47 protein-coding genes (1 of these 47 running past the window's edge) are annotated in these 57,671 nt (G+C 34.2%); 14 read left to right on the plus strand and 33 right to left on the minus strand.

Translation table 11 applies throughout. The features are described 5' to 3' along the window. The first annotated feature begins 495 nt into the window (after nt 1–495). Together EMN46_RS15505 and EMN46_RS15510 are read left to right on the plus strand one after the other, a co-directional pair. Nucleotides 496–1,242 carry an AAA family ATPase gene (locus tag EMN46_RS15505; protein ID WP_154201734.1) on the plus strand — a complete coding sequence of 249 codons (747 nt, stop codon included), beginning with the start codon at nt 496–498 and terminating at the stop codon, nt 1,240–1,242. 156 nt (nt 1,243–1,398) lie between these two features. Beyond that, nucleotides 1,399–1,611: a DUF5808 domain-containing protein gene (locus EMN46_RS15510; protein WP_229130394.1), complete on the plus strand. Its 213-nt coding sequence runs from the start codon at nt 1,399–1,401 to the stop codon at nt 1,609–1,611. Between the two features lie 106 nt (nt 1,612–1,717). On the opposite strand, the gene asnB is transcribed toward EMN46_RS15510, so the two are convergent. Both asnB and EMN46_RS15520 read right to left on the minus strand, forming a co-directional pair. Then, a complete protein-coding gene (gene asnB / locus EMN46_RS15515; protein ID WP_154201735.1) occupies nt 1,718–3,403 on the minus strand; it encodes an asparagine synthase B in 1,686 nt (561 codons plus the stop codon). Between the two features lie 405 nt (nt 3,404–3,808). Continuing rightward, complete coding sequence (locus tag EMN46_RS15520; RefSeq protein ID WP_154201736.1) at nt 3,809–4,612, minus strand: Cof-type HAD-IIB family hydrolase; 804 nt, start codon at nt 4,610–4,612, stop codon at nt 3,809–3,811. A 601-nt stretch (nt 4,613–5,213) separates the two neighbouring features. Between EMN46_RS15520 and EMN46_RS15525 the strand changes: the two genes are divergently transcribed. After that, the gene (locus tag EMN46_RS15525; protein WP_154201737.1) at nt 5,214–5,954 is read left to right on the plus strand and encodes a slipin family protein; all 741 of its coding nucleotides are present in this window, start codon (nt 5,214–5,216) and stop codon (nt 5,952–5,954) included. Nucleotides 5,955–6,045: 91 nt separating this feature from the next. Here the strand turns inward: EMN46_RS15525 and EMN46_RS15530 are convergent, their stop codons facing one another. Next, a complete protein-coding gene (locus EMN46_RS15530) occupies nt 6,046–6,942 on the minus strand; it encodes a DMT family transporter (protein ID WP_154201738.1) in 897 nt (298 codons plus the stop codon). 956 nt (nt 6,943–7,898) lie between these two features. Here EMN46_RS15530 and EMN46_RS15535 point away from each other — a divergent pair. The 3 genes from EMN46_RS15535 to EMN46_RS15545 all read left to right on the plus strand — a co-directional run bounded on the left by EMN46_RS15535 (nt 7,899) and on the right by EMN46_RS15545 (nt 14,055). Continuing rightward, complete coding sequence (locus EMN46_RS15535; RefSeq protein WP_154201739.1) at nt 7,899–10,607, plus strand: DEAD/DEAH box helicase; 2,709 nt, start codon at nt 7,899–7,901, stop codon at nt 10,605–10,607. Between the two features lie 199 nt (nt 10,608–10,806). After that, entirely contained in the window at nt 10,807–13,095 is a 2,289-nt protein-coding gene (locus EMN46_RS20490) for an ATP-dependent helicase (protein ID WP_154201740.1), read from the plus strand. 324 nt (nt 13,096–13,419) lie between these two features. Further along, on the plus strand, nt 13,420–14,055 hold the full coding sequence (locus EMN46_RS15545) for a flavodoxin family protein (RefSeq protein WP_154201741.1): 636 nt from the start codon (nt 13,420–13,422) through the stop codon (nt 14,053–14,055). A gap of 611 nt (nt 14,056–14,666) precedes the next feature. Here EMN46_RS15545 and EMN46_RS15550 read toward each other — a convergent pair. Both EMN46_RS15550 and EMN46_RS15555 read right to left on the minus strand, forming a co-directional pair. Beyond that, nucleotides 14,667–16,001, minus strand: coding sequence for a PAS domain-containing sensor histidine kinase (locus EMN46_RS15550; RefSeq protein WP_154201742.1), 1,335 nt, complete (start codon nt 15,999–16,001; stop codon nt 14,667–14,669). Next, the gene (locus tag EMN46_RS15555) at nt 15,991–17,355 is read right to left on the minus strand and encodes a sigma-54 dependent transcriptional regulator (RefSeq protein ID WP_154201743.1); all 1,365 of its coding nucleotides are present in this window, start codon (nt 17,353–17,355) and stop codon (nt 15,991–15,993) included. The genes EMN46_RS15550 and EMN46_RS15555 overlap by 11 nt, the downstream gene beginning before the upstream one ends. A gap of 286 nt (nt 17,356–17,641) precedes the next feature. On the opposite strand from EMN46_RS15555, the gene EMN46_RS15560 reads away from it, so the two are divergent. Together EMN46_RS15560 and EMN46_RS15565 are read left to right on the plus strand one after the other, a co-directional pair. Beyond that, nucleotides 17,642–18,340: an ABC transporter ATP-binding protein gene (locus EMN46_RS15560; RefSeq protein WP_154201744.1), complete on the plus strand. Its 699-nt coding sequence runs from the start codon at nt 17,642–17,644 to the stop codon at nt 18,338–18,340. Nucleotides 18,341–18,357: 17 nt separating this feature from the next. Further along, nucleotides 18,358–20,790, plus strand: coding sequence for an ABC transporter permease (locus EMN46_RS15565; RefSeq protein ID WP_154201745.1), 2,433 nt, complete (start codon nt 18,358–18,360; stop codon nt 20,788–20,790). Nucleotides 20,791–21,039: 249 nt separating this feature from the next. On the opposite strand, the gene EMN46_RS15570 is transcribed toward EMN46_RS15565, so the two are convergent. After that, nucleotides 21,040–22,896 carry a PQQ-binding-like beta-propeller repeat protein gene (locus tag EMN46_RS15570; RefSeq protein ID WP_154201746.1) on the minus strand — a complete coding sequence of 619 codons (1,857 nt, stop codon included), beginning with the start codon at nt 22,894–22,896 and terminating at the stop codon, nt 21,040–21,042. 531 nt (nt 22,897–23,427) lie between these two features. Between EMN46_RS15570 and EMN46_RS15575 the strand changes: the two genes are divergently transcribed. Beyond that, a complete protein-coding gene (locus EMN46_RS15575; protein WP_154201747.1) occupies nt 23,428–24,345 on the plus strand; it encodes a DMT family transporter in 918 nt (305 codons plus the stop codon). Nucleotides 24,346–24,535: 190 nt separating this feature from the next. On the opposite strand, the gene EMN46_RS15580 is transcribed toward EMN46_RS15575, so the two are convergent. From EMN46_RS15580 to clpB, 20 genes are all read right to left on the minus strand, one after another. Then, nucleotides 24,536–25,087 carry an STM3941 family protein gene (locus EMN46_RS15580; protein WP_154201748.1) on the minus strand — a complete coding sequence of 184 codons (552 nt, stop codon included), beginning with the start codon at nt 25,085–25,087 and terminating at the stop codon, nt 24,536–24,538. 231 nt (nt 25,088–25,318) lie between these two features. Next, nucleotides 25,319–25,450 carry a hypothetical protein gene (locus tag EMN46_RS20265; protein WP_255447792.1) on the minus strand — a complete coding sequence of 44 codons (132 nt, stop codon included), beginning with the start codon at nt 25,448–25,450 and terminating at the stop codon, nt 25,319–25,321. 169 nt (nt 25,451–25,619) lie between these two features. Continuing rightward, on the minus strand, nt 25,620–26,093 hold the full coding sequence (locus EMN46_RS15585) for a hypothetical protein (protein ID WP_154201749.1): 474 nt from the start codon (nt 26,091–26,093) through the stop codon (nt 25,620–25,622). Nucleotides 26,094–26,539: 446 nt separating this feature from the next. Further along, the gene (locus EMN46_RS15590) at nt 26,540–27,118 is read right to left on the minus strand and encodes a transposase (protein WP_154201750.1); all 579 of its coding nucleotides are present in this window, start codon (nt 27,116–27,118) and stop codon (nt 26,540–26,542) included. Between the two features lie 423 nt (nt 27,119–27,541). Beyond that, complete coding sequence (locus tag EMN46_RS15595) at nt 27,542–28,915, minus strand: right-handed parallel beta-helix repeat-containing protein (RefSeq protein WP_154201751.1); 1,374 nt, start codon at nt 28,913–28,915, stop codon at nt 27,542–27,544. A gap of 269 nt (nt 28,916–29,184) precedes the next feature. Then, nucleotides 29,185–29,634 (minus strand): GyrI-like domain-containing protein, encoded by a 450-nt coding sequence (locus tag EMN46_RS15600; protein ID WP_154201752.1) that lies wholly within the window; start codon nt 29,632–29,634, stop codon nt 29,185–29,187. Beyond that, a complete protein-coding gene (locus EMN46_RS20495) occupies nt 29,631–29,810 on the minus strand; it encodes a DUF3781 domain-containing protein (protein ID WP_368667562.1) in 180 nt (59 codons plus the stop codon). The genes EMN46_RS15600 and EMN46_RS20495 overlap by 4 nt, the downstream gene beginning before the upstream one ends. 326 nt (nt 29,811–30,136) lie before the next feature. Continuing rightward, nucleotides 30,137–31,336, minus strand: a complete 1,200-nt coding sequence (locus EMN46_RS15610) for a hypothetical protein (RefSeq protein WP_154201753.1) — start codon at nt 31,334–31,336, stop codon at nt 30,137–30,139. Between the two features lie 254 nt (nt 31,337–31,590). Next, nucleotides 31,591–32,109: a GNAT family N-acetyltransferase gene (locus EMN46_RS15615; RefSeq protein ID WP_154201754.1), complete on the minus strand. Its 519-nt coding sequence runs from the start codon at nt 32,107–32,109 to the stop codon at nt 31,591–31,593. A 294-nt stretch (nt 32,110–32,403) separates the two neighbouring features. Then, the gene (locus tag EMN46_RS15620) at nt 32,404–33,132 is read right to left on the minus strand and encodes a DUF6261 family protein (protein WP_154201755.1); all 729 of its coding nucleotides are present in this window, start codon (nt 33,130–33,132) and stop codon (nt 32,404–32,406) included. 963 nt (nt 33,133–34,095) lie between these two features. After that, nucleotides 34,096–34,542, minus strand: coding sequence for a C-GCAxxG-C-C family protein (locus tag EMN46_RS15625; protein WP_154201756.1), 447 nt, complete (start codon nt 34,540–34,542; stop codon nt 34,096–34,098). A gap of 38 nt (nt 34,543–34,580) precedes the next feature. Continuing rightward, a complete protein-coding gene (locus EMN46_RS15630) occupies nt 34,581–36,284 on the minus strand; it encodes a histidinol-phosphatase HisJ family protein (protein WP_154201757.1) in 1,704 nt (567 codons plus the stop codon). A 244-nt stretch (nt 36,285–36,528) separates the two neighbouring features. Next, the gene (locus EMN46_RS15635) at nt 36,529–36,984 is read right to left on the minus strand and encodes a DUF1801 domain-containing protein (protein WP_154201758.1); all 456 of its coding nucleotides are present in this window, start codon (nt 36,982–36,984) and stop codon (nt 36,529–36,531) included. A 182-nt stretch (nt 36,985–37,166) separates the two neighbouring features. Further along, nucleotides 37,167–38,684 carry a glutamate synthase-related protein gene (locus EMN46_RS15640; RefSeq protein ID WP_154201759.1) on the minus strand — a complete coding sequence of 506 codons (1,518 nt, stop codon included), beginning with the start codon at nt 38,682–38,684 and terminating at the stop codon, nt 37,167–37,169. Nucleotides 38,685–38,870: 186 nt separating this feature from the next. Beyond that, the gene (locus EMN46_RS15645) at nt 38,871–39,374 is read right to left on the minus strand and encodes a hypothetical protein (RefSeq protein ID WP_154201760.1); all 504 of its coding nucleotides are present in this window, start codon (nt 39,372–39,374) and stop codon (nt 38,871–38,873) included. Between the two features lie 114 nt (nt 39,375–39,488). Continuing rightward, nucleotides 39,489–39,665, minus strand: coding sequence for a hypothetical protein (locus tag EMN46_RS15650; protein ID WP_154201761.1), 177 nt, complete (start codon nt 39,663–39,665; stop codon nt 39,489–39,491). A gap of 15 nt (nt 39,666–39,680) precedes the next feature. Continuing rightward, nucleotides 39,681–40,538, minus strand: a complete 858-nt coding sequence (locus EMN46_RS15655; RefSeq protein ID WP_229130395.1) for an exonuclease domain-containing protein — start codon at nt 40,536–40,538, stop codon at nt 39,681–39,683. Between the two features lie 11 nt (nt 40,539–40,549). Continuing rightward, the gene (locus EMN46_RS15660) at nt 40,550–41,041 is read right to left on the minus strand and encodes a hypothetical protein (protein ID WP_154201763.1); all 492 of its coding nucleotides are present in this window, start codon (nt 41,039–41,041) and stop codon (nt 40,550–40,552) included. A gap of 59 nt (nt 41,042–41,100) precedes the next feature. Then, on the minus strand, nt 41,101–41,661 hold the full coding sequence (locus tag EMN46_RS15665; RefSeq protein WP_154201764.1) for a hypothetical protein: 561 nt from the start codon (nt 41,659–41,661) through the stop codon (nt 41,101–41,103). 362 nt (nt 41,662–42,023) lie between these two features. Next, nucleotides 42,024–44,627: an ATP-dependent chaperone ClpB gene (clpB, locus tag EMN46_RS15670; RefSeq protein WP_154201765.1), complete on the minus strand. Its 2,604-nt coding sequence runs from the start codon at nt 44,625–44,627 to the stop codon at nt 42,024–42,026. A gap of 249 nt (nt 44,628–44,876) precedes the next feature. Between clpB and EMN46_RS15675 the strand changes: the two genes are divergently transcribed. Continuing rightward, the gene (locus EMN46_RS15675) at nt 44,877–46,076 is read left to right on the plus strand and encodes a threonine/serine exporter ThrE family protein (RefSeq protein ID WP_154201766.1); all 1,200 of its coding nucleotides are present in this window, start codon (nt 44,877–44,879) and stop codon (nt 46,074–46,076) included. A 337-nt stretch (nt 46,077–46,413) separates the two neighbouring features. On the opposite strand, the gene EMN46_RS15680 is transcribed toward EMN46_RS15675, so the two are convergent. The 4 genes from EMN46_RS15680 to sfsA form a co-directional block, all read right to left on the minus strand. Next, complete coding sequence (locus tag EMN46_RS15680) at nt 46,414–47,697, minus strand: amidohydrolase (RefSeq protein WP_154201767.1); 1,284 nt, start codon at nt 47,695–47,697, stop codon at nt 46,414–46,416. Nucleotides 47,698–47,993: 296 nt separating this feature from the next. Beyond that, entirely contained in the window at nt 47,994–48,893 is a 900-nt protein-coding gene (locus EMN46_RS15685) for an aldo/keto reductase family oxidoreductase (RefSeq protein WP_154201768.1), read from the minus strand. A 51-nt stretch (nt 48,894–48,944) separates the two neighbouring features. Next, a complete protein-coding gene (locus EMN46_RS15690; RefSeq protein WP_154201769.1) occupies nt 48,945–49,478 on the minus strand; it encodes a YkgJ family cysteine cluster protein in 534 nt (177 codons plus the stop codon). Nucleotides 49,479–49,575: 97 nt separating this feature from the next. Beyond that, nucleotides 49,576–50,301 (minus strand): DNA/RNA nuclease SfsA, encoded by a 726-nt coding sequence (gene sfsA, locus EMN46_RS15695; RefSeq protein ID WP_154201770.1) that lies wholly within the window; start codon nt 50,299–50,301, stop codon nt 49,576–49,578. Nucleotides 50,302–50,354: 53 nt separating this feature from the next. Between sfsA and EMN46_RS15700 the strand changes: the two genes are divergently transcribed. The 3 genes from EMN46_RS15700 (at nt 50,355) to EMN46_RS15710 (ending at nt 53,557) form a co-directional block, all read left to right on the plus strand. Continuing rightward, on the plus strand, nt 50,355–51,581 hold the full coding sequence (locus tag EMN46_RS15700; protein ID WP_154201771.1) for a hypothetical protein: 1,227 nt from the start codon (nt 50,355–50,357) through the stop codon (nt 51,579–51,581). A gap of 424 nt (nt 51,582–52,005) precedes the next feature. Further along, nucleotides 52,006–52,197: a cold-shock protein gene (locus EMN46_RS15705; protein WP_129253834.1), complete on the plus strand. Its 192-nt coding sequence runs from the start codon at nt 52,006–52,008 to the stop codon at nt 52,195–52,197. Nucleotides 52,198–53,365: 1,168 nt separating this feature from the next. Then, complete coding sequence (locus tag EMN46_RS15710; RefSeq protein WP_129253834.1) at nt 53,366–53,557, plus strand: cold-shock protein; 192 nt, start codon at nt 53,366–53,368, stop codon at nt 53,555–53,557. A 317-nt stretch (nt 53,558–53,874) separates the two neighbouring features. Here EMN46_RS15710 and EMN46_RS15715 read toward each other — a convergent pair whose 3' ends face one another. After that, nucleotides 53,875–54,330: a cold-shock protein gene (locus EMN46_RS15715; protein ID WP_154201772.1), complete on the minus strand. Its 456-nt coding sequence runs from the start codon at nt 54,328–54,330 to the stop codon at nt 53,875–53,877. 263 nt (nt 54,331–54,593) lie between these two features. After that, a complete protein-coding gene (locus EMN46_RS15720) occupies nt 54,594–55,775 on the minus strand; it encodes a MalY/PatB family protein (RefSeq protein WP_154201773.1) in 1,182 nt (393 codons plus the stop codon). Between the two features lie 338 nt (nt 55,776–56,113). Here EMN46_RS15720 and EMN46_RS15725 point away from each other — a divergent pair, with 338 nt between their 5' ends. Further along, nucleotides 56,114–57,295, plus strand: a complete 1,182-nt coding sequence (locus EMN46_RS15725; RefSeq protein WP_154201774.1) for a phosphopentomutase — start codon at nt 56,114–56,116, stop codon at nt 57,293–57,295. 179 nt (nt 57,296–57,474) lie between these two features. On the opposite strand, the gene EMN46_RS15730 is transcribed toward EMN46_RS15725, so the two are convergent. Further along, nucleotides 57,475–57,671: the final stretch of a GNAT family N-acetyltransferase gene (locus EMN46_RS15730; protein ID WP_154201775.1), read on the minus strand. 595 nt of this gene lie beyond the right edge of the window; only the last 197 of its 792 coding nucleotides appear in the window; its start codon lies off the right edge, out of view; its stop codon occupies nt 57,475–57,477.

Genomic DNA, 57,671 nt, shown 5'->3' on the forward strand with positions numbered 1-57,671 from the left:
TTGATGGAATAACAAATGAAAAAGTACAATGGGTGCAAGATAAACTAAATAATAGGCCTAGAAAGCGTCTAAATTACTTGACTCCAAATGAAAAATATAATTATGTTGTAAATAATCAAAAAGTTGCATTTGCAACTTGAATTCAGGATTTAAAATATTGAACCACTAATTATCACTGATTAACACTAATTTATTACATTCATTATCTTTAAATTCCCGCTGATAATACAGATCTCCGCAGACTGATTAATGAATTAGACTCCAAAGAACAATCAAAGTTAATAGCTTTTTGACCTTTTAACTTTTAGACCTTTTGACGTTTTTACCTTTTCGACTTTTCTACCTTTCTACCTTTCAAACCTTTTGACTCTTTCGACTTTTTCGACTTTTCAAACCTTGAAAATAGCCTATATTTGAAATATGTTGTTAAACTAAAAATCAATACGGAAAAATCTGTATGTTTGCAATCTAAACAACAACACAAAATTATAAGAGATGGAAAAATTATATATTCCCAACAGGGGCTATGTCGTTTTCGAAGATATTGTTTTTGATGAAAAACTAGGCGCTGAAATCAATCAGTTTTTACGCGAGTATGAGCATTGCGATATTCTTTCGAAATACAATCTACCTTTAAGTAATAAACTCCTATTACACGGTAAAAGTGGTTGTGGTAAAACCATGACAGCTCGCGCCATTGCTCGTAAACTGGGTAAAAAAATCAAGGTTATTAATTTAGGAGGTATTGTTTCCTCAAAACTAGGAGAAACATCTGCCAATATTGCTACAGCTTTTCGTTTGGTAGAATCTCAAGAAGCCGTCCTTTTCTTCGATGAATTTGATTCCTTAGGAAAAGAGCGCGACTACGATAATACGGATAGTAATGAGATGAAACGTGTGGTAAACACCATGCTTCAACTTATCGATTCATTGCCTTCACACTCCATCATAATAGCGGCAACCAATCAAATTGAAATGATTGACTCTGCCCTACTTCGTCGTTTTGAGCTGAAACTAGAATTTAGAAATCCAGGAAAAGAATTACTTGATAGCTTTTACGATAAACTACTGACTAAATACCCTGAAGAATACCGACAAATCGATCGTAAGTATGATATTTCATACGCCGAGGCACAAGACATTGTTTTTAGAACAGTTAAAAACAACATTATTGTATCGGAACTAAGCAAAAAGGATAAGCTTGTTTCGGAAAACAAAGAAACTAATGCTTGCCTAAACTAATTGGCATTAAATAGATAATTGAAAAGCGACTCTTTTAAGGAGTCGCTTTTTTTAGGTTTTAATCATTCTCAAAAGCACTTCATTATTTATGTTTTATTATTCATGATGTTAATCAGAAATTGATTAAATTAGATGGCAGATTCAAATTTAAAAATCATGAAATCAAACAAAAAATTTAACGACCCTATGGATAGAAATCCCGCGAACTGGAGAGGCATTTTTTATTACAACCCCAAAGATCCTCGAATTCGAGTTCCTAAACTTGATCCCTCATTAGGTTGGACTTTGAATTTTGCAAGCCCTTACGCCTATGTCTTTATTATTGCCATTGCAGGTATTATTGCACTTTCAGTATATTTAGGTTTATAGACCACAAAAAAACGAGATCTATAAGGCTCCGCTTTTATAAAAACGTGGGGCAAAAGAAAGGCCATCCCTTTACAGAATGGCCTCTTTATAATGTTTAACAAATAATTTATTTGTTTTCCGTTTTTTCTAAATATGCGTCATTGTGAACAGCGTTAACTGCTCTTCCCGAAGGATCTGCATTGTTGCGGAACGATTGATCCCAAGCCAAAGCTTCGGGCGTGCTACAAGCAATAGAAGGTACTGAAGGTACACAAGCTGCAGCTGTATCAGAAGGAAAATGCTCAGCAAAAATTGTACGGTAATAATACTCCTCTTTCGACATTGGAGGATGTACCGGAAATCTAAAATTGGCATTACTCAACTGCTCATCCGTAACTTCTTTTTCAGCAATCTCTTTTAGGCTGTCAATCCAAGAATAACCCACACCATCAGAAAACTGTTCTTTTTGTCTCCAAACAACACTCTCTGGCAAGCAGTCTTCAAAGGCTTTTCGCAAAATCCATTTTTCCATCTTGCCATCCTTCGCCATCTTATCCTCAGGATTAATTCTCATGGCAATATCAAGAAACTCCTTATCCAAAAATGGAACACGACTTTCAACTCCCCAAGCTGCCATCGATTTGTTAGATCGTAAACAATCATACAAATGTAATTTGTCTAATTTACGAATAGTCTCGGCATGAAATTCTTTAGCATTTGGCGCCTTATGGAAATATAAGTAACCACCGAACATTTCGTCAGCACCTTCACCCGAAAGAACCATTTTAATACCCATCGATTTAATAACACGAGCCATTAAATACATAGGCGTTGAAGCACGAACAGTGGTTACATCGTAAGTCTCCAAATGATAGATAACATCGCGAATAGCATCGACACCTTCTTGAACTGAAAAAGTAACTTCGTGATGTACTGTTTCTATATAATCGGCAACTTTACGAGCGGCAACTAAATCGGGTGAACCTTTTAATCCTATAGCAAAGGAATGAAGTTGTGGCCACCAAGCATCTTGTTTATCGGCAGATTCAATACGCTTAGTTGCATATTTTTTTGCAATAGCCGAAATAATTGACGAATCCAGTCCTCCTGAAAGTAAAACACCATAAGGCACATCAGACATCAACTGACGGTGAACAGCATCTTCCAGACCTTTGCGAAGTTCTGCCATATCAGTCACATTATCCTTCACATTATCAAATTCTGTCCATTCTCTATGATACCACTCCTTTATCTCTCCATCCTTACTATATAAAAATTTTCCTGGAGGGAATTCTTCAATTTTGTTACAATAACCTTCCAACGCTTTTAGCTCTGAGGCCACAAAATAATTACCATATTTATCCCAACCCTGATATAGAGGAATAATTCCCATATGGTCACGCCCAATTAAAAACGAATCATTCTTTTTATCGTAAAGAGCAAAAGCAAAAATTCCATTCAAATCATCAATAAAATCAATTCCTTTTTTGTCATACAAAGCCAGAATAACTTCACAGTCAGATTTGGTTAAAAACTCATAAGAATCATTCATTTCTTTACGAATGTTCATATGATTATATATTTCGCCATTAACAGCCAATACTAAATTACCATCTTTACTGTAAAGTGGTTGTCCTCCCGACTGAGGATCTACAATAGATAATCTCTCATGAGATAATATTGCTTTTTCATCAGAAAAAATACCCGACCAATCTGGTCCTCTGTGACGTATTTTTTTAGACATTTCTAGAATTTGAGGACGTAGCTCTTGTGCATCTACCTTCAAATCAAAAACTCCTACGAATCCACACATAAAATCTTGTTTAATAGTTAGTTTTTTTCAGTATCTTTTGTGGAAGAATACTGCTTAATTTTGGTTTAGGCGTTAAAGTACACTTTCTATTTTATTTATTGGCACAATAAATTTACTATAACGTTTGCGAGGATTAAAAAAAAAATTTTACGTGAATAAACCCCTATTTTCATTGAAAATTGAACACAAAACCAAATAAGCGCCTTTCGTGTTATCAAACTTTACTTATTCTCTTTTTCAACTCAATCTATAATCTCAAATAATTATTTTTTTGTCATCACAATTGGTCTTTTAACACCACTATTTAGCAATTCATCCTTCATTAAAAAGTCATGATCCATATTGCATAAAAAAAGCGAAACATATAAGGCTTCGCTTTTGCATTTTATTTATGAATCGTTTTCTTTAGTTCATTATATATTTTTCTACAACTTCGGCAACTCCATGATCATTATTTGAAGCGACTATTACATCTGCACGATCGCGAAGTTCTGGGTTAACATTATCAACCCAAACACCTAAACCAGCATATTCCACCATCGATAAGTCGTTTCCTGCATTACCAACCGCAATAATCTCTTCCTGGCGTATATCTAATTTCTCAGCCAAACGAGCTATACTTGCCGCTTTGTCTATTCCATGTGACATAACTTCCAAGAAAAAGGGTTTCGACATAGAAACACTCTCATTAGGTTTTTCTTTCTTCAATTTGGCTTCAACCGATTTTAGATATTCGGGGTCCTGTAAAAGCAGACATTTTACAGCAGACCCTGTTACCGCAGTTTTAAAGCTATCCACCTTATTAAACTTCATCTGAGTTAACTCAACCTCTACATCAATATATTTTGAGCAAGATTCACTAATAATACTATCCGACGTGTAAGTTATTATATCGACATTATTCGCCATACTAAAATCGTGCAAACTGTGAATTTGCTCTTTAGAAAGACTTTGCTCAAAAATAGTTGTCTGATTGGTCTGATCAGTAATTACAGCACCATTGTATGAGATAATATACGAACCATACTTTTTTAAATCAAGCTGCTCGGCATATTGAAGCATTGCTGGAGTTGGTCGTCCCGATGCCAAAACAACATATACACCTTGCTCCTGTGCCTTCATCAACATGTCCTTATTTCTATCTGATATGCAATGATCATCACTCAAAAGTGTATCATCAAGATCAAGCACTAGCATTTTATATTTCATCTATAATCTAATTAATTTTAATACACACATAAACAAATATCATTAAGATGTATAAGCCTGTGTGAATAAGCTTTAAATAAAGCTTTAGAACTTCAATTTTCAGCCTGCGAAAGTATAACAATTATCGGGTTCTCCCAAAACAAAACTCAAGGATTCTAAATTATCAAGATTAAATTTTGAATGCTTGTTTTTGAAGAATAACACTACTAGAATCACCACCATCAAGACTTATAAAAAGATTTTTAAAAATTAAATGAATGCTCTAGAACTAAAAAAGTCACAACATAGGCTGTGACTTTCTTTAATTTTATATCTCGTAAGCTACTATTTCAAACCAAGTTCTTTCAAGTATCTACTCACTTGATTCACGCCGTTCTGATACTTCGAGATAGTTGAGACGATTTGTACTTGCGATAAAAATGTCGCTAATCACTTAAGCCATACTGCTCTTTTCTAATCATTAAACAAAGGTCCACCATATTCTAGAGACGATAGATAATTTAAAGAGAGATGCCAAAACTATTTTTGTCCCTACCCTTCAATTTTTGTAAATTTATAATACATGTTAATGAAACAGATAATTTATTAAAATACATGCCTTATGAATCCTTTAATCATTCTCAGTGTTGGTTTTATCATCTTCCTATTAAGTGGTATCAGAATCATTTTCGAATACAAACGTGCCTTAAAATTCCGATTCGGGAAGTACGTTTCAACTCTTAAACCTGGTTTTAGATGGATAATTCCTTTGGTAGAAACGATTCAAATTGTAGATATTCGTGTCATTACAATCAACATTGATTCACAAGAAGTAATGACATCAGATAATGTGCCTTGTAGTATTGATGGCGTTGTCTTTTTCAAAATAGATAACCCAGAAAAAGCCGTATTAGAAGTTGAAGAATATAAGTTTGCCATTATGCAACTGGCTCAAGCCGCCCTTAGAGATGTTTGCGGTAAAGTTGAGTTAGACACTATTTTATCAAAACGTGAAGAGATTGGTAAAAACATCAAGCACATTGTTGAAAAAGAGACAGAGGCTTGGGGTATTGTCATTATCGACGTTAAAATTAAAGATATTCAATTGCCCGAAAATATGAGACGAATGATGGCTAATCAGGCAGAAGCAGAACGTTCTCGTAGAGCACGAGTTATTCTCGCTCTTGCCGAGAAGGAAGCTGCCGAAAACCTATTGGCAGCTGGCGAATTGATCGACAAATCACCATCAGCCATCAAGCTAAGACTTTACCAAACTCTTGCTAATATTGCAGCTGAGAAAAATTCAACCATTCTTTTCCCATTCCCAGAAGAAGTATTGCCAAGAAATAAAAAAGGAGATTAAGTCCTTACTGAGGCTGAATGAGAATTTCCATCCTTAATTTTGAGGATGGATTTTTTTTTACTCTATTTGAGTTGAATAGAAATATCATTCTTTATTTCTTTAGAAAAGTAAATTTTTCTTTAATCTTTTGAAACTTACCTTCCATCTTAATTTCTGCAAACAAAATACCTGCAAATATCATTAATCCTCCAATAACAGTTCTCTCAGTTAATGCTTCATTTAAATAAAAATAGGCTGTAATAGCAGCGAATAGCGGTTCAAATGAAAAAATGATGGAAGTTGTTATCTCAGAAATGTATTTTTGGTAATAATTCTGAACCGTGTACATAAAAGCTGTGGCAAATATGGCTGTGAAAATTATAGCCTGCCAAACTTTATACCCACTTGGAATATGTAATTCTCCTTTAACACCCGAATATATAATACAAACTAAACCAACCAAAAAGAATTGGCTTACCGACAGTAATATGGCATCGCTCTTACCGCTATATCGTGCAACCATAATAATATAAATTGCAAAAATTATGGCTGACATAAAAACCCAAGTATCTCCAATATTAAGACTCAGACTACTTCCCAAAGTTAGAAAGCCTAAGCCCATTGTGGCCAAAACAACTGCAATTAAAATATTAAAACTTGGTAATCGTTTTTGTATAAACGAAAGAATTAGCGGCACAAATACAACCGACAAACCCGTAATAAAACCACCTTTAGATGCAGTCGTGTATTGTAAACCTATGGTTTGTGCTAAAAAACTAAACAAAAGAGGAACAGCCAATAGAGCTCCATAACGTAAACTATCCCAATCGTAACTTCTAAAACGCTTAAAAAAGAGACAGCCAAGTATTAGGGCAGCCAATAAAAATCGATAGCCCAGAAAGTTAGCAACACTAATTTGAGATACAGCATCCTTAATAAAGACAAAGGTCATTCCCCAAAATATAGTTCCTAATAAGAGTAGCAGAATGGCTTTAATTTTGATATTCATGTTTTTAAGGATAAAGGTTAAAGGAAGGATGTGAATTAATAAACCATATCATATATGGCAAACAATTAATACATATCACAAGTATGTGGAATGGATAAGAAAAGTGCCTAAGTCTTGTTTAAAAATAAAACCAAATAAAAAGACTGGGTTGGCGAACAGCAATAGCTTCATAAGTCATTATATTTTAATGATGAAGCTATGGTACATAGAGTAGTTCTACGATGAGCTGTAGTGATTCCCGAAATCTTCCATAGCATGGAAAATCACCAATTATTAAATATTTAGATGCTCAATCTGACGTAAATGTATCCTTTTTTCTTTAAAAAATAAACAATCATCATTTAACAATTAAACAATCCAATCATTCATCACAAATCAATTCCAATCATATTTTATCTTTTTAAATCAGTGTCAAAATATTCCTTTTATTTCTACCATCATCCGTATAACCTTCAGTGAATCATTCTAGTCATACCCTGACATGTACAGCTTACTTATAGTCAGAGCATGACGGATTTGTTAAGAGTTTTTAAATCTAGATCACCCACGCAATTTGCAGACACAACTTGAGCATCCAATCATTTATCACTAATTATAAATCAATTTCAATCATATTTCATCATTTGTAATCAGCGTTAAATTATTTATTTTATTTCTGCGGTCATCAGTGCAATCTGCGGAAACAATTTAGTCTTCCAATCATTCATCAATAATTTCAAATCCGTTTCAATCATATTTCATCATTTATAATCAGCGTCGAATTATTTATTTTATTTCTGCGGTCATCAGCGCAATCTGCGGAAACAATTTAATCATCCATTCATTCTTCAATAATTACAAATCAATTTCAATCATATTTCATCATTTAAAATCTGCGTCTAAAATCTTCATCCTTTACAGTTTTTTACTTTTTCCTTCCTATAAGCTTCTTATCTTTGCAAGTTCAGAAATAGCCTATGCAAACAATAGAACAAATACTAGAGAGTTTTAGTGATCGAATTTTATCTAGTCGAAAAATAGCCGCTCGAAAAGCACAATACGTACCTATTCCATCCGATATGAATCCTGAGCTTCAGGATTGTCTTCATCAGATGGGATATGATCAGCTATACTCCCATCAGGCTGAAATGTACAAACGAGCTATGCAAGGGAAAAACCTAGTTATCACAACAGGTACAGCTAGTGGTAAATCCTTATCCTTTTACCTTCCCGTCATTCAACGTATACTTGAGAATCCAAGTCGACGTGCTGTTTTTATTTATCCAACCAAAGCTCTAACCAAAGATCAATTACGAAATATTGTTGATTTTGTAGAGTTCTTTGGTAAACATCGCATACAAGCAGGTATTTACGATGGAGATACACCTTCAAATGAACGAAGTCGAATTCGTCAGGAAGCCAATATTATTCTAACCAACCCCGATATGATTAATGCAACTTTTTTGCCCAATCATAATCGCTATGGTTTTCCACACCTGTTTGCCAATCTCGATTACCTGGTTATTGATGAATTGCATGCTTACAGAGGTGCTTTTGGTTCACAAGTCTCTAATGTGATGAGGCGTTTATTACGAATTTGTAATTATCATGGCAATACACCACATTTTCTTTGTAGTTCTGCGACCATTGCCAATCCTGCAGAGCTGGCTGAAAATATTTGTCATCAGTCCTTTGAACTTATCGATGAAGATGGCTCTCCAGCTCCTGAAAAAGAGATTCATTTTTGGCAACCAGAATTCATTAAGAAAGCACAACGTAAACGTTCTGTAACTGAAGAATTGAAGGGACTCCTGCCCAACTTGATAGGTAATATGGTGAGAGTCATCACCTTTTGCATTTCACGTCGTGAAACGGAAATTGTAACCAAAGAGTGTCGAGATATACTCGCACATGATCCTCTTAAATTAGGACCCGATATGTCTGATAAAATATCAGGATACCGAGGCGGTTACACACCTTTGGAGCGTTCACGAATTGAAAAAGACTTGCTTGAGGGAAATATTTATGGCGTAGTTTCAACCTCTGCTCTTGAGTTGGGTATTGATATTGGCGCTTTGGATATGGTTGTGATGGGTGGTTTCCCAGGTACACGAGCTAGCTTTTGGCAACAATTGGGTCGAGCCGGTCGAAATGGTAATAAGGCTCATGCGATTCTTATGCTTAAGGAAAAACCGATGGATCAATATGTGGGGATGAATCCTGAATGGCTACTACAGTCGGCATCGGAAAATGCGGTGATTGATAAGAATAACCTTTACATCCAATTGGCACATATTCGCGCAGCTTCGGCCGAATTGCCTTTAACTATTGACGATATAGCAACATTTCCCGACTTGGGAGAAATCATACCTCTTCTGCAAAAGGAAGGTGAATTGAGCGAGCATAATGCCCAATATCAATGGAGTGGCAAGCTCTCTCCTGCTCATGAAATCAGTTTGAGAAATATGACCAGCGATACCATCAAAGTGGTTGATAGGGAAAAGGAACTCACCATTACCACCGTTGATCTCCTACAGGCTAAGAAAGAATTTTATCCTGGTGCTATCTATCTGCACGACAGTGTGCAATACAAAAGTATCGACCTAGATTTGGAAGGTAAAACCGCTTGGGTTAAAGAGGTTGATTCCAATTATTATACGGAACCACATAAACCTGGTAATATCGATATTTTAATGGAGCACGATCAGCAGGAAGACAAGCGTATTTATTCGTGTTTTGGAGATGTTCGGGTTAGTGTTCTCGTTTCAGGTTATAAGATGGTTCAATTTAATACGCATCAGAATTTAGGTTACGAAGGTTTGTCGCAAATTCTCGAATCGCAAATGGAAACAGAAGCCTGTTGGATTCAAATTCCAGATAATGTGGTGCAAGTTTTTGTGGCAACAGGAAAAGCACCAAGTCTCGAAGCTCAAAAGCAAGATGTAGAGGACAAACAAGTACCTCGATTTGATTATACCGAAGGTTTAATTCATTGCTTAAAAGCAGCTGCATCCATGCGTGTAATGGCTACCCATTCTGATTTAGGTGGTGATGTTTTTGGTTTTGCACACCCAAAATCTCATTTACACAAACACGCTATTATTCTCTTCGATGAATACCCTGGCGGTTTAGGTTTCTCTGAAAAAGCCTTTGAGTTTATTGGAGAAATCATACAAACTGCAGGCAAACTGGTTAAGGATTGTTCCTGCAAAGAGGGATGTCCTGCTTGTGTTGGCGATCATCGCATAAATAAACACCTTATTCTATGGGCTCTTCGTTCATTCTACAAAGAGGTTCCCTTACCTAAAGGCATTCATATAGATGGTTTACCTACTTCATTGGAAAAATCCTCAGCAAAAATAGAATGGCTGCAATTAGAAAGTCAATGGCAAGAACTATTGAATCGATTTGAAAAGGAAAAACACTTTGGGGCTCGTTTCTTAAAACAAAGTTCTAATTTCGAAATAAAAGGCAGCCAGCTTATTATTTTCTTTGCAGATAGCAGTTTAAAACTAGCACAAAAGCCAGAGGTTATCAAAGATATTGAAGCCGAATTGGCTAAAGTCATGAATCTGCCAGAACACTTTGAATTACACTTACGCTCCGATAATGGTGAGGCTAATATCAAAAACCAGTTGAAACTGCAACGTATCATGAACAATGGAAAGGGGTATATTAATAATTAGTCACAAGGATAAAGTGAAAAAGGTTAAAGGTTAAAGGTTAAAGGTTAAAGTCAATGAATAAAAAGCCGTACACTGAGCGGAGTCGATGTGTAAAAAGTTATGAGTAACGAATACATAATTAAAAATTCATCTTTAGCTCAAGTGCCTTTTTTATAAATCAAAATTATTAATTGATAATTACTAATTCATAATTGAACGGGTGAGTTTAAAAAATCTACATAGAAAACTAAGAAGTACTGAGTTTGAAGGCAATGAGTTTGATCCCATTTCTGCCTTCGAAGCTCAGGCTGTACCTCAACATGGCCTTGTAATACCTAAGGATAGGTTTACCGAACCTAAAGAGAGTTATAGTGTCGATATAAAAGTGGTTAGTGAGAAGAATTCAAAACTAGGACAAGCTCTCGAGACGCTTAATAACTATCAATTGCAGGCCGTTTTTTCTGATAATACTAAAGTCCTTTTAAGTGCTATGGTAGGTAGTGGAAAAACCACCGTTCTTACGCATAAAATTCTCTATTTACATTTTATAAAAGGTATTCCTCTTTCAAAAATGGTGGTTCTTACCTTTACGAATAAGGCAGCTCGTGAAATTAGGGAACGCATTCTCTATTTTTATGAGGATTTAGAACCAATTCAGTCAGAAGAACTTCGCTATTTCGGTACCTTTCATTCCGTGGCACGTCAGCTAATAAAAGAACATCCTCAATTAAGTAAATTAGGATTTACACCAGCCTTTTCTATTATGGATAAGGAAGCTCAGGTTGAATTTCTTCAGCGTTTAATTCTCACAAATGAGCTTGATATTAAATATCAGAATAAACTAGATCAGCGATTGAAACTCTATCGCAACGAGAAGCAGATTCTTTATGCTAATATGAAAAATGAGGACGAGCTCCCTCTCCTATTAGATATCTCCAGAAAGGAAAAACAGGCTAATAACCTGATGGATTTTGATGACTTAATCTCCATCGTCAATTGGCTTTTAAAACAGGAATGCTCTCTAAATCCTCAATGGATAATTGTAGATGAGTTTCAGGATTGTAACAGCGAACAAGTACAGCTATTGAACTACCTTTCGGTAAAGGACAGCTCTTTTTTTGCAGTTGGCGATCCCAATCAAAGTATTTATGCTTGGCGAGGAAGTACCGATCAAATTTTTGAAAGCTATATCGCAGACACAAACTGCCAAATGATGCGTTTACCTCTGAACTATAGAACTTCAGGTCAACTTTTAAGCGCCGCATCCTATTTGCTTAACGACGAACAAAACGATTTACAAGCCACACGAACAGCAGGTAATAAACTACGTTTGGTCAATCACTTCGACGATAACCAAGAGGCCTTCTATTATGCCAATCAGTTTAAAACCATACATTCTGAAGGTACACCTTGGGAACAAATTGCCGTTCTATTTCGTACCCGCCAGCAAATAGGTATTTTCGAATCTATTTTCCAGAAAGAAGGCATTCCTTTTCAGGTGATTAGTAAGAGTACTTTGAAAGATTATCCTGCCCTATATTGGCTTAAGAAGGTGCTTTTATCAGCTTTACAAATCAACGACATAGACAGTATTTTATCCGTTTTCACTTCAAGTGATTTTGGTTGTATCAAAAGTAGTAAAGCACTACTCAATGCCTTTGGCAAGTTCATAAAAGACAAAAGTTTTAACAACAAGCTAGAGGCTTTCACAGCTTTCCTTCAGTTTAAATATCCCAAAGAAAGCATTCATATCAAATTGGGAAATGCCTTATTGGCTTTCCATAATCAGCTATTAAACTCAAAAACGGACTTAGATGTATACAGCAATTTAAATTTAGAACAAGTTCTAAAGCCTATTTCTGCTCATTACAAAGAGCATGTGAATCAGGTAAAACAGGCCATAGAGGAGCTACAACTTTACGTGCAAAATCAGAGCTTTGGAAATCTTCTAGAAGCCTATCAAGCTGCTATGGGACAAGTGAGTTTGGAAGGTCATTTCCAAATTAATACAGGCCTAAAAAAAATAGAAGATGGTGTTCGTTTGCTAACAATACATGCGGCTAAAGGACTGGAGTTTGATTATGTTTTTTTGAGTGGAGCTAACTCTGGTCTTATTCCTCTAAATAGAAAAAAAGGAGGTCCTAAACATTTACGGGAAGAAAAACGCTTACTCTTTGTCGCCCTTACTCGTGCCAAAAACAATATGGAAATATCATGGCATAGCCAAAGTACAGCCTGGAATGCCGAAGAAGGACCATCCTATTTTCTTAATGCTATCCCTTCGGCGCTTATCGAACGTATTGAAGCTACAAAACCGGAAATAATTACTACGCCAGACGCTCCTCAAGAATCTAATGATAGCCCTTGGAAAAAGGATATGAAAATTAGTCATCCAAAATATGGTGAAGGAATTGTTATTAGTAGTACAGCTAAAGAAATCACTTGTGATTTTGGTAAGTTCGGAGAAAAAAGCTTTGCTCCTCAGTGGGCTAATTTGAAGAAACTGTAAGTAGTTAATGTCCTTGCCGGTCGGGTATGTACTTTTTTCTTGAAAGAAAAGTACCAAAAATTCAAGACTGCGGCATTCGCTGACCCATTACGATTTAAAGACTAAACAAAATGAACTCGCTATGCTCAAACAGCATTTCGTTTTTAACGCCTTCTTCATCTACGGGTCCCCAGCTGCCATTGCCGATGTCCTCAAGAGGCGAAATAGTTCATATCGGATAAATTTCCAAGATGCTTTAACAATTCATTACCATTCATTATCTTTAATGATCGTAAATTTACATCATCAAAAAACAATTCTAAAAAACACAATAAATCAAACAATATGAAAGTCGTCGCACTTAACGGAAGTCCTAAAAAAGAAGGTAATACGTACCATGCACTTAAATTGGTATGCGAACAATTGGAAGAAAAAGGCATTGAAACTGAAATTATTTCGGTTGGTCTTAAAAATGTAAAAGCTTGTACAGGCTGTAATATGTGTTTTAAGAATAAAGACGAAAAGTGTGTGATTAAAGGAGATGATGTTAACCTTTGGATTCAAAAGATGAAAGAAGCTGATGGTATTATACTCGGTTCTCCTGTACATTACGCAGCATTAAGTGCGAGTATGAAATCTTTTCTCGATCGTGCCTTTTACGTTTCTGGAGCAAATGGAAACTTATTCCGTCATAAGGTAGGTGCATCAATTGCAGCCGTTCGTCGATCGGGAGGTTTACCAGCTTTCAACGAATTGAACAACTACCTAACTTACTCTGAAATGATGATTCCTACATCGAACTACTGGAATGTAATTCATGGTACGATGCCTGGAGATGTGCATAAAGATGAAGAAGGTGTTCAGATTATGCGAGTTCTTGGTAAAAATATGGCCTACCTACTTCAACTCATGGAAAATGGGAAAGACAAAGTAGAAGCACCAAGTAAAGAAAGCAAAATAATGACCAACTTTGTTAGATAACAGCTAGCATAGAGACATAGATATAAAGGAGATTGCTTTTTAAGCCATCTCCTTTAATTCTAATTAGCGGTAAACCTATAACTTAATCGAGATCAAAAATTTTAAAATTTTTAGAGATCAATAGATAAATGCATATTTTAGTTGTTAAGATGATCCATGGTTTATGGATATTTTCAAAGATTAAAACCTCCTAGAGTATGCTTAACGCTTCAAAACAGATGAAACTGTAAAGAATATCTGGCAAATATCAACCTCTGGATCAGGGGTATCGCTCCTAAGGAGCTCTAAAAAAACATGAAATACACGAACTACCATACTAGCGTTCCTAACGGAACTAAAAAAGAGAGAGATCCCTAAACAATTTTAAAGAAAAGCTCAGAGAGCTGAAAGTATGGTAGCAGAATTAAAATGCAAACAAAAAAAGTCCCTTAGGGACGACAGATGAAAATATTTAAGCGAAACGACTCATAGTTTCTTCAGGTTCCCGATTAAATCGTTTACAAAGAAAACAAAGTATATTTAATAATATTGTAGAAAGAATTATGACAAAAAATATCAATTCGAATTTAGATATTCCTAACTATTGACCTTTATAACTATTTATTGGGTCACTAGAAAATAAGCTCTACTCTAGAGCCTTCACCATAAACAGATTCCATTCTAATTTTAGCCTGATGTGAGCGCATAATTTGACGCGTGATACTCAGACCAATACCTGAACCATTTTCGCGCGTTGTAAAAAATGGGACGAAAATATTCTTCATATCTTCAGCTTTAATTCCTACTCCATTATCCGAAATACTAATTTGAGTTTTATCTTCATCAACAGTACAAGCATGAATTTGAATGCGTCCCTTTTCGAGAATCGCATGTTGCGCATTTTTAATTAAGTTAACCAAAACCTGAACCAAGAGTTTTTCATCAGCCTCAATAGATAAATCAGCCTCCTCAATTGAAAAGTCATATTGAATACGTGTATCTTCATCTAAAGTGAGTAATGCCTTTACATGATTTAATAAATGCTGAATGCTAAGCGTTTTTATTTGTGGTTTAGGAATACGAGTCAATTGTCGGTATGAGTCTACAAAATTCATTAAACCCTCGCCTTGCTCCTGAATTACTTGCAAACCCAAACGAGTTTTCGAAAGGTTCTTTTCTCCAATAACCGATTCAGCATCAATTTGAGAATAGGTACGAGCCAAAGTCTCTGAAAGCGAAGTTAAAGGTGCAATGGAATTCATTATTTCATGTGTCAAGACTGAAATTAATCGCTGCCAAGATTCTAATTCAGTGGCATCCATTTCATTTTTAATATCCGAAAAGGAAAGCAATTTCCAATTGTCAGTATTAAGCTTTATTCGAGTACAAGATACAATCAAATGCAAAGATTTTTGGTTTACAGAGGTCTTCAATACTCGGCTTTCTCCTGCTTTTATATTCTGAAAGAGTTCAACCAGCTTGGAATCTGTTTTTAGTAAGGCTTTTATACTCACCAAGTGGTGCACACCTAAAAGGTCGCGTCCTTTTCGATTAATATTTTCAACTAAGCCCTGAGAATTAAAAGTAAGAATACCCACAGCCGCGTTCTCAATAATGGCATCACTCAAAATCTCCTTTTGCTGGTATTTCACACGTAGATTCTTGATAATTTGATTCACGCCCTGCATACTATCACGCAAGTCATTGAAAGATTTACCCTTATCGGCATGCCGTAAGTTAAGCGCAGTTTCATCATTTTTAACTGCCAAAAAGAATTGACTAAGCAAACGATTAGTAGCGTTCAAATACACAAGCAATTTATAGCTCGATAATAAGATAAGAAGCATACTCCCAATTGAAAACAAAGGATATGCACTTCCCCAAATAAGCCAACCTGTTAAAAGAGACAACAAGACTATAAAGCTCAATCTTAATAAGACTTGGAAGAACAGTTTCTTATAAATCATACTTTTTCAGTTTATTATAAAGTGTAGGTCGGGTAACACCCAATTCCTTTGCCATACGACTCATATTGCCTTCGTGATGTTCGTAAGCTGTCAAAATCATATCTTTCTCCATATCGGCTATGCGAGTTGGTTTATAAGCCGTTTTGCTTTTTACCGTTTGATGAAAAAGAAACTCATCAGCCATCAACTCAATATGATCGGTTAGAATCACAGCTTTCTCAACCGTATGTTGTAATTCTCGCACATTACCAGGCCATAAATATGACTTTAGCTTATCCAATGTTTTAGTGGAGAATTTCAATTTGGATTTATCATATTTCGTGGCATATTTTCGCAGATAAAATTCTGCTAGAATAGCGATATCGTCAGCCCTTTCCCTCAAAGGAGGCACATCTATTTGAATTGTATTAATCCGATAAAGTAAATCTTCACGAAATTCGCCATCTGCAACCATTTGAAGTAGGTTCTTATTGGTGGCACAAACCAAGCGAATATCAATCTCACGAATGGTATTATCTCCCAAACGAATTAACTGACGCGTTTGCAAAACCGATAGCAATTTGGCTTGCATGGACAAAGACAAATTACCTATTTCATCGAGAAATAAAGTTCCTCCTGATGCCAACTCAAAACGACCCAATTTTTCTGATTTAGCATCGGTAAAAGCACCCTTAGCATGCCCAAACAACTCACTCTCGAATAGTGATTCTGTAATGGCACCCATGTCTACACTTATTAATACAGCATCTGATCGCTTAGACTGAGCATGAATCTCTCGAGCAATGAGTTCTTTCCCTGTCCCATTTTCTCCCAAAACAAGGATATTCGCATCCGTGCGAGCCACTTTTTCGATAATAGCATAGAGATTAAGCATGGCTTTCGATCGACCAATCATTTGTGTACCATTCTTATTCAAAATCTGAGTTAATGATTTCTTCTCGCCTTGTAAACGATCAATCTCAAGCTTAGATCGACGTAATTGGATAGCTGTTTTAAGAGTTGCTATTAGTTTCTGATTATCCCAAGGTTTCAGAACAAAATCAACTGCTCCCTTCTTGATGGCTTTTACGGCCAGTTCCACATCACCATAAGCTGTCAGAAGAATAATACTAAGTTTAGAGTCTAGCTCCAATATTTTATTCAACCAAAAAAGTCCTTCGTTACCTGTATTAATACCTGCAGAGAAATTCATATCTAATACCACCACATCAATGGAGTGATTTTCGAGAGTACTAATTAAACTATTCGGATTAGAAAGTGTAAGCACCTCATCAAACTCATCCTGAAGTAAGAGTTGTAATGCAATTAATACCGATTTTTGATCATCGACAATTAAGATTTTACCAGTAGACATAATTTTATAACTTTAGCTTTTCAAAAGTAAAAATTCTTAACAAATATCAGCACATAGTGTAAAATATTCTTACAGTCAATTTTCATTATTTTACAATTGCATATCAGATTAGTAGCAACTTAACAAGACAAGTGTCTGATTTACTTTACCTAGTGAACTATGGCATACCAATTGAACATTTGGTTTAGAACATAAATATGAACTCATAAGCAATTGTGCATTCAAATTTACAGCTTGCTTTCATTTCATCTAATCCATACATCAATCGTTTCACAAAATTATTGACATGATAAAAATTGAAAATCTAAGTAAAAGATTCCAAACCGAAGAGGTTGAGACTACTGCTCTCAACCAAATCAATATCAACATAAAAAAAGGTGAATTTGTTGCTATTATGGGGCCTTCGGGTTGTGGGAAATCTACACTACTCAATATATTAGGCATGCTCGACTCTCCTACTTCTGGCAACTATTATTTTAATGGACAAGAAGTCGGTCATCAAAAAGAGAGTCAACGTAACATTATACGTAAAGGCAATATCAATTTTGTATTCCAAAGCTTTAACCTAATTGATGAACTGAATGTATTCCGCAATGTGGAATTACCCCTAACCTATCTTAACAATAGCAAAAGTGATAGAAAAGCCCGAGTTTTAGAGGTTCTGGATCGCATGAAGATTGGACATCGCAAAAACCATTACCCTCAACAACTATCGGGTGGACAACAACAGCGTGTAGCCATTGCCAGAGCCGTAGCAGCCAATCCAAAACTCCTACTTGCCGATGAACCTACAGGTAATCTCGATTCTAAAACTGGATTGGAAGTGATGAACCTGCTTACCGAGCTTAACAGCGAAGGAATGACGATTGTAATGGTGACTCACTCAGAGCGTGATGCTGAATTTGCACATCGTGTTATTCGCCTATTCGATGGCGAAGTAATGACAGAGAAAACCGCCAAAGAATTCGCAACGATTAATTACTAAGCTAACATCTCAAACCCATGATATTAAATCAAATACTAAAGAATAAAAAATGGTATGGCATCAACACCTTAGGCATAGGACTGGCCTTTGCTGTTACGCTTATCATATTTACCTTTGCACAAAAGGAACTCTCCTACGATAACTTCCATTCAAATGCGGACGATATTTACCGTATCACTATTCAAAATCCACAATCTATAGGACTACCCCCAATTTCAGGCATAGATGGTAAACTCGTTCTTTCTCTTTATGACAATTTTCCAGAAATCAAGGAAATCGTTCGAATTATTCATCCTGATAATACCATTATAACAGCTAACAAAAACAAATTTTCAAGTGACGGTCTTATTTTCACTAACAAGCAATTCTTCAAAGTTTTCGATTTTAAGTTACTTCAAGGAAATAGAAAAGTCTTATTTGATCAACCCAATCAGGTCGTCATTAGTAAAAAAACAGCTTTGGCTTACTTTGGCACAGAAGATGCCATTGGTAAAGAGATTAAGATTGAAGTTCAATATTTGTATTCCAAATCGGGGAGCTATACCGTTGTTGGTGTTATGGAAAACTTTCCAGACAATTCCCATTTTAAAGCTGATTTACTATTTTCGATAAAAGATAATGAAGATATCAGTAATTTTGAGACATACACTTACCTGTTATTACAAAAAGGAAGTAACTTGGCTTCTCTTAAAAAGTTAATTAATGCACAATGGGGGAAAAACACGAAAGAAGGAGAACCTGAGCCCATTTCTCAACTAATGCCTTTAAGGGATATCCATTTATACAGTCATAATACTGATGAACTCAGTATGAATGGTAGCATAACATCTGTAATTATTCTAATTATTGGTGGCTTTATTGTTTTTCTGATCGCTTTTATCAACTACACCAATTTGAATTACGTGCAGTTTGTAACTGATCTTAAGAATTATAAAATCCGTATGATTAATGGCGCATCTCATTCTGATCTGGCTAGAATCATTTTCACACGATCACTCATTCCCATCAGTTTTGCTATTCTATTGGGTGGGCTTTTAGCTTATAAATTTGATTCCATTAGCGGTTCAGCTTTTAATCTTAGCTTCTCAGGTTTCAATATGCTTTGGATCACATTCGTTTTTTACCTGATCTTTGCCTTATCTTCACTTCTACCTTTAGTTACAACGAAAGTTTCAAAAAACTTAGCTCGCTCACCTTATCAAGGATCAAAGAAATTTGTAGCCTCATTGCTTTTCCAGTTTACACTTTCCATTGCTGCTATTATACTAACTATTGTCTTGCACAAACAAATCGATTTAGTCAATGATTTACATCCTGGCAATGAAAAATCATCTATCATTATTATGCAAGAGGTTCCTTATCCAATGATTCAGAAATATGAAGTCTTAAAGGAATCCTGTTTAAAACATCCTGAAATTCGAAACATCAGTGCAGCCTTCTATAAACCCGGACTTAATATGCCTTTTTCATCTCCTGTAGAGATGGAAGGCGTTGATAAATCAGTCGAAAAAAAACTTAATCTGTTTTCTATTGAATCAGATTTCTTCAAAATATTTGATATCAAACCTTTGGCCGGAACACTTGAAATGGGAATCACCTCATCCATTGAATGGGAAAGACTTGCAATGGGAATAAATGATATGAATCCTAATCACGAAGCGACTCGAAAGGTTTTTGATAAATACACTAAAGAACACCCTGGGTTTCAAGAAAAATATATTTTAAATCAATCAGCGTTAAAAGTATTGGGCATTCAGAAACCTGAAGATGCAATTGGCAAATCATTCAAATATAATTTTGAAGCTCCTGAAGTGTTTAAAAAAGGAAAAGTCATTGCCGTTATAGGTGACTTACACTACGGAGACATGTTCTCTAAGGAAAAGCCAATGGTAATGGCAGCCAAGAAGATGTTCAATAGTACTTTTATTGCTAAGATTGATCCCAATAGGAAAGCTGAAGCTCTTAAAATATTAAAGAAGGAATGGGACGTTTTATCGCCAGATAATCCTTTTAAATATGAGTTTGTTGACGATTTATATGAACGGATTTACATGAATCAATACAAGGAGATGCGAACCTTAACACTATTTTCAATCATAGCTATTATCCTTTCCATATTGGGTATGTTTGCTCTGTCATCATTTAGCATTCAGCACAAAACCAAGGAAATTGGTATTCGAAAAGCTAACGGTTCTACATCATTTCAAATTCTGATACTGTTGATCAAAGAATATACACAATGGGTGCTTGTAGCCTTTCTTATTGCTTGCCCTATAGCCTATTATATTGCAAAAGATTGGCTAAGCAACTTTGCCTACCGTATTGAACTCAGCTGGTGGATATTTGCACTATCTGGTCTTATTGCACTCATAATTGCCATACTAACCGTAAGCTGGCAAACATGGAAAGCCGCCACTCAAAATCCTGTTGAAGCACTCCAATACGAATAAAAATAAATTGACTCTAATTATGAAGAGAACTTTCCTATTAATGGAAAGTCCTCTTTTTTATGAAACAACAGTTTATATCCTGTTACCATTGTAGAGATGAAGTAAATTCCAAAATTGCCCACAGTACTAAGATCACTAATTATAAGATCTTCTTATCCGCAGTTTAATGTGATTATAACAATAGTTTAGACATATAAAAAGGAGATTGTTTCGAAAACAATCTCCTTTTATTCTTATTAATTGATAAGCCTATAGTTGATAGGAGCTGATCAAATGATTCTTTTCATTCAAGACAATAACATTATCTACCTCATCAATTAAATAACTTGGTGTTTTATCTAATAACTCTATCTTGTAATCAACATTACCAGATTTCTTGTCAACTTTATAAATAAAATGCTTTTTACCAATTTCCTCTTTTACTGCATTTACAATGAACTGAGCATCTTTGGTTTTTTTAGAATTATAATAGCGTTCGCGAGTCACTCTAAAAATCTCGCGCATTTCTCCTTTTGCACTATTACCAACTGACATTCCTGCAATTTCATCCACCTGAACATCAGCATCTCCAGTATCGTCATTAGTCAATGGACTACCTGTTGTAAAAGTTTTCAATTTATTGATATTATCCAATGCTCCATCGATATCAAAATCGATACCAGCAGCCAACAAACCAAATTTTGCTAAACTTTTCAATCCTTTGACTGATGAAGCTGGTTTATAATACTTCGTGTATTGTAAAGTTCCATCAAAATTTAAAAGAGAAATGTGTTGAGGAGTTGTCAATAGGTATCCTGAATTAGCGATATACTCAGCCTCTAAAGGTGTAGATTTTGATACTTTTTCTAATTTAATATCATCAGCAAACTGTTCAATATCGCCTGTTTCCAAATCAAACTTGTATCCTTTTTTATTTTCAAAAAGCACAACTTTATTTTCTTTAGGATTAAAGGTAACAGCAGGAATAGCCTTAAATTTAATTGTCTTTTTCCAAACCTTTTTCCCTTTTTCAAAATCTAAGATATTAGAATTTTCAGTTGAAATAAACATGACTCCCTTAGAAGTACTAGCTACGTAATAAATGTAACCTTTAAGACCCTGAGCCCATATTCTTTTCCCATTTTTGTCGAACATATAAATATAACCTGCTTTTTCATCTTTAACCACAGCGATATACCCTTTTTCATGTGGTATAACTTCACTAAGGTTTGCTATTTTAGCTCTTTTCGACCAAATAGCTCCATTTGTTTCAGGGTTAATAATATTGAAACCAATATTTTCTACTAAAATTAAATTACCATCCTGATCTTTAATCACATCTACCAACTCACCTTTCAACTTAAATTTACTTGGTGTAATATCTTCTCCCGTTTTGGGGTTCAGAATTATCAACATTTTGTGTTTACGTATTCCAACATACAAACAATCATTTAATGGTGAGTAGATTAAAGATTTCACCGCTTTCTTACCTTCGTATGACCAAATAATCTTTCCTGTTTTTAAATCAAGATTATAAATATTGTTTGTTATACCTAAAATAATACTTTCATCATTTGTGAAGAAAGGTCCTTTAGAAATTCTTTTATCATATTTAAAACCAAAAAGTTTGTATGCCTTTCCAAGCTCAGTAAGCCACTGTTTTTTCAAAGTTTTTAGATCAAAACTCATCAACGCAGTACCCTCACCTTTCGACAATTCGAATAGTATTAAATTCTTATCACTATAAATACTATAATTCAAAACACGTACACCATCTTTTTGGGTGTCATATAAAATATCTCCATTACTGGAATTAAGAATTACACCTTTTTCAGCAAAATCAATATAACAGATTGGTAAACCATCAATTAATTTTAAAGAACCTTTAACAGCTCCCCTCAATTCATTATTGTGCCACAAAGTCTCTCCTGTTTTGTTATTAAGAGCCATTAATCCATTGGTTCCAGACGCCAAGATGAATCCTTCATTTGTTTGTTCAATCCAATTAACTTGAGATAGAGCATCTTTAAGATCAACTTCCCACATTTTATTTTGTGAATAAACCGGGCTTGCCAATAAAATACCCACAAACATGACGACACAAAGTCGTTTCATAGATTTTAACATAGTAATTTAGGTTTAGGTAATTTCACTTATACTTTACAATTGATAAGTGTTTTAATATTGATATTTATGTAATTATTTTCTATTTAGATCTAATTATTACAAATACAGGGTCATCTCAATCAAATTTTCCAACAGTAAATTGAAGTATTAAGAGATACATATTTCACAAGAAATCCGAAAACAAGCTCTTGCTATTACATAGTACATGAACGCTACACGAAATACTGTTGACTTTTATTTGTAATTTTTGCTAAAAACAAATCTAACACTATTTCAAATTATAACCTATATGAATAATCATTACAATTATGATAACATAAAGACTCTCAAGACACTTCATAATCATATTTTAAAAAAATAAAAATGAGAACAAAATAGAAACTTCAATCAATTCCATCGCACAATAAATAAGTATACAGACAAATATAAAGCGTGAATATAAAACCTTATATTCACGCTTTGTTTTTACACAAGAACAATCAAATCATTAAGACTTAATTATTAGATAACAATTGGTGAAATAGGCTTTAAATGAAAAACAATAAATTCTTAATCGGTATGGGCTTTGCTTTATTGGCAACGGCATTTTGGTCGGGTAATTTTGTTGTCTCAAGAGGTCTTTCGGAAAGTATTCATCCTTTTAGCTTAGCATTCTATCGCTGGTTTATGGCAAGCCTTATATTTACGCCTTTTGCTATTAAATCTGTAAAAAAAGAATGGAGCATTATAAAAAAACGTTTCCCCTATCTCTTTATTACAGCTCTACTGGGTGTTAGTATATTTAATACGCTTATTTATTTTGCAGGACGATCTACAACGGCAGTCAACATGTCTTTAATCATGCTCACCTTTCCCATTTTTATACTCCTCATCTCTATCCTATTTTTCAAGGAACGATTAGGTTTAAAAAAGATTTTAGGTATCCTAGTCGTCTTATCTGGAGTAATTAGTATCGCAAGCCAAGGACATCCTTCAAACCTTTTGGATTTGACTTTAAATGAAGGAGATCCTCTAATGCTATTGGCTGCTTTTATGTTTGCTGTTCATAGCCATTTGATTAAGAACAAAGACAAACAAATGAGCATTATTACCCTTCAATATTCAACTTTTGCAATTGGAGCCATTTTACTTTTACCCTTTCACCTTTGGGTTTCTAACACCAGTCAAGAAGTCGTTTTCACTCTGCCCATAATTGGCTCAATTCTCTATATAGCCGTATGTGCTTCCCTAGTTTCGTTTCTATCGTGGAATAAAGCTATTGAAAAGATTGGAGCCGTCTCAGCAGGCATGATATACTACCTATTACCGTTGTTTAGTGGTTTAGTTGCTTTTATACTTTTGGGAGAAAAATTACACTTCTATCACCTTATAAGTGGATTACTCATTGTTTCGGGAATCTTGATTATCAATCGCAAATCGAAGAAACAAGTCATAAGCCAAAAGCTATAGATTTTGTTACCTGATAATGAACTTCTCTCGTGCTATTAAATAATCTGATAGGGACAAAACCTTACTAACTGGGAACATTAAAAAAGCCAAAACCTTCGAGGCTTTGGCTTTATATGAGGATTAGCAGTCTTGCTATATTTTCTAGGTTATCGAGAGTAATCAACTCTTAACATCCCATAAAATTTAAGTTTTACGACTTGTTGCTTTTATTTTTTTCAAATTCAGTTTGAACAACTTTTTCCAATTCTCCAAAATTATATTTTAAGGTATTCGAAATTATTGAAAGCGGCGTGCCATACATTTTCATATTTGAACGCATTCCTCTCGCTTTCATTCCACTTTTAGCTTTTCCAATATATTTTTCAGGATCTGCAATATCAATCAATAAAAATTTATTTGTCAGTACGCGTTTAACTCTGATTCCTAAAATATCAGACCACTCAATTAGCCCAACACTCAAACCATTCGAATTATCTATAATGCCATCACTATTAATTATTAATCCTGCTTTTTTATCAAATAGCTTTTTAATTCCAATTAGACCAGTCAGTCCAAAAAATAAGACACCAATTATACCAATACTCTTAATTACAATTGAATTTCTCATAAATTCTAACGGAAATTTTTGATAGAGTTCAGCATTAGAAAAAATCCAAACTCCTGCTACAACAAACATTAAAGAACCTATAATGCCTAGATAAAGTTTCTTTTTGCTAAATGGAATTTCAATTATGTCTTTCATTTTTTTTTAGTTTTATTTAAATTCATTTAAAAATCGACCTAAGTTTCCTTGATTACAGGGAGAAAACAACTCGTCAACATCCAATACAAATCAGCTTTTATTATGGGCTTTATTAATTCTCAAGAAACACCTCTCTCTTAACTCTTCTCATTGAGTCTTAAGCTTTATTCGAAATCTAAATCCTTCAAAAATCACTTACAATAAAGTTTTGTTGCTGTTCTTTATATCAAGCTAGCTTTCACTTTTGTTTTTTTTCCTATTCATTCCAACTGCTAATCCAAATGAAACAGCAATCACAAACGGAATATGTTTTTTAAATTCTAAATATGATAGAATCTCACTCATATTCAAATTATCTCCCATCAACAGTCTTTTTATCGGGACATATAAATCGATAAGTAAAAAACACACCATCATTATAAAAAGCATAATTACAAAACTCTTTACAAAATCTAAAAATTTACTATTTAGTTGCATATCTTTTAATGTAAATTTTGTAAAATATTCGCCTCTTAGCCTTATCCGCTATATATTATTTAATCTCTATTTTATTTCTGTCACAAAATTCTGCAAACTGTCCTCGTAAAAGTTGAAGATCATTGTATGATATCCAATTTAGATTAAAGTCAACCATCGATTCATTAGTCTTTATACTAATGCTAGATGGCTTTATGGCTATCCATTCGATTACACCTTTTTCCAGTTGCTCCTCTTTCTTAAATTGTCTTTTTATTGTTATAGAATCACTAGTCAAAGAAATATATTTTCGAGGACTCATAAAATCACGACCAACAAATACACGACTTATAAATAGAATACCTACAGCTGCATAAACGATGACACTAAAGAATATAATACTATCGAAAGAATCTAGCTTTATTGATTTCTGAACATACAATACGCTATTTATAATCAGAACTAACCCGAACACAAAACTGAAAATTTTTGCGCCTTTACTTAATTTACTTTTCTCTTTTGAGTCAATACTAAAATCAATGTTTTCCATTGTTTATGAATTCTAATTAAAATTACGTTTCCTTTCTTAACGAACTACCGAGGATTCTTCGCTAGTTGCTTTTTCTTCTAATTTCTCAGATTTAGAAATAGTTCTTAAATACAGCCCAATAGTAAATACAAGTCTATATATTAAACTCCACCAAATTTAGAAAAATAATGATGTAATTAATAATAAATTAAGTAAAACTATAATATATGAGTTAAATAGAAAGAATCAATTTGCGGAAAGGTTTTGTGGGTTTGGCTTTTAGTCATACCCTAATATTTACAGCTTACTAATAGTCATCCCGATAGAAAATGGGACATGACGAAAACTAAACCTGAGAGTCTCACTTATTTTTGTGATAACAAAGTATAGGAACTAGAATAACAACAAGCCCTATTTTAGCACAGTAAGTCTAAACATAATTAGTAGATCTTATAGAGTAATAATTACTATTTATAAAATTTATCATCCTTCCATGTCGAGGGATTATTATGAATGTAATCCCTGATTTTATGTAATGATTCGTCATTACGAATAATATGATCGTAGAATCGGGGTTGCCACACAAAATCGGCATGAATTTTTCGGGCGTTAATCGTACATATTCTTTTGTATTGATTTATAATTACCCCCAATGTTGCAGGTTTCCATTTTTTTGATGCCATGGTGGTCATATTGGTTATCGTGGTTGTGGTAGAGACGCCCAAATTGGGCGTCTCTACATCTATACATTTATTAGATTGCCCATCATCCGATTTATTGATTATAATTATCCCATGTACATGATTTGGCATAATCACAAATTCCTCCAATTCTACAAATAGAAAATGTACTGGTATTTCTAACCAATATTTGTTTGCTATATACCCTATTTCAGATAATTGCATTATCCCATTAGTAATTTCACCAAAATAATGTTCTCTATTCTGTGTGCAAATGGTGACAAAATAGGCGGCATTGCTACCATAATCCCAATTTTGTAGGCGAGTAGATTTTATTCTATATTTATTTTGGAATTTCTCTGACATTTTAAACTATTTAGTTCTAAACCATTACGTCTCTACCCTATTTTTCTGATCGAATCTCTTAAATTTAAGGATAAATTCCAGTACACAGTACTTATTATTAGAGAAGATATGAATCAATATATATTACCCCCAATGTTTCAGGTTTCCATCTTTTTGATGCCATAGTGGTCATATTGTTTGTCGTGGTTGTGGTAGAGACACCCAAATTGGGCGTCTCTACATCTATACCTTTATTAGATTGCCCATCATCCGATTTATTGATTATAATTATCCCATGTACATGATTGGGCATAATCACAAATTTATCCAATTCTACAAATAGAAAATGTTCTAATATTTCTAACCAATATTTGTTTTCATTTGGTTTGGAAAACCTTATTTATTCTTTCTACCTCGAATTATCGTCGTACAATTTAGCTTAGTTTACCAACCATCAACCACACATTGCATGGTGTAAGGTTCTTTCTCCATCAATGGAATTTCTACTAACTCATCACCTAAATAATTACCACTTGCCAAACCAGTAGCGTTTTTGAAACGATACGACCAACAGTATCTGAGGTTTGTATACACATCTGAATACGTCACTAAATTATCGATGAGTATAACGTTTTCAAAATCTGAAAAAGCCACAAAATAGCCTAAAAATTTGTTTCGACGTACATCAGCACCCGAGCTTTTATACATATACATACCGCAGCTATTCATTACATTATCGTGCACATAGGTAGCCCGATTATGTCCTTTGTCCCCACCGCTAGAATATTGAATATAACCCAAACGTCCGTTTACCGAACCATCAACCATAGTAATGGTGTTTCGGGCAATAATATTATGTGTCTTATGCCAACTAACAATAGGCCCATCAACATATTTGCTACCATCCCCTTGTTCCATCGTATTGTCTAGGATATATACATTTGTACCCGAAGCATTTACAATGTCGCCACCTGTATTATGATGAAAATAATTATTCTGAATCAATATGTCTTTATCTTCACGACCAGCTCCCTCAATATCAATTCCAAATTGTGGTGAAGTCCCGTTCATATGATGTATTTCGTTATTTATAATTTGAATACGAACACCACCAACAACCGAAATACCTTGTCGTCGGTTATTATAAATCCTATTATTCGTAAACGTAACATCATTAGATTCAAGTACTAAAGAACCATCACCAGTTAAATCACGAATCTCCATATTATCGATTAACACATTGTTGTTCTCCTTAATGCAGATACCATGCCCTTCGTCGTGCGCCGTACTTCCATCACTTTCTCGCGGTGTAAAAATATGTGTATCCCTATCGCCAATAATAACACCATCTCTCACTATTATGTTATCGCCATGCAAACTTAAAACACAGTAGTTCCATTTATTGTTCGTATCCATACCAATTATGGCACCTTCACTAAAAATGAATTCAGTGTTATCGTAAATATTAATTCCACCCTGGTAAATATCGTTTACATCTTCACCAACTAAATATTCACCCGCTGGTAGTATTACTTGAGAATAAGCTTCGTCGTGTGCCCAATCTATCGCTGCTTGTAAATTGGCAGTTGTTTTAATGGCATTACTGTAATCGGTAGGAATATCCCATTCTGTAAGATCAATAGTATAAGTAGAATTGTCAGCAATTAAAGGCAACTGAACCTCAAAATCCATTATGGGTAAGCCATCCTCATCCAGGTTTTCTATATCAACAACAGTGTAAGAAGAATCGTTATTCTCTTTTTTACACGATGTAAATAGTAATAGAAGTATGAGTATAATGCTAGCTGAGTTTTTCATAGTTATTTAAACAATCTTGTGTTTATATAAAACGTGATGTTCTACTATAAATTGTTTTCCTAAACGGATTAATCACTATTATAATGGTTTCTCCTTTTGTGATGAAAGTTTATTTAGAGCCTATTCACAAAATCAAAGTACAACAACTACAAGATTTCAAACTAGACTATTCCCCATAAAGAAGCAATTTTCTCATCGCTTAGGTCAACCCACCGTTCATGTTGGGCAGTTCCTGCCACACGAACGCTTAGTTGTTGGGTGCTGGTTTTTTATTTCGTTGCTATATAAATATCTACTTCCGAATTTTCTCCTTTTTGAGAATTTGTTCCATACACTTCAAAGTCGTAAGAGTATTTCCTGTTCAATTCTTTATCCCTATTCCAAATGTCACCCCAAGTATTTACAACTGCATTTGGCATTTTTCCTTTAGCTATAAATTTTTGAAAATTGTCAGGCTGAAATTCACGTCCAATCAATCCGTTTGGAATTTCGTCAAGCTTAGAAACAGCAACACCTATTATTGTCGTATAATCTCCGGTATAATCACTTTCGTAATCGGTATAAATTGAAACAATTTCGTTTGATATTTTATTCGGAATTTTGTCAACTAAATTCTCAGAGTAAAATCGCCCCCAAAGTTTTTCTAAATCTTTTTGCGATTTATTGTCTTTATTTGTCGTTCGCGTTGAAATTCCGATTATTTTAAATCCGTTTGTCATTTTTCTATTTTATCTGCTGTTATAATTCTAAATGTATTTGAGTTTACAGTAATTTTAATGTTTTTTTCAGAGTTTGAAATGTAAAAATTTTTACCAATTTTTTGGAAGTAATTTATTTGTGTTTCTCTAATTGCTTCAAAAATCATTTTTTCAATTTCTGTTTTTGAGAAATTGATTTTTTATTTATTCTACCATAAACCAATTCTGTATAGCAAATTTTATTTAGAATTTCAGTTTTGTCAATATTCATTTTTTATTGATTCAGTTTGCGACTTTGGGTTACTTGCTGCTAACGGTGAACTGGATAGGCAATTGGGCATAGAAACGGATAATCTTTCTAAACACCAAAGTTATCAATTCACAAAATCAAAGTATAACAACTACAAACTTGCAAACTAAATTATTCCCCATTAAGTAGCAATTCTGTCATCGCTTAGGTCAACCCACCGTTCATGTTGGGCAGTTTCTGCCACACGAACGCTTAGTTGTTAAACACCGTTTATTAAAGAATCCTTTCAAGTGAATTCTTAATATTTCCCACTGATTCTCTTATAGATGTAGTTTCTAAAAGAACTGTTGCAATGTCAACCTTATACTCTGCGAAAACATGCTTAGAAATAAAATCATTTTGAGAAGTACAAACCGCTGTTGCCTTTTGAATATTTGCGCTTATTTTATCTTGTCTAAATGAAAAGATAACTGAAGTGACTATTATAAAGATAAACACACCTACTGTCGAAAATGAAAATATTTCTATAATTCTTGCAAGTACACTTACAGGAACTATACTTTCAATATTGCCAAAGGTCACTGTCTTCATGGTATAATAAAAAAAGTCAAAAAGAGATGGCTCTAACGTTGTCTTAAAACTTTCTGGTGTTACTATATAGAGTTCTAAATTAATAAATGTGTAATATGTAAAGGTCAATAATACAAATCCTATTAACTGATAAACCCATGCAATTACGAAAGCTCGTTTCCCTTTGAAACTATTCAAGTTTGTGCCTAAGATTTCAACTATCGAATTTGCGATTATTAGTCGTTTAATTCGTTTAAAATTCCTCTCATCTTCTGGCAAATTTTCATCTGTTTTATTATGCTCAAAGCTTTTTATGATTTTAGTAGAATGCTCTGGTGATTTAATTAGATCATCAAGAGTTTTGTCAATATTAGCTCCAAATAATTGAGCTGGCTGAAATGACTGTCCAACATACTTTAAGACGATCTTGAAATAAAAGAATGAAAAATAAACTATACTGATGATTCGTATTGAGTCCGAATCGGTTATTACTAATAAAAGAATTATAGATGTTAGCAAGACAATATGAACTATAGATGATTTGTATCTTTTAATCCTTGTGTAAATAAAATTTGCATAGCCTGATAGAAGATATATTTTCCCTTTATTTAAAATAGTTTTTGGTACGAACCAAAATATTAACAACAATGGATAAAAAACTAAACTAAAATTGTAGTACCATCTTGTTCTAAGCATGACAAACAAAACAATTGCAATAAATACAAATGGCACGACATTATTTATCCAAAGTAAATTTTCAGGAAGCATTTTAAGTAACGAACTATCAACTCGAAACACAAAAATTGAAATTCCAAGAAACCACAATAATGTATACAAGAGATGTTTTCTAAAAAATTTCCAATAAATATCTTTATCAAAATCTAGATTTAAAAATGTTGTCATCTATAAGTTAATTTTATTTTAGAATTTGCGTAAACTGAAATGGTGCCTAACGGTCAAGTATAAGAAACGTAAGTGATTTCGAAGCACGTTCCTTTCAAGTTGCACTGAGCCAAATTTGCGATTAGACACAAATTTAGAGTTTTAAAACAAACCGTCAAATCGCAGATTTGGCGGAGCTGATTAAATGCTCCAAACTTCCGTAAACCACTGAGCCACTTATGTTTTTTATACATTGTTGGGTATTCGTGCTTTTTTTAAAGGTCATGCTTACTATGTTTTGCATAAGCGAAATACCTTTCTCCATTTTCCGCTATTCCTTCTTCTGTTCTTTTCATACCGCACTTCTCAGATAGCTTCACTGAGGCAATATTCTTGGCATACATTCTGGCAATCAAGGTCTCCGTTTTCAGTTCTTCAAATCCATATTTCAAAAGTCCACTGCAGATTTCCTTACCGTAACCTTTTCCCCAAGAAACAAAATCAAGAATATACCCCAACTCTAATTTTTTGAATTCTTGGAAAGAATTAAACAGTCCGGCTTCTCCTATTACTTTTCCTGTAGATTTTAATTCTACAATGAAAATCCCAATTCCGAATTTACAGTCTTTATTTACAGCTTCTACTTTTCTACAAAGTTCTTCCATTGTCCAGTCATGTTTTCCTTTTGAAACAAACCGCATATTTAACTCATTATTGTAAATCCATAACAAGTCCCCCAAATCTTCTTGTTCAAGATGGCGTACTAATAAATTCTTTGTCTCAAATATAGTCATGGTGACGATTTTGCGTGCATGATACCCAACTCTTGGGAATGTGTATGTACACTTATATTTCTTTTATCAAGTCTAAAACTTACACTTACACAGCTCATTGAGGTGTATAAGTGTACATTAGTAACTAATGTCTTATAAAACAAGACTAATGTATGCCGAAGTTAACAAAAAAAGAGAATGTAACTTGACTTACATTCTCTTTTCTGATAGGAATACTGATAAACAAATTCCTAGACTTATATCGTTTTTCTGAACGAGAGGTTTCTTCTATTGTGAAACCCTTAATAAGTTGCTTTAAACTATTTCGGTATCTGGTTCGTCAGTTTTATAACGGCGTTTCACCAATTCGTTATTTTTATCGACCAACTCGGCAATTATTCTGGCCGTAGCCTCGTAAGTTGTAGGGTTTACTTTTGCCATGGTGTTCATATACCCCACAAGGTTGGTGTTAATCTCAGCAATGGCATTTTTCTTCAACTGGCTAGCCGATAGCAAATCATTCTTCACACTCTCGCCCTCTGCTTGTTGCAAGGCTACATTTTCGAAATCTTGTTGGCTGGCAGCCAAAGCCGAAATGGTTTCGGCTACGCCTTGTATTTTGGCAATAGCTGTCACAACATCGGGTTTAGCTAAGTCGTTAAGTAAGGATTCAACATCAGCCGACTCTTCGGCATAATCGGCGTTTTGTATGCCCATGCCATATTGCTCTAGCACAGCTTCTACAACTAAGGCAGCTTCTTTCATTTCTGCAATAGGAATATAAACATAGCCCTCTACCAACTGAAACAAGGCTCTAATTGCCATATCGCGCGTAAAGTCTTTCTCTGCCATTTGGGAATAAACTTTCAAACGTCTTAATGCCTCAATCAGAGAGGTATTGGTTTCACTTATCTTAGCAATTATAGGCGTTAAATAAAGGTCTGCACTCCAATCGTTGGTTGCAAATGCTTTTAGAATAAGAGTTAATAATGCACTGGTGTCGCCATTGCGACTACTTGTTGATACTTTCTTAATTAATGCCATTGGTTCTAAATTTTAATTAACATTTACTGATTATAAAAAATATTGTTTTCTGCTTTTCCTGTTTAGGAATTGGTCAAAAAATCAATTTTTCAAGCTTTTCCTGTTTAGGAATGGATCAAAAAACCTTTTTTCAAGCTTTTCCTGTTTAGGAATGGAACAAAAAACCTTTTTTCAAGCTTTTCCTGTTTAGGAATGGAACAAAAAACCAATTTTTCAAGCTTTTCCTGTTTAGGAATGGATCAAAAAACCTTTTTTCAAGCTTTTCCTGTTTAGGAATAGATCAGAAAACCAATTTTTCAAGCTTTTCCCATTTAGGAATTAATCAAATAGACATTATATTAGCCTTACACCACATAATCGCCCATCAAAAAAACTAACACCAATAGTCTATAATCTATTTAAAACAAACCATTTATCTTTACTTACTGAAAGACGACAATCAAATTTAATGATTTTTTCAATGACCAAAAAAAATATTTGGAATTCAACACAGTATCTTGCGGCAGATTGGAAGTTTTTGGACTTGGCTTTTAGTCATACCCTGACATTTACAGCTTACTAATAGTCAGAGCATGACAATTAATAAGAGAAATAGCCATTTCCCTCGGCATTTTACTTCCTTCGACTATATTTCAGCAAACTCAATGATTAAAATGGAGTACCACTCCGACGAGCAAGCTCATCAAGTCTTTCTCCTCCTTATTTTCAAGGAGGAGTGCCCGAAGAATGAGGGTGAGGTGATTTTACATTATTCTCTTTTTATCAAAATATTAAAGAAACCTATAATTTAAAAACCACCCCGACGAGCAAGCTCGCCACCCCTCCTTAAAATAAGGAGGGGAAAGGAAAAATAAAAAAAAGAATTACGTTTATGTAAAAAAGCCAAAGCTTTTAGGCCTTGGCTTTGTATTTAAAAGCCCCTTTAGGGGTTTGGGGTCAAATTTTGTGAGTTTAATTATCAATTTATTTATTTCCTATTATAGCTTCAACAATTTTAATAGAGCTAGAAATACATTTTGAACAAACCTTCTTCTTAAGGTCCATATCTACAAACTGTTTATTGCCCTGCTCTGTACTAAAATCGCAATTAAGAAGACTTTTACAATCCAAAGAGCCATGTAATGTCTTAAAATCATGAGTAAACTGCTTAATCATCTTATTCGTTTCACTACGAGCTACCATATTATCAGCATGTTTAGCACCATTGTAAATTCCCATAGCCATAAAAGATCCAGTTACTACCCCACAGGTTTTTTGCAATTTACCCATACCGCTGCCAAAACCGTTGGTTACATGCAAGGCTAATTTAGGATCAAAGTCCAAATAATCTGCATAGGCAGTCAATACCGATTGAGCACAATTCATTCCATTATAAAACGAATACAAAGCTTTCTCTTCTATCTCTTTCATGAGCTTGCAATTACCTGTTATTTACCTCTAATTTTGTTTTAATGCTTAAGATGTAAATGCGTTGTTTCATGAAACTGATCGCCCAACTGAGACAATAGTTCACGAACAATTCTTGGATTACCATCTACGCCTAGAGCCGCATAACCTTTATTTCCACGATGTCCCAATTGAAGATCTATAACATTGATATTCTGAGAAGCCATAGCCGATAGTAAAATCAGTAAAACGCCCGATACGTTATTATGAATTGTCACAAGCATTTGAGAACTAATTGCGATGGGCAAATCAACACCATCTACCTCCAATAAGTAGTTATCACCATCCTTAAGATCTGGCACTTCAAGATTATCACCAAAGCGAATCTCAAAAAAGTTATCGCCCGATGTTCCTTTTACAAATTCAACGGCATTGCGAATCTGCTCATCATTTCCCGTAAGAGTCAGAAAAGCAGTAGCTGTTCCATCGTCATTGGAATTAAGATAGGCTGTATCCACATTAATTTCCTCTGAGGCTAAGGTGTTGAATAGGATAGATAAAACACCTGCTTTATCCTTGTGATGAGAAAAAAGTCCCCTAGCACGTTCGAAAGGTTTCACAGGTTTTTGATGACTGATTGCAATGGATTTGGTTCCTTTCCTAATCCGAATAGCCTCATATTCTCCCAAGGAAGTTGAATTATGATGATCTTCCATTAAATCGTTAAAAGCACCTCCAAAAGAGAACTTGGGTATTCTTCGCTGTTTTGAGCTTTCAAATCTGCGATTCAACATTTCAATACCTAAATTCAATACTTTATATTGCTCGGCTTTCTTCTCGCCAAAGCTCAACGAATGCTTCTCTGGAATACACTTCGCAAAACTCACATAGTACTTATAACCATTATCTAGAGCGTAATCTATGCCCACCTGATAATCCTTACCCAAATCGTTTAACGAATGGGCATCGGTACCTATAGCAACGGGGATATTTAATTCTTTTGCTCTGGAAAGTATCGCTTTATCAGGATAAATGCCACATTTTTTACGTTTCCCTGCAAGATTAATATCCAAGGCTAAATTGTATTCACTAATCATTTCTAATAAGACTCGCATTCGTCTTGCCAAAAAATGCTTAGAGGTATCCAATTCCAGTAAAGGTTTAGGTATGGGAACATACAACTTTGGTAAATCAAGATGTCCAATCACCTGAATCATATCCCAAGAACTATCAATCATTTCAATAAGTTCTTCGATATATCCACCCCAATACTGCTCTACACCACCACGCAATTTGACTAAGCGTTGTGCTTCCTCTAGCGAACCATCGTAGGCTATTCCTTCACGTGAAAAGTGAACAGATCCAATCACAAAATCGGCTTTCTGAGCCTGAAAAATTTTAGATCGATTCCACTGCAAACCCAAATCAGGACCCAGCCACTCTAGCTCAATGCCGTATTTGATGTTAATTTGATGACCAAATTTCTTTTTAAGATTAGCAATTTTATTGGGGTAATCTAAATAAGCATTATGCCCGCGAATAAATTTAATATCAGTCCGTCTTTCTGCATCGTAACGAAAACGAGTCATTCGTGGCGTATGAATAATAAATGTAATATTAGGATAGCCTCTATTAATTGCTTCTTGCGTAATTATTTCAATATCGTCAATTCCATGTTTCACATGATCATTTCCTGTTCCCACATGTATACCATGCGTTTCCCATAAAAATGCATCTGAAAAATCAGTTTTATTTTCTTCTATCATCCTTGCTAATTTATCTTTCAAACGAACCTACAAATTTAAGATTGCATGTTAAAGGTAATATTTTTGTTTCTCTACACAGACCTTCAAGCAGACCTTTTCATCAGATAATCAGACACAATTGAGATTTTTTATAACGAAAACGTTTGTGATAATTACAAATCACAAAGTAGAAAAACAACAGTCACCATTATTACAAATAAAAAAAAGGACTCAAAAGCCCCCTTCTCATTCAAATTGATCAATTCTATTTCTTGAATTTACTTTCGTAGAGATCTATCCAATCCTGAACACTTACTTTAGTAACCAGCTCGCCCAAAAGATCAAGGGGAATTTGATCTATCTTCTTAAAACGAATACAAGATTTCCCCATATCTAACTTCAATTTACAATGCTTGGGATATTCAGAAATAAACCAATCTTTAAGGTCCTCATTCGCATAGAGTCCCATATGGTAAAAAGCTACAAAGTTTTTTTTGGAAGCAATATTCATAAAGGGTAAAGGCAATTTTGTATCGCAATGGTAACCGCTAGGATAAAGCGAATGTGGAACGACATAACCAATCATGCCATAACTCATTCGTTCTTCAAAACCCTTGGGTAGATTATCGAGTACAACCTTTCTTAATTTGCTAATGGCTTCTTGACGATCTTCAGGAATAGCTTTTATATAGTCTTCCAAATTGTCTGCTTTTATATGCATGTGGGTCAGTTGTAATTTGTAAAACACGCTTCTATTTTTATCATCTCTTCAGTTGAGAATTAAAAGCAAAATCGATTCCCCATAATGTCATAATTTTCAGAATAGACGTATTAACATTTTTAAGCTGATAATTATGTGATTTTTGTAATTATGTGAATATTTTATCTGCGTCTTATTTATTCTTAACCTACCCCACCAAATTTAATCCCGCTCAGATCAGCCATCTCTTTTTTCCAAGTGGTGATATCATTTTCGTTAAACTGATTCAAATGATGATGACCACAAGCACGTGCCATAACTTTCATCAGTTGGGTTGATGCTGAAAAGAAATTATGAAGTTGCTTGGCCGACTTATCGACATCAATAAGTTTGCGCAATTCAGGTTTTTGAGTAGCGACGCCTGCCGGACAATTGTTGGTATGGCACATTCGCGCAGCAACACAGCCTATTGCTTGAATTGCCGAGTTTGCCAAAGCCACGCCATCAGCGCCCAAAGCCATAGCCTTAATAAAATCATCAGGCACTCGAAGTCCACCTGTTATTATCAAAGTGACATCTTTTCTGTTACGTTGATCGAGGTATTTACGCGCTCGTGCTAAAGCTGGAATCGTAGGCACTGAAATGTTATTTCTAAAGATTAGAGGTGCTGCCCCAGTTCCACCGCCGCGACCATCAAGGATTATATAATCGGCAGATGCATCAAGAGCAAATTGAATATCTTCCTCAATATGGTTGGCTGAAAGCTTAAAACCAATAGGTATACCACCTGTTATTTCACGAACCTTATCCGCAAAATCCTTAAAATCTTGAACCGTATGCAAATCATCAAACGTTGGTGGCGAAACCGCTGGCGTTCCTTCCTCAAGTTTACGAACCTGAGCAATCTTTCCAACAACCTTATTGCCTGGCAAATGTCCACCGGTTCCCGTTTTGGCTCCCTGACCACCTTTAAAGTGAAAAGCTTGAACTCGCTTCAATTTTTCCCATTCGAAACCAAACTTAGCCGAGGCATATTCATAAAAGTATTTGCTGTTGGCCTCTTGTTCCTCATCAAGCATGCCACCTTCTCCTGAACAAATTCCTGTTCCCGCCAGTTCTGCTCCTTTAGCCATTGCTATTTTAGCTTCTTCAGAAATAGCACCAAAACTCATATCGGAAACAAAGAGTGGCATATCTAATTTAAGTGGCTTCTTGGCATTGGGGCCAATCACCAATTCACTACCAACGGGTACAGCTTCCATTAAAGGCTTAGTTGCCATTTGAGCCACCAAGAGTTGAATATCTTTCCACATTGGCAATTCAGGTCCTGGAACACCCATGGCATCCATTTCACCATGATGCCCAACTTTGCTCAAACCATCGCGAGCCAAAGCTTTTATATAAGCTAATGTCGGCTCTTCAATAGTCGATTCGCCTAATGCTGATTTTTTTTCTTCTGGCTTCTTATCAGAATCCTCATCCGTTAAAGTCTTATGTGTTCCATCGCAATAAGGTAAGTTTTTACTCTGTTTACACATACAAAGATAGGCTTCGCCCGTTTCTTCCGGAGAAAAATACAGAGGTTTAAAGTCTGTTTTTATATGAGCTCCATCACAAAAGGGTTGCGATTTTGATTCACCACATGCACAAAAATAGAGATCATCATCTTTCTGCAATTCAACAACTATTGGTTTCTTACCGGCTTGCTTAGGTTTACTCATAGGTTCAGATTTTAAATTTGAATACTTCTAAATTTAAAAACTTATTCTCAAATACTTAGCACAATCTGTGTGTATTTTCGCAAAAAAACAATTGAAAAATATCAACGGCATAAAAAAATGAGCTGCAATTGATGAATTGCAACTCTTAGTGTAAATGACATTTACTTTAAATCATCTATTAAAAATCTAATTACCATAAAGAAGTTTTAAACGTTTCATTGCTCCAATTGATAAGGGAATGGCAAATACACAAGCAGCCACAACAGCACCAACATAACTTATCATATTATCACTCGAAAATAGAGCACTCATAAAAGAATTGGACGATTCCATTTCCATTCCTCTTTTTACTAACATACCAACAAAAGCAGCAAATGATAGTGCGAACATAACTTTAAGTAGAAACAAGCTGAACTTCGCATCCTTTATTGTAACCCAAGTCCTCGTTTCTCTCTCAATTCTTGTTTTATCATTTAGTGAAATTATAATATAAAACAGACCACCAACAATACTTCCTATTATACATGCAATAACAAATGCGATAGTTCCTTTGTCAAAAAGTAATGATAAATCGATGCTTTTATTTAATAAAGATTGTGTTACAAATTGATAGACAAATGCAGTTAATATAACTCCGATTACAAAATATTGACCTAAAAATAAATACTTCGACTGATTAATTTTTTCCACATTATCTTTTACTTTTCAATTAATATGATATCAAATTTACGAAAATATAATAGTCACAATCCAATGATTGTGATTATAGTTCTTCTATATGAATCAGCGCTATGGATCCTTTGTTTACTCATGCACATCGTCTTTTTGACGACAGGGACAGAATTTCAACATGATTATGGCTACAAACAAAAGCACATAACCTGATATCGAAACCCACTTATTAAGGGTATATAAATCAAACAGATTAACAATTAAAATAATGGCTCCGATTACGGCTAATATGTAAGGTATGTATTTCATTTCAACATGATTATTTTAAACGAGATTCTTCGTCATTTCATTATACTCTTGATATGTGATAATAGACGCTTCTTTACCTTCTGTAATATTTGCCTGCATTTTCATTAGCTTAGAAGGTCCTACATTGTCACCAGCTATTAAGAAATTTGTTTTCTTACTTATACCAGTATCTACGTCAGCACCAAAATCTTTTAATTCTTGAGCAATCAATTTTTTATCAGCAATCGCAAATCCCGACACAACAACCTTTTTCATATAAAAAGGATTCTCTTTATTCTTCGCATTCTCAAAATCAGGTTGAAAAATCTCACCTTTTAATCTTTCACCATAAGAACTGCGACTTCTTGTCTTTGTTTTTCTTTTAACAGGATTAGCCTCTTCTATCTCATTTAATGGAAGTTTATCATTTTGATACAAGTCAAATATTTTTGCACATGCTCTTGCATCAGATAAAGCTTCATGATGGTTTAATTCAATATGACATACTTGTGCAACTATATTAAGTTTTGCATTTGTAATCCTATACGTACATTCCCAATCTAAATTTAAATCTTCTTGTATTCCAGAATAATCCATAGCTTGTTCCAAGCAAGCTTTATCAGTGGAAAATGCATTATGAGCAACCAATACATTTCCTTTAATTCTCTTTTTTATTTCTGGGTATACATCTATAAACTTTGGAGCATTTTCAGTAAGCTCAGGAGTTATGCCATGTACTTTTACAGTATAATAATTGTATTCATTATTGGGCGGTTGAATAAGGGTAGAATATTCATCGACTATATTACCTTCCTTATAAGAAACAATGCCTACTGAACACACACTACCTTTAAAAGGCATTGCATGCTCGAAATCTATTGCAACAAAATCCATTTTGTTCATGATTATTTTAAGCTATCTATTATTTTTTTATTAACAGTATCATTAATCTCATTACACCTACACATAATGTGATTTAAGAATACTTCTTCACTAATAATTTGAATGTTTTTATATTTATAATTTCGTATGCGCTTCTTTTCAGTTTTAGAAATAACATTGAACTTTTCATTTAATTCATTCAAGAGAGGATGATTTTCATTTTCAATTATTTCACTGATTATTACATCAGATATAATTAAATAGTCTGTATCAATTGTAAGCTCCTTATCATCTCCCCATCCACCTAAATTCCCTATGATCTGGAATTCTTTATACTTACTGTCTCTAAGTTTCTCAGTGAAAACCACATTTTTATTATAAAAAGGATTGCTTTTACTATTCTTAGTAAACTTAAAAATTTGCTCTTTTATATACCTATAATTAACTATAACCTCAGGCTCAGTTTTTTTTGACTCCTTAGTATCCTCGTCAAGAATTTGTGAAAAAAGATCCATTATATATTTTTTATATTTCTTATTTATTCTGTTCTACACCTCGCACTCACTCACCGTCATCATATTCTTTCAATATTTTCATCTCGCCATGATTTTACAATTGGGAGCAATTGATTAAGATTAAAATCATTGTGATATAACATTTCTAATCCTTCTATCATTAAATTTTCGCTCCAACCATTTTCTTCATTACTTCGGTGTTTCAGTAAATCTAATTTTTCAATGCATTGCCTAGTGTACTTGTTCAAGCCAGTTTTATCATTTTTGTGTTTAAAATAGTTTGCAAGTTCAATAATTAGTCTTATTTGAGAAACATCGTTTGCTATAATCTTTGTATTTTCAGAATAATATTGATGATTTTCTGTATAACCATCTGGTCTAATTTTAATGAAATCAGCACAGCAACCGTTAATATAATTTTGAAGACTAACCAAAGCAACACCATATATTAATTCTGTTTCTTCATTATAGTTATCACCTTCGTACCAGCTTATTTCTTCAAACTTTTGTTTATAATTATCAAGAGCCTTATTAAAACCTTTAAACATTTCTATTAATCCTTCATAACGATAATCGCCCACTCGTTTTAAATAATGGGTCTTTTTTTGAATAGTTTTCATTATTTCTGATTTGTATATTTCACCTATACGCACTGAGTACAAAAAGTGTAGGTAAATCTTACTCATTACCCTTATGCATTTACAATATAGTACGTATACACATACTTTTGGTCGTGATAAGACACACTTTCATATGAAATTAATTCAAATTTATGAAAAACAAATAGCAAACAATAAATTCATCGTACACAATACATATAGTATACATAAAATAGAACAGGTCTACATAATTATGAACAATAATATTTAAAAGACAAATAATCCCTATTTTTCTATTTAAAATTCAGTTCATAAAAAAAGGAGTAGACTGTTTAAAGTCTACTCCTCATCTCTTAATCTACTAACCAGTTATTAATTCTCTTTTAGCTCTTGTTCAAGCTTTTATTTTTAAAAACAAGCTCTTCACCTTCCAAATCTATTGAGATTGTATTGTTTGAAGTCAATCTTCCAGATAGAATCTCTTTGGATAACTGATTCAAGATCACTCGTTGAATAACCCGCTTAATAGGTCTGGCTCCAAACTGAGGTTCAAATCCAATTTTGGCCAAGTGTGAAATAAGCGCATCGCTCAACTCAAGTTTAATGTCTTTCTTCGCTAAACTAGTCTTTAATTTATTAATTTGAATGCGAACAATCTCCTCAACTTCCTTAATATTAAGCGGTGTAAACATAACCGTTTCATCTATCCTATTTAAGAATTCAGGACGAACCGATTGCTTCAAAAGCTTAAGCACCTCAACTTTAGTTTCATCTAATATGGCGTCGCGATTAGTCATATCAATATTCTCCATTCTTTCTTGAATGATATGAGCTCCCATGTTCGAAGTCATAATGATAATGGTATTCCTAAAGTCAGCAACACGTCCCTTATTATCCGTTAATCGACCTTCGTCAAGTACTTGCAAAAGGATATTAAAGGTATCGGGATGCGCTTTCTCAATTTCATCCAAAAGGACAACAGAGTAAGGTTTGCGTCGTACCGCTTCGGTTAACTGACCACCTTCGTCGTAACCCACATATCCTGGAGGGGCTCCTACCAATCGACTTACGGCATGTCTCTCCTGATACTCACTCATATCAATACGAGTTAGCGCATTGGGATCGTTAAACAGATAGTTGGCCAAAGTCTTAGCCAATTCTGTTTTACCAACTCCCGTAGTTCCCAAAAATAGGAAACTTCCTATGGGACGATTACTATCTTGCAAATCGGCACGAGAACGACGAACAGCATCAGAAACCAACTCAATAGCCTCGTTTTGACCAACCACACTCTTGTGCAACTCATCTTCCAAAGTCAATAACTTTTCTCTATCGCTTTGCAACATTTTAGAAACTGGTATACCGGTCCATTTTGCCACAACTTCAGCAATATCTTCGCTCGTTACCTCCTCTTTTATAAGAGCACTAGCCTCATTGGCTGCCAAATCATTTTTAAGTTTAGTCAAGAGTTCTTCATCCTCCTTGATCTTACCATATCGTAATTCTGCAACAAGTCCAAAATTACCATCACGTTCGGCCCTATCAGCCTTTTGCTTGTGATCCTCAATTTGTGCTTTTACCGATTGAACTTTATCAACCAAGTCTTTTTCCAATCGCCATTTGGCATATATACCTTTTCTACTTTCCTTAAGATCAGCTAATTCTTTTTTAATTTTAGCGTTTTTCTCCTTATCCTTCTCGCGTTTAATGGCTTCTAGCTCAATCTCAAATTGCATTATTTTACGATCAAAAACATCCAATTCTTCGGGTTTTGAATCAATTTCCATACGCAACTTAGCAGCCGACTCATCCATTAAATCGATAGCCTTATCTGGCAAGAAACGGTCGGTAATATAACGTTGAGACAATTCAACGGCAGCAATTATAGCACCATCTTGAATTCTCACTTTATGATAGCTCTCATACTTATCTTTTATGCCTCGAAGAATAGAAATAGCACTTTCCACATCTGGTTCACTAATCATCACCTTCTGGAAACGACGCTCCAAAGCCTTATCCTTCTCAAAGTACTTCTGATACTCATCCAAAGTCGTTGCACCAATGGCACGTAATTCGCCACGCGCCAAAGCTGGTTTTAATATATTCGCAGCATCCATGGCACCTTGACCACCACCGGCACCCACAAGCGTATGAATCTCGTCTATAAAAAGAACGATTCTTCCTTCGCCCGCAATTACCTCTTTAACAACTGCTTTCAATCTTTCCTCAAACTCACCTTTGTATTTGGCTCCAGCAATTAGGGCTCCCATATCCAAGGAATAAATAACTTTATCCTTTAGGTTATCAGGCACATCACCTTTAACTAATCGGTGAGCTAAACCTTCGGCAATAGCTGTTTTACCCGTACCTGGTTCTCCAATAAGCATCGGGTTATTCTTGGTTCTTCGAGAAAGAATCTGTAAAATCCTTCTAATTTCTTCATCACGACCAATTACAGGATCTAGTTTACCATCGTTGGCAAGCTGATTTAAGTTTCGTGCATATTTATCGAGGGTATTATAGGTATCTTCTTGAGATTGCGAGGTCACATTCTGTCCCTTACGCAACTCATCAATAGCTGCTGATAAATTACTTTCAGTGATTCCACTATCTTTCATTAAACGAGAAATCGAATCTTTTGCTTTTAACATAGCTAAAAGAAGATGTTCGATTGAGATATACTCATCTTTCATTTTCTTAGCCAAATTAGCTGCATCGTTTAAGCATTTAGTAGCCTCACGCGACAAAACAATTTCGCCACCCTGTACCTTAGCAAAACTTTGAATAACATGATCAAGAGTCGTCTGAAAGACATCTGCATTAATGCCTATTTTTTTTAAAATAAAGGGCAATACATTTTCATCAATCTCAAAAATAGCTTTTAAGATATGTGCATTTTCAATTTGTGGACTTTCATAGCCCTGAGCCATTTGCTGAGCAAGCTGTATGGCCTCCTGCGATTTAATGGTATATTGATTAAGGTTCATAACTTATAAATTTTGTAATATTTATTGTTTACGAAACAGACGCTCAAATCTCATACCCCTTTCAAAAATAGGTCGTTATGGCAGAATAAAGCATGCCAAACATGACATAATAACAGACAATAATGCTGATTCCGTCCTAAAATAGCACAATAAAAGCTATAGTATCCTAATTTATTTTTCAAATTCAACCAGCAGCTCAAAAGACTTATCTATATTTGCACCACTTATAAACAACTAGGATTTAGCGTATTGAAAACTCCAAAACAATATCAATTCATCATACAACTTGGCAGAGCCTTACACATTTATGGTGTTCCCTCTTACAAAATCCAGATCTACCTTACCGAAGTAGCTAAAACAAAGGGAATAAGAGGTAGTTTTATGGATACACCCACATGGATTAACTATGTTTTTTATAGCGAAAATGAAGATGAATCCTACAATCACATAGAAAGTGTTTCGCCAGGAGAATTAAACCTAGGCGCTTTATCGCGATCTGTAGAAATTACCGATCATGTTCTTAATGATACGATTGACTTTGATGAAGCAAGTGTTCAACTTAGAATGGTGTATATAGAAAGTAAAAAAGTGAATCACCTAATTCTGGCACTAGCCTTTGCCTTTGGTGCTGGATCGTTTAGTTTGCTTTTAGGAACCAATTGGATTTCTTGTTTTGTCGCCTGTTTAATGGGACTTGTCGTTTATACTTTTACTTATTTAAGCGCTAAATCTGAATTTGTAAACAATACCCTCGAAGCCTTAGCAGCCTTTGTTGTCACCATACTTATCGGTTTATTGTCACTTTGGCTTCCCAACATTAATATTCCATTAACGATACTCTCAGCAATTATCATCTTTATACCAGGTTTAGCTCTAACTACAGCACTCGAAGAAATAACCTATAAAAGTCTCGTGTCTGGAACAGCTAAACTTTTTGATGCTGGGGTATCACTCTTCAAACAATTCTTTGGAACAATACTAGGACTATCAGTCCTTCCCCTTTTTATTGATATCAATATCAATACTGTTGTTTCTGATATGCCTATTTGGTCTAAATATTTAGGGATTCCCTTACTTGCGGTATGCCTTTTACCCATTTTTCAGGTCAGACGTAAAGATATGATATATGGCATTTTAACCTGTATTATCAGCTATAGCGTAACTGTTCTTTTATCATTTACAGGAATTCTTATCAGCACTTTTATTGGTAGTATCACAGTCGTTTTAGTTAGTCATCTATTTTCCCATATCACACGCTCACCTCGTCATGTTTTCATTACCCAAGGTATTATTATGCTAGTACCTGGAAGTAAAGCATTCATGGGTATTAGTACTGTATTTTTAGGCTCACCAATTGAGAGTGCAGGTAATCTAGGTTCGCAAGTTGCTTATATCCTTATGGGAGTTGTTGGAGGTCTCTTATTTACAGGAAGTTTTAACACCAAATAGCTTAAAACAAAGTGTTGATAGCTCGAACTTAAAAATTTGCAACTAAAAACTTAATGTTCTTATATTGATTTTCTCTATCAAAGGGTCTCCGAGCTTCTTCATTCCATTTTTTATTTCAACATATACTTTTTATCAATTTCAGTTCCGTTAGGAACGGTAGTATAATCAGATATTTTTCTACAAGCGCCTTAGGAGCGATACCCCTAATCGACATGGTGATTTTCGTTTGATTTCATTGCTGTACACGCACCTTATGTATAAACAAGTGTGCAGTCATTTCAAATAGTTCGGTATTGTTTTAATTGAGAATATATATTCGGTCGGCAATTAAAAAATACTATTTACTTAGCCTTTTTGCAAGATTAAAAAATAATTCTACTGAAGGATACAAGACCTCTTCAGCAATATCGAAATCTGGTGTATGGTGTTCTACATTCTTCCCTTTGATAGATGCACCTATTCCAATAAAACTAGCCTTACCTCCTCTAGTTTGAATAGCATTCATAAGAGAGGTAAAATCCTCACTCCCTCTATTTTCCTTATCGGATAAAATCACATTCGTAAAGCCATCTATATTTTCGGCTTCATCTCTTATCAATTTTGCAAGAGAATCATCACCACAAGCCGCTGCAGCCTCGCCTACTTTTTTAATTTCGAAGGAACAGCCTTGCTTCTCAGCAGAGTCTTTAACAATACGCTCAAGCTTTTCAAGTAATTCATTCTCTATAATTTGACTATTCGCTCTTAGCTCAATTTCCAATTTAGACCTATCGGCTATAATATTACGAGCCGCACCACCTTCCATGCGTCCAACATTCACTCGCCTCAAGCCTTCGCCTTCAAATTGAATTTTATTTAAACAGAGAATAGTATTAGCAGCAGCCAATATGGCATTATTCCCTTTTTCTGGACAAATACCAGCGTGTGCAGATTTCCCATAAAAAGTCACATCCAATTTATCTGTCGCAGCAGTTCCATTTTGCGAACAAACGATTTTACCCAAAGGCATATTACTCCACAAATGAGCTGCAAAAAGGTAGTCAACATCTTTTAAGAAACCCGACTTAACAATTGATGCTGATCCTCGAACACCTTCTTCTGCTGGTTGAAACAAAAGAATATAAGTGCCATTCAATTTATCTGAATAGTTTGATAAACAGTGCGCCACACCAAGACCTATGGCTGAATGTCCATCGTGACCACAGGCATGCATAACACCTTTTGATTTTGATGAAAACCCGGCTTGAGAAGGATAATGATCTTTCGCATTAGATTCTAGTATAGGTAAGGCATCCATATCAACACGAATAGCTACAACAGGTCCATCTCCACATTTTAAAACACCTGCAACAGCCGTCGCATTATTGGCAAAAGGTTTCATTTTTTCCAATCCGAACACCTTCTCTGCCTTTTCAAACGCAAGTTGATTAACATCTTTATTCGGAAGTCCCATTATATCATCAACAGACATAACTTCAGCACCTTTTTTCACTTCGAAACCTAAATCCAATAACTCATCAGCAATAAATGCTGCAGTACAATATTCTAACCATCCTAATTCTGGATTTGCATGAAAATGTCTTCGGTATGATATGACTTTTTGTTCTATAGAATGATTCATTTTCCTTTGCGTTCTTTGCGTGAAATTTAAATTACTTCTGAAGCAAAGCAGTTCTTCAATACATAAAAAAACACAACCACAGATTACACAAATTTCACAAATTATTGAAGAATAAACAGGGTCAAAATCTGACTCTTACTATAGCTTTTTCACCACTCCATAACCTAAAGGAAATAGAATTTAATCATTGCGTTCTTTATTTCTCTTAGCGCTCTTTGCGTGAAATTTAAATCACTTCTGGAGCAATTCACAAATTATTGAAGGATAAACCAGCTCAATCTTTCGATATTCTCTTTTTAAGGCATTTCAATTCCTGTTGAAGCATAAATACGGAACCACTGTTCATGACTCATATCAATATTCAAAGCCTCTACAGCACTTTTTATTCTTTCTATCTTACTTGTTCCAACAATAGGAAGTATGCAAACGGGATGTTTCAATAACCAAGCATAAATCACTTGATCTATACTTTTTAAATCAAGTTCATTCGCAATATCAGATAAGGTTTTAGCAATATGTTTTTCTTGCTCAGTATTCGGATTAAATAAACGTCCACCAGCTAAAGGAGACCATGCCATTGGCTTGATTCTCTCCTTCAAAAAGGAATCGATATTTCCATTTTCGAAATGCTCCAAACAAGCAGGTGAAATCTCAACCTGATTGGTCACCAATTTCTCTTCGGTATATGAATTAAGCATTTCAAATTGTGCAGAAGAAAAATTTGAAACACCAAAATGTAACACTTTACCAGCTCGTTTTAAATCAGAGAATGCTTTAGCAACCTCAGCAGGAGCGAAAAAAGGTGATGGTCTGTGAAGTAATAGCAAATCAAGGTAATCCGTTTTCAAATTTCGTAATGAGTTCTCAACAGAATCAACAATATGCTTATAGCTATAGTCGTAGGTTTTTAATTTCCTCTCAGGATATCTATCTGTAGCCAATTTAATACCACATTTACTTATAATTTGAATATCGCTTCTCAAGGATGGTTTCAAATTTAAAGCTTCACCAAATAAAGCTTCACAAGCATAATTACCATAGATATCAGCATGATCAAAACTGGTAACACCTAATTCGATACATTGCTCTGTCAACTTTAAAAGTTCCTGATTAGAAAGTTTCCAATCGGCTAATCGCCAATGTCCGTGTACAATTCTTGATAGGTGAAAATCTTCAGATATTTGTGTTTTAATCATGATGTCAATATTAAAATTTAATGGATAATCTTCTATTAAGACAAATATATCTTATTTTCTTAAATCCTCTATCAATCTATTGAGAGAAATCATATCAAATTCACCGAATTTTTCATCTTGATAATTCTTAATAAACTCTCTATTAATAAGGAATAGCTTACTATTATAAGTGTCTTGAGGATAAGTATTCTCGGTATGGAAATCGTCAAACTTCTTGAAGTTTAAGGGACAAGCTGATAATTCCCAAGCATCACCCTCCTGATTCATAAATAATAGAGGCAAACCGTGCGTTCTACAAATAATCGATCGAGCCTCGTACATCTGGCAAGTATCGTCAATCAAAAAATTGCAATCGTCGTGGTCAGAATCTAGTTCTCGAAATTCTTTAGGTGGATTTTCCTTCAGTTCATTAAGCATACTAAAGTATTCAACTGGCAAAACCTGAAAATTCATACAGCATGATGAACAACCTTTTTTACAAGCCATTTTATCCTTGTGTAACGTACTTAATTTTGCACTCAGCTCACTAATTTCTGTTCGTAAAACGATATAATCGTTAATATATTGAAGGGCTTTCTCGTTCATCTTAATTTATTTCAAAATTTCGACAAAGATAGAATCTTAATTTAGAAGATGAATAATTATAGTAGGCTTGTTCGAGTTTAGACACTAATATCAGGTCTTAAATATCGAATAAACCTTTGTCTGAAGGAAAATTTAAATCAACAGGTAATTGTTTAACTAATGTGATGCCTTCTGGTTTTACTTCAGCTTGATAGGCAAAGACCTCAACGCCACTGGCAACAGCTTTCTTTAAAGTTTCAGCGTATGCCAAATCAATATCATAAGCTAGTCCGAATACAGAGATATCAGAACGTTGAATCACATAAAACATGACTGCTCGCATTCCAGATTCCTTAACTCTTATTAAAGTTTCTAGGTGTTTTTTTCCACGTGTTGTGACTGCATCAGGAAATCGAACATACTCACCCACTTTCATGCTCACATTCTTCACCTCAATAAAACAGGCTTCTTGTTCATTCTTTGCAAAAACATCGAAACGTGAATCTTCAAATTTAACTTCTCGTTTAGCTTCGGTATAAGTATTAAGACCTTCTATCTGTCGATCACGAATAGCCTCATAAACAATCACATTGGGAATTCCTGTGTTTACACCAACCCAATCAGCATTTATTTTAATCATCTCCCACGTATATTTTGTTTTCCTTTTGGGATCGTCAACATGAGTCAAATAAACCTCTGCTCCTTCTTCAATACACGTTTTCATACTACCCGAGTTGGTACAATGAGCTACTACGATTTCCCCATTGTCAAGTTCAACATCAGCCAAAAATCGTTTATAGCGTTTAATCAATTTACCGTGAACTAGAGGTTTTAAAAATTGCATATCCTTTTTGCTTGAGTATAGAAATATTACTTTTGCGGTAAATATACAATCTTATGAATACGAAAGCACCCAATATATATATATTTAATGCCACAAACGAAATCGCGATTGCCAATGGAACGGTTAGTTTTATGCCCAATAAGATACTAACTCGATTTGAACAAGATTTGGATATTTTACCTATATGTTATGCTGAACCTGAAGATGTTATTTTAGTTCATCAAATTCCTGATGAAAAATTTATAAAATCTCTCCAAGATGTTGGGATGAACATTCCTCATTTTAAATTATTTCCACAAGCACTCACAGATCCCAGATTTCTAAAAATAGAAAAAGCAGAACTTAGACCTTGGGGTTGGAGTCCTCGAATTCATCATCAGCTTGCACCATTTAAATCACAATGCAGCCAAAAATTTTCAGAACAACCTAATGCCTACTGGAAAACTGAACACAAAGAATTATACAGTCGCAAACTTGCCCTAAAATGTCTTGAACATATCGTTGACAATAGTTCCTCTGACCGATATATTTCAAAGGACATCTTCCCTATTCTATGTACAACACAATCAGAAGTTGAAGAACTACAACAAAAATGGCAACAAATTGTAATTAAATCACCTTGGAGCTCATCAGGGAGAGGTTTACAAGTTCTAAGAAAAGCTTATATGAATAAATCCATAAGGCAAGTACTTGGTGGTGCACTAAAAAGTCAAGGCTACGTAATGGTTGAAGCTTTGCTTGATAAAAAATTGGATTTTTCGGTACAATTTTATTCAAATGGTAAAGGTCAACTTGAATATTTAGGTTTCGGATTCTTCAAAACAGATAGCAAAGGCCAATATCAGGCTAACTATGTTGGCTATACACCCGAATTACTTAATCAATCTCTTAATAAAAAAGAACAGGAACTTTTAATTGATGATGTGAAAAATGCACTAAAAGCACATAATATAGCCAATGAATATTGCGGATACTTGGGCGTTGACTGTATGTTAATTCAAAACGAAAAACTTCAAATTAAAATTCAACCTTGCTTAGAAATTAATTTGAGATATAATATGGGAACTATAGCCATTAAACTCGCTTCGTATATTCACCCAAAATCCAAAGGAACATTTAATATATATGCCGATACGACATCTGATTTTGTAAACTTTAATAAGATAATGACGATTGAACATCCCTTTGAGATGAAAGATGGAAAATGGCTTAAGGGTTATTTACCACTTACAAGTCCTAATCAAGATAAACACTTTGGCGCATATATTTTCCTTGAATAATTATATAAAACTCATTTGACATGGATTTTAGATGCTTTAGCAATAAAATAACACATAAAATTTAGTTTTTATTTTGACTTGTCTTAACTGATTCATATTCTCATTAAAAGAAGAAAACAAACATCTATAAAACTAATATACTGACAGATACAGACAAACAATTTCCCCATTCTAATTCATCATAAAAGGACAACAATCATTTATCAATCAAAAATCGTTTTTTTTGAATAAAACTTTTAAAGTTTATTTTGGATTCTAAAATTATTACCATACATTTGTTTTGTTGTAAAACATTAGCAAGAAGATAACATCATTAATATTCGTTGGCAGACGTTCTCTTGAGAACAAAAATTAACTGAATTTTTACTTGTAATTATTGAAAGGAACGTTTTACACATTATTTATTATTTTAAAAAACATTACAATGCAAGGAACAGTAAAATTTTTCAACGAAACTAAAGGTTTTGGTTTCATCAAGCCAGCAGATTCAAGTGAAGACATTTTTGTACATTCAACAGGTCTTATTGACGAGATTCGTGAAGATGACAAAGTTGAGTACGATATGGAAAAAGGCCGTAAAGGTATGAATGCCGTAAACGTAAGAGTAATTGACTAATTCAATTACAACGAAACATAAAGAAAACCACCTTTTTAGGTGGTTTTTTTATGCTCTATGTTTTCTTAAATATAAAACTAGGCGTATCAAAAGCTTTTAGCAAAACAAGTTGAATTTACGGTGGATTGATTTTAGCATGAATTCATGCGATTATAAAAAGAAAGAAGTTAACATCACTCACACCTTTATTGGTTTCACAGACTTTGGCTAAATAAGATGTCTTTATGCCTGGAATTTCTTTACGCATTAATTAGACCACTTAACGTATTTTGTATTACCTACGAAGTTTTTCACCATTCATGCCTTAGTCGGTTTCAATACTCTGAATGCTGATAGGAATAGTATCAACTATTTTCTTTTTAAAAACAGCATAACATTCCAACATCCTACCCTTTGAACAAAAAATTTCAATCGCAACTTACTTTGCGTTTCTTTCCTTCATTAAAAACACACCAAAATAGCTGAAACCAACTTCACCAGCATATCTCAATCATAAAAACAATCAAGTGCTAACTAGTATTAATAAAACCACTAGTATGACATAAAACACTTTCTACTCTTCGCTACAAGCATTTTCTCTTCTAGAAAAACAGCTAATCCATTTGTGAAAAGTTTATTCTCTATAGATTTTGTTTGTCAAACTATAATCGTAAAATAATTTGAAAATACCTTCAGGAAGGAATAGTAATAATATGGTCTATTTATCGAAGCATTCTTATAAATAATTTTGAACATCAAATATACCATTCTAAAAACCGAACCCGACTTTAGAGCCTGATCCACAAAGCTTACGAAGAAAATCTGTATACACTTTAATTCCTGTTAAAAAGTAGAATTCTAGACACGGCACCAATAATCATATAAATTTTATAGAAAATGATATATAATTAGTCTGATTAAGCCTAGTTTTTTATCAAAATTACAGTATTTAAAGTTAAACAAAAAGATATAAATCTAAAAAATAAGTATACTGAAATCTAGTGAAATTTATTTTGGATTCTAAAATTATTAGCATACATTTGTTGAATTGTAAGACATTAACAAGACGATAATATCATTAATATTCGTTAGCAGAAATTCTCTTGAGAACAAACATTAGCTGAATCTTTACTTGAAATTATTTGGAGGAATGTTTTACAAATTAATTATTATTTTAAAAAACATTACAATGCAAGGAACAGTAAAATTTTTCAATGAAACTAAAGGTTTTGGTTTCATTAAGCCAGCAGATTCAAGTGAAGACATTTTTGTACATTCAACAGGTCTTATTGACGAAATTCGTGAAGACGACAAAGTTGAGTACGATATGGAAAAAGGCCGTAAAGGTATGAATGCTGTAAACGTAAGAGTAATTGACTAATTCAATTACAAAGACACATAAGGAAACCACCTTTTTAAGGTGGTTTTTTTATGCCCTAATTTTTCTTAAATAATAAGAAAAGTATTCTTAAAGCTTCAACCTATCGAATAACTTAATCGATACCTAAAGAACATGCCTAGCCCCTCCTCTATTTAAATTGACAAATTCATATTCAAACCCTCAATATTAATGAGAGACAATCAGCATATGGATTTAAACATCCAAAATAAGTCAGTCAATTAAATAGATACAAAAAAATAGGATACAAATCTAAAAGATAAGTATCCTAAAATATTGAATAACAGATTAATCTGTATTTATTTTTTAATCAAAGTTACATTAACAGCATTCATTCCCTTAGGACCACGCTCTGTTTCGAAGTTAACTTTGTCATTTTCATTCACTTGATCAACTAAACCATTGATATGTACGAAAATACTCTCGCCAGTTTCAGAATCCTTAATGAAACCATATCCTTTACTTGTATTGAAGAAAGTAACAGTTCCTTTACGAAGTGGTTCTTCAACGTAACCTGCATTACTATTTCTAGCACCTAAAACAATGCTATCAACATCAACTTCAATTTTTTTACTTGGATCTGGAGGAGTAGATGTTAGTTGACCATTCTCATCAACATAAACCAACATATCTTCAAAAGATTGCCCGCCACTGTTAGCTTTTCGTTCTTCTTTACGTGCGTCTTTTTCTTTTCTTTTTTTGAGTTTCTTTTTTTCTAACTCTTTTTTACCGAATGTTTCTTTTGATCTAGCCATTTAATTCTTTAGTTCTTATTACTATAATATACCTACTAAAACCAATCCTATAATAACATTATTACGATAGAATAATCCTAAAGGTCCTGCAATATACGGAAAATATTCAACTTTTCTTCTTTTTTGGTATTCATCAGTAAAAAGCAAATATATATTTCATTGAATACCATTATGAAAGTGAATTTGAATCTCAGTAATGATGTATCATCATAAATAATATTCCACCTAATTATAAACTATTGATTGCCTTTTTGAAGACTATATTAAAAGTCTTCCTGTCTTTTAAAGGCTGCAACTATTCTTTCTAAACCTTCAACAATAATGGATTGAGGTGAACCAACGTTTAATCTCATAAAATTCTCGCCATTTGCACCAAAAGATATGCCTTTATTTAGTGCAACCTTAGCATCCTCAATTAGTATTTCATGTAATTTTTCATCAGCTAACTTAAGTCTAGAAAAATCTAACCATAACAAATAAGTTCCTTCAGGCTCAATAACTCGTACGGCTGGAAGATGTTTGGAAAAATATGATTTCACTATCTCTATATTAGATTTTAAATAAACGAGAAGTTGCTCCAACCATTCTTCACCATGCGTATAAGCAGCCTCACAAGCAACACTACCAAACACACTTGCCCCAGAAACGTGGAACCTTGAAGTTATAGCACTAAATACTTTATGTTTATCCTCGTTAGGAATAATGACGAAAGAGGTTGACAAACCAGCAATATTAAAAGTTTTGCTTGGTGCAATAAAACTCAAACTATTATGCTTAGCATATTCACTAATACTAGCAATTGGTGTATATGTATTCGGTTTAAAAATAATATCAGAATGAATTTCATCTGCAAGAATAATAATTTGGTGCTTTTCACAAATTTCGACCAAGTGAGTTAGCTCCTCTTTCGTCCAAACCCGACCAACAGGATTATGAGGATTCGATATGATAATCATCTTTGTTTGGCTATCAATAGAGGCTTCTAGACCATCAAAATCCATTTTATAACCGCCATCCTCAAAAAGAAGATCATTCTCAAGAACAACTCTATCACTAGATTCCACTAATTGCAAAAAAGGATGATAAACTGGAGGCTGAATAATAATTTTCTCACCAGGTTTGGTAAAGGCCATTATTGCCAAAGAAAGACCTGTTAAAACACCTGGAGTGACTTCTAGCCACGACTTTTCAACCGCAAACTGATGCCTCTTCTCCATCCAATTGATAAAAGAAGTGTAAAATTCATCACTAAAGTAAGTATAACCATTAACAGGATGATCTAACCTTTTTTGCATTGCATTTTGAATAAAATCTGGCGTTTCAAAATCCATATCAGCAACCCAAAGAGGCAACAAATTTTCTGCTCCAAAAAAACGAGAAACAGCATCGTGTTTTACGCAATTGGTTTGTTTTCTATCAATTATCTTATCGAAGTTATAAGGCATCGTTTCATCTATTTTAATATGTACAAATTCAGAATACGAAAATTACATTATTTACTTGAATCTAAATCTTAAAAATTTATTAAATTTTAAAATTCGTTAAACTAGACCTACTCCTATGTAAATTGATTACAAATAGGATTTGAATTACGTTTTTTTGTTTTACCTTTGTTATTCTACGAAATAACCAAGTAAGTCACCTCTGATTGAATATTTAAAAAGATATTATAATCAAAACAGATAACTACGAGACCATATACAATTGTTTATGCAGTTTTTGCTGAATACTTGATATGATTATCCTACTCACAATGCTATCTTAAATACTAAAAATTAAAGATATGATTCCTAGAATTGAACGTGCTACAATTGTAGTTCTTGACAGTGCTGGTGTTGGGGAATTACCTGATGCTGCTGATTTTGGAGACGTAGGCTCTAACACATTTGGAAATATTGCTAAGCATTGCAATGGCATTTCACTTCCGAATATGCAAAAATTAGGTTTGGGAAACTTAACCGATATTAAAGGTGTTGAACCCTCTAAAAATACATTGGGCGCATACGGTAAAGCTGCTGAAAGAGCTAAAGGAAAAGATACAACTACAGGTCACTGGGAAATTGCTGGTGTAGCCATAGATAAGCCTTTTCCAACATACAGTAATGGTTTTTCTGAAGAGGTTATTCGCCTTTTTGAAGAAAGAACAGGCCGTAAAGTGATGGCTAACAAACCTGCTTCGGGTACAGCTATTCTCGACGAATATGGTGAAGAACAGATGAAAACAGGTAACTGGATTCTTTATACATCTGCCGACCCCGTATTTCAATTGGCTGCTCACGAAGAAATAATTCCTTTAGATGAACTTTATAAGGCTTGTGAAATTGCCCTAGAAATATGTACTGAACTTGCTCCTGTTGCTCGTGTGATTGCACGACCATATTTAGGTAGTGGTAAGGGAAACTTCGCTCGTACAACAAACCGTCATGACTATTCTGTAACGCCACCTCGTGCAACAGTACTTGATCGTTTATTGGAAAATAAAATTGATGTGATTGGCATTGGTAAGATCAATGATATCTTTGCAGGACAAGGTGTTTCTGATTCTCGAGGCACAAACAAAGACAATAACGATGGTGTCGCAAAAACACTTAAAGCTCTTGAAGAAGACTCTAAAGGTTTGATTTTCACAAATCTTGTTGATTTCGACATGCTTTATGGTCACAGAAGAAATCCTGAAGGTTATAAAGCAGCCCTTGAAGAGTTCGACCAACAATTACCAGATATTCAAAGCCGATTGAAAGAGGATGAAGTTCTAATCATAACTGCAGATCATGGTTGTGATCCAACTTATAAAGGAACTGACCACACTCGTGAATATATTCCCATATTGGTTTATGGAAAAAATATTAAAACAAATATAAACCTAGGAACACGAACTACTTTTGCAGATATAGCTGCAACAGTTGAAGAGTTGTTGATGGGAACTAAGTCAGAAGGTAGTTTTGCAAAAGATTTATATCAATAAACTACATTCTAATATTACTAACGAAAGCCTTGGCATTTATGTCAAGGCTTTTTTTTATTCTAAATGTATCTCATTCTAAAATAAGTTGACACAAAATTGACTTTTTATCCTTGCAATGTTTATATACAATTCTAAGTTATCCGTAAATTCTATATCCTAAGAGAGCAATCCCTTAGTTTTTAATCATGAGTAAAACTGATGTCAAAAATGATATTAGAACAGTAAAAACCTGAATTTTCAATCGCTTTACGTGAAGCAATATTATTCAATGTTGTAGAACAAATAGGCTTACGTCCCATTTCTATCACTCTATTCGTTTGTATTTGCATAAGCTGTGTTGCAATGCCTTTGCCTTGATAATCAAGACTTACAATAA

The sequence above is a fragment of the Ancylomarina sp. 16SWW S1-10-2 genome (genome assembly GCF_009669305.1).
Classification (GTDB): domain Bacteria; phylum Bacteroidota; class Bacteroidia; order Bacteroidales; family Marinifilaceae; genus Ancylomarina.

Coding starts and splice junctions, on each gene's coding strand:
- EMN46_RS15575 (WP_154201747.1), top strand. CDS start 23,428: ATGAAAAACAATAAATTCTTAATCGGTATGGGCTTTGCTTTATTGGCA.
- EMN46_RS15590 (WP_154201750.1), bottom strand. CDS start 27,118: ATGTCAGAGAAATTCCAAAATAAATATAGAATAAAATCTACTCGCCTA.
- EMN46_RS15700 (WP_154201771.1), top strand. CDS start 50,355: ATGAATACGAAAGCACCCAATATATATATATTTAATGCCACAAACGAA.
- EMN46_RS15680 (WP_154201767.1), bottom strand. CDS start 47,697: ATGAATCATTCTATAGAACAAAAAGTCATATCATACCGAAGACATTTT.
- EMN46_RS15550 (WP_154201742.1), bottom strand. CDS start 16,001: ATGATTTATAAGAAACTGTTCTTCCAAGTCTTATTAAGATTGAGCTTT.
- EMN46_RS15725 (WP_154201774.1), top strand. CDS start 56,114: ATGATTCCTAGAATTGAACGTGCTACAATTGTAGTTCTTGACAGTGCT.
- EMN46_RS15535 (WP_154201739.1), top strand. CDS start 7,899: ATGCAAACAATAGAACAAATACTAGAGAGTTTTAGTGATCGAATTTTA.
- EMN46_RS15720 (WP_154201773.1), bottom strand. CDS start 55,775: ATGCCTTATAACTTCGATAAGATAATTGATAGAAAACAAACCAATTGC.
- sfsA (WP_154201770.1), bottom strand. CDS start 50,301: ATGCAATTTTTAAAACCTCTAGTTCACGGTAAATTGATTAAACGCTAT.
- EMN46_RS15690 (WP_154201769.1), bottom strand. CDS start 49,478: ATGAACGAGAAAGCCCTTCAATATATTAACGATTATATCGTTTTACGA.
- EMN46_RS15610 (WP_154201753.1), bottom strand. CDS start 31,336: ATGACAACATTTTTAAATCTAGATTTTGATAAAGATATTTATTGGAAA.
- EMN46_RS15565 (WP_154201745.1), top strand. CDS start 18,358: ATGATATTAAATCAAATACTAAAGAATAAAAAATGGTATGGCATCAAC.
- EMN46_RS15650 (WP_154201761.1), bottom strand. CDS start 39,665: ATGAAATACATACCTTACATATTAGCCGTAATCGGAGCCATTATTTTA.
- EMN46_RS15630 (WP_154201757.1), bottom strand. CDS start 36,284: ATGATAGAAGAAAATAAAACTGATTTTTCAGATGCATTTTTATGGGAA.
- EMN46_RS15625 (WP_154201756.1), bottom strand. CDS start 34,542: ATGAAAGAGATAGAAGAGAAAGCTTTGTATTCGTTTTATAATGGAATG.
- EMN46_RS15545 (WP_154201741.1), top strand. CDS start 13,420: ATGAAAGTCGTCGCACTTAACGGAAGTCCTAAAAAAGAAGGTAATACG.
- EMN46_RS15600 (WP_154201752.1), bottom strand. CDS start 29,634: ATGACAAACGGATTTAAAATAATCGGAATTTCAACGCGAACGACAAAT.
- EMN46_RS20265 (WP_255447792.1), bottom strand. CDS start 25,450: ATGGGAGATAATTTGAATATGAGTGAGATTCTATCATATTTAGAATTT.
- EMN46_RS15555 (WP_154201743.1), bottom strand. CDS start 17,355: ATGTCTACTGGTAAAATCTTAATTGTCGATGATCAAAAATCGGTATTA.
- EMN46_RS15705 (WP_129253834.1), top strand. CDS start 52,006: ATGCAAGGAACAGTAAAATTTTTCAACGAAACTAAAGGTTTTGGTTTC.
- EMN46_RS15560 (WP_154201744.1), top strand. CDS start 17,642: ATGATAAAAATTGAAAATCTAAGTAAAAGATTCCAAACCGAAGAGGTT.
- EMN46_RS15715 (WP_154201772.1), bottom strand. CDS start 54,330: ATGGCTAGATCAAAAGAAACATTCGGTAAAAAAGAGTTAGAAAAAAAG.
- EMN46_RS15615 (WP_154201754.1), bottom strand. CDS start 32,109: ATGACTATATTTGAGACAAAGAATTTATTAGTACGCCATCTTGAACAA.
- EMN46_RS15710 (WP_129253834.1), top strand. CDS start 53,366: ATGCAAGGAACAGTAAAATTTTTCAATGAAACTAAAGGTTTTGGTTTC.
- asnB (WP_154201735.1), bottom strand. CDS start 3,403: ATGTGTGGATTCGTAGGAGTTTTTGATTTGAAGGTAGATGCACAAGAG.
- clpB (WP_154201765.1), bottom strand. CDS start 44,627: ATGAACCTTAATCAATATACCATTAAATCGCAGGAGGCCATACAGCTT.
- EMN46_RS15595 (WP_154201751.1), bottom strand. CDS start 28,915: ATGAAAAACTCAGCTAGCATTATACTCATACTTCTATTACTATTTACA.
- EMN46_RS15530 (WP_154201738.1), bottom strand. CDS start 6,942: ATGAATATCAAAATTAAAGCCATTCTGCTACTCTTATTAGGAACTATA.
- EMN46_RS15655 (WP_229130395.1), bottom strand. CDS start 40,538: ATGGATTTTGTTGCAATAGATTTCGAGCATGCAATGCCTTTTAAAGGT.
- EMN46_RS15520 (WP_154201736.1), bottom strand. CDS start 4,612: ATGAAATATAAAATGCTAGTGCTTGATCTTGATGATACACTTTTGAGT.
- EMN46_RS15510 (WP_229130394.1), top strand. CDS start 1,399: ATGAAATCAAACAAAAAATTTAACGACCCTATGGATAGAAATCCCGCG.
- EMN46_RS15525 (WP_154201737.1), top strand. CDS start 5,214: ATGAATCCTTTAATCATTCTCAGTGTTGGTTTTATCATCTTCCTATTA.
- EMN46_RS15620 (WP_154201755.1), bottom strand. CDS start 33,132: ATGGCATTAATTAAGAAAGTATCAACAAGTAGTCGCAATGGCGACACC.
- EMN46_RS15665 (WP_154201764.1), bottom strand. CDS start 41,661: ATGAAAACTATTCAAAAAAAGACCCATTATTTAAAACGAGTGGGCGAT.
- EMN46_RS15660 (WP_154201763.1), bottom strand. CDS start 41,041: ATGGATCTTTTTTCACAAATTCTTGACGAGGATACTAAGGAGTCAAAA.
- EMN46_RS15640 (WP_154201759.1), bottom strand. CDS start 38,684: ATGAGTAAACCTAAGCAAGCCGGTAAGAAACCAATAGTTGTTGAATTG.
- EMN46_RS15505 (WP_154201734.1), top strand. CDS start 496: ATGGAAAAATTATATATTCCCAACAGGGGCTATGTCGTTTTCGAAGAT.
- EMN46_RS15685 (WP_154201768.1), bottom strand. CDS start 48,893: ATGATTAAAACACAAATATCTGAAGATTTTCACCTATCAAGAATTGTA.
- EMN46_RS15585 (WP_154201749.1), bottom strand. CDS start 26,093: ATGGAAAACATTGATTTTAGTATTGACTCAAAAGAGAAAAGTAAATTA.
- EMN46_RS15570 (WP_154201746.1), bottom strand. CDS start 22,896: ATGTTAAAATCTATGAAACGACTTTGTGTCGTCATGTTTGTGGGTATT.
- EMN46_RS15580 (WP_154201748.1), bottom strand. CDS start 25,087: ATGAAAGACATAATTGAAATTCCATTTAGCAAAAAGAAACTTTATCTA.
- EMN46_RS15635 (WP_154201758.1), bottom strand. CDS start 36,984: ATGCATATAAAAGCAGACAATTTGGAAGACTATATAAAAGCTATTCCT.